The organism is Hyphomonas polymorpha PS728, assembly GCF_000685315.1.
Lineage (GTDB): Bacteria > Pseudomonadota > Alphaproteobacteria > Caulobacterales > Hyphomonadaceae > Hyphomonas > Hyphomonas polymorpha.
In genome coordinates this window covers 1-42,956 of sequence record NZ_ARYM01000027.1, presented here as the reverse complement: position 1 = coordinate 42,956, position 42,956 = coordinate 1, and the positions used below count along the sequence as shown (strand labels likewise).

The following is a 42,956-nucleotide window of genomic DNA, read 5'->3' as shown; positions in this document are numbered from 1 at the left end:
TGTTGGAGTTTTTTTGGAGGTTTCCGGAAAAAACTCCAACGCCGCAGCCCTCACTTTCCACGCCCTCTGGGAGAGGGGGGACCCTCGGCATTTCCCAGGTAAAAATCTGGGACCTTCTCTCCGACCTTCCCCAAAACCGGCCGCGCCCCCGCGCGTTCCGGCCCTTGCTGCTGCGCGCTACTCTGCCCGCTTGCGATCGGGGAGCGGTTCGTCCGGCGAAATCAGGATGCGCGCGGCGGCGCCGTCCGGATCATCAAACTGGCCAGAGCGGACCGCCCAGAGAAAGCCGACAAGGCCCATCGCGCCCATCATCAGGGCGATCGGGATGAGGAAGACTAGGCCGCTCATGCCTGTTTCTCCGTGTTCAGAGTAAGCCGCAATGCGTTGAGGCACACGATAATGGAAGAACCCGACATGGCAATCGCCGCCACCAGCGGCGTCGCATGCCCCATGATGGCAATCGGCACCGCCACGACATTGTAAACGGCCGCAAAACCGAAATTCTCCAGCATCACCGCCTTGGCTGCCCGCGCGGTTTTCACCAGGCCGGGCAGGGGCGAAAGGCCGCCGGAATAGACCGTATCAGAGGCGGACTGGCTCACATCCAGCGCGCCGCCCGGCGCAGCCGAAGCATGGGCCAGCGCCAGCGCGCCGGCATCATTCAGGCCATCGCCGATCATCAGCACCTTGCGGCCTTCGGCCTGCAGCGCTTCCAGCCGGGCCACCTTGTCCTGCGGGCTGGCGCTTGCCATCCACTGATCAATGCCGAGGCTGCGGGAAACTTCCGCCACCGCTTCGGCCCGGTCGCCGGAGACAATTTCCATGGTCATCCCCATCGCCCGCAGCTTTGCCAGCGTGCCGGCCGCGTTCGCCTGAATGTCGTCCTCAAAGCGCAGCTCCACCGGCGTTTCCTGCCCGCGCCCCAAGAAAAGCGTGGCGCCGGTATGGCCAGTCGCCTTCGCGCCGGTCCATTCGGCAGAGCCGAGCCGGCAGGGTACACCGTGCACCTCGCCCTCAAGGCCAAGGCCGGGATATTCCTTCACATTCTTCGCCAGCGGTCCTGCCCCGGCAGCTGCGGTGAGCGCCCGCGACAGCGGATGCCGGCTCGCCCGCGCCAGCTGCGCAGCTTCCGCCAGAAGGCTTGCCGGAATGCCCGTCGAAACAAGCCGCGGCGTGCCAAGGGTCAGCGTGCCGGTCTTGTCGAAGATGATGTGATCGCAGGCGGCAATCCGTTCCAGCGCGTCGCCGGATTTGAGGTATGCGCCGCCCTTGAACAGGCGCCCCGCTGCGACGACCTGCACTACCGGCGCGGCCAGCGCCAGCGCGCAGGGGCAGGTGATGATCAGCGTAGAGACGGCAATGAGGATTGCCTCGCGCAGGCCAATGCCCCCGATCAGCCACCAGCCAAGGAAGGTCAAGAGCGCGGTGGAATGAACCACCGGGACGTAAAGGGAGACGGCCTTGTCGGCTATCTGCCGGTAGGTGGAGCGCTTCTGTTCGCCGGCGGTCAGCATCTGGCTGATCTCGGAAAGCAGCGAGTCGGCCGCCGCCGCTGTCGCCCGCCCGGTCAGTGGTTGCGAGAGATTGATCGAGCCGGCCATCAGTTTCATGCCCACCCCGGCCCAACGCGGCAGGCTCTCGCCAGTGACGAGGCTTTCGTCTACCTCGGACTCGCCGCCCTCGATCACCATATCCACGACGGCCCGCTCGCCTGATGCCAGAAGGATACGGTCGCCCGGCTTCACCTCTTCGGAGCGCACCGATTTGGGTGTTCCGTCAGCGGAAATCCGCGTCACCGTCCGGCTCGCCAGCGCGGCCAGGTCCCGCGCCGCCGACCAGGCCCGGCGGCGCACGCGCGCATCCAGGAACCGGCCGATCAGCAGGAAGAAAAGCAGCATGCAGGCAGCATCGAAATATGCATGCTCGCCGCCCCGGATTGTCTCCGCCACGCTGACGGAGAAGGCCAGGATCAGCGCCAGGGAAATCGGCACATCCATATTGGTGCGCTTCTTCTTCAACACATTCCAGGCAGACTTGAAGAAAGGGCGGCCCGAATAGATCAGGGTCGGCAGCGCAATCACGCCGGAGAGCGCATGCAGGCCCTGCCGGGTGGCCTCGCCCATCTCGCCATGCCCGCCCCAGACCGAGACCGACAGAAGCATGATGTTGGCCGTGGCAAATCCGGCCACGCCCATGGCGAGCAGAAGCGACTGCTCCTCCTTCTTGTGAGCATCGTCATCCGTGCTCGTATCAAGCGGGGCTACGCCATACCCCAGGTTGCTCACCGCTTCGCTTATCCGCCGGGGTTCAAGATTGCCGGACCAGGCTATGTCCAGCTTCCCATTGGAAAGGTTCAGCCTTGCGCTCTCAACCCCCGGCAATGCGGTCACAGCCGCCTCGATGCGCGAGAGGCAGCCGCCACATTTTGCACCGCGCACGGTCAGCGACAGGCGGCTCTGCCTGCCGACCTTGCGGACGAAAGCGGTGGGGTCAGACGTGTCCGAACCGCTCGGCGGGGCCAGTCCGCTGGGGCATCCGTTGGCGTCGAGGGGAAAGTCAGTCATGGCACGATGATTTCACGGCTAGCGCGGAATTCGAATCCATCCGTTTCCGGATCGACATCGGCGGCAATATTGATGCTCCAGGCGCCGGCATGCAGATCGCCGAGTTCCGCCACATACTCACCGCCCCCGGCGGGGGTCAGGGTGATCATCCGGTCGAATGCCCGGTCGCTGGGATGGCGCAGCTGTGCCTGCGTGCCGAAGACGGGCAGGGCGTTGCCATCGCGCGTCAGCAGGCGGGTGGTGAGCAGGAAGCCCGAATTGGTGCCGCTGATGCCGATTTCGGCGTTCCAGCCAGCCGTCTCCTGATGTGCCCGCCGGGCCAGTTCCTGATTGTAGTCCAGGCCGGTGAGATAGGACTTTTCAACATCCTCGCCGGGAAAGCTTGTGATCGCAGCCCAGAGGAAGATGCCGTTCACGACAAACATGAAGCCGAAAAATCCGAGGAACCAGAGCAGGGCATGCCAGCCCTTCATCTTGCCTTTGCCGGAATTCTCGAGAGACAGGGAAGCAGCCATTATTGGTCTCCTGTTGTGAACGGCGCGTCCGCTTCGGCGATTTCGCCGGTGGCAACGTCCTTGATCTGTACCGTGAGGGTTGTGCGGCGTGGCAAGCTTTCCGGGGAAGCTGTCACCAGAAGGCGGTAGCGGGCCACACCATGAGCATCCGTGGTGACCTGCAGGCTGCCGCCATCGGGCGCCGAGCCGAGGCCGATGATCTCGAAATCTGCTTCGGGCAGGCCCTCTACAGAGATATCAACGGCGCGCACATCTGTAGACTTGTTGACGAGTTTCAGCGTGTATCCGTTGCGGATGCGGCCATCCGACAGGCGGATGAAGGGCGGGGAGCGATCTTTCAGCACGTTGAATTCATAGGTGGATTTCGAGGTGTAGCCCCACACCATCAGCAGGCTGATGGCAGCGATCAGGATGGCATAGAGCACTGTGCGCGTGCGCAGCAGCTTGTAGCGCGGTTTTTCCCCGCAGGCGCGGGCGGCCACAGCGACATCGGTGTCATAGGCAATCAGTCCCGTGGGGCGATCAACCTTCTTCATAATGTCGTCGCAGGCATCAATGCAGAGGGCGCAATGGATGCATTCGAGTTGCGCGCCGTCGCGAATGTCGATGCCCATCGGGCAGACCTGGATACACTGTTTGCAGTCGATACAGTCGCCCCGGCCTTCCCAGCTTTGGTCTTTTCGGTGGGGGCCGCGTGGTTCGCCGCGATCATAGCGGTAGGTGACGTTGAGGGCGTGTTCATCGGTCAGGGCACCCTGAATGCGCGGCCAGGGGCAGAGATAGGTGCAGACCTGCTCGCGCATCGTGCCGGCGAGGGCGTAGGTGGTGAAAGTGAGGATGCCGGCAAAGAAGTAGGCCGTAAGCGGCGCTTCGCCGGTGAAGAAGGTGCGGGCAATTGTGGGCGCGTCATGCCAGTAGAGGATGAAGGCGCCGCCCGTGAGAAAGGCGATCAGCAGCCAGACGATATGTTTGCCGATCTTGCGCCAGGCCTTGTTGAAGCTCATTGGCTGGTGATCGAGCCGCATACGGGCGGCGCGGTCGCCTTCGAAAGCGCGCTCTACCCATATGTAAAGGTCAGTCCATACCGTTTGCGGGCAGGTATAGCCACACCATACGCGGCCGAAAAGGGAGGTGACCAGGAACAGGGCCAGCGCCGCCAGGATCAGTAGGCCGCCGAGATAATAGATTTCCTGCGGCCAGATTTGGAGGAAGAAAAAATAGAATTTTTCTCCTGCAAAATCAGCCAGAACGGCCTGATCCGGGATGCCCTCGCCGCGCGGCCAGCGGATCCATGGGATCAGGTAATAGATGCCCAGCGTGACCGCCATCACAAGCCATTTGAACGACCGGAACTTGCCGTGCGCGAGCTTGGGATAGATCTGGTTGCGCTTTTCATAAAGTGAGGGAGGATGCTCCGGCTTTTGCCCCGGAGCATCCCTTCCGCCCGCCTTGATGAGCGTGACTTTAGTCACTTCTCACCCCCGCCGAGCGAGTGAACATAGACTGCCAGCGCCTTGATGGTCGGATCATCGAGGCGGCCCTGCCAGGCGGGCATGTGCGCGTTCCGGGCACTGTAGATCGTCTGCTGAATGTCGCGCGGCTCGCCGCCAAACAGCCATTCATGATCGGTCAGGTCAGGCGCGCCCAGCTGGCGATTGCCCTTGCCATCGGCGCCGTGGCAGGTGACGCATTGCGTGGCGAAAACCGGCGCGGCGCGGTCAACGGCGGCCCTGTTGGCTTCGCGGCCTGACAAGTTCAGCACATACTGCACCAGGTCGTCGATCTCTCTGGGGGTCAGCATCCCGTCCCGCCCGAAAGCCGGCATGGTGTTGCGGCGCGTATCGGGATCTTCGGTATGGCGGATGCCGTGGCGGAGCGTTGTTTCGATCCCCTCCAGCGTGCCATCCCAGAGCCAGATATCATCAGCGAGCATCGGATAGCCCTTGGCGCCGCGGCCGCCGGCGCCGTGGCAGGTGGCACAGTTGTCCCCGAAGGCGCTCTCCCCCATGGCGAGGGCAAACTGTTGCAGCGACATGTCGTTTTCGATCTCGCTCAGCGATGCGGTGACGAGACGGCTGGCAGCGGCGGCACGCTCCGTATGCAGCTCTTCCACTTTCCGGGCGACTTCGGCACGGTCCGAGTGACCAGCGATACCCAGCGTGTTGTTCATGCCCAAGCCCGGAAGCGCGGGAATGGCGGGCATGACGATCATGTAGCCGATGGCCCACACGATCGTGCCATAAAAGACGTACAGCCACCAGCGCGGGAGAGGATTGTTGAGTTCCTTGATCCCGTCCCAGCTGTGCCCCGTCGTCTCAACGCCGGAGACTTCATCAATATCCCGTTTATGGTCAGTCATCTGACGGGTCCTTGTCGATCAGAGGTTGATGTGCGGCCGCGCGGAATTTTTCGCCATTGCTTGGCCAGAGGGCATAAACGACGGCCACGAGGAACATCAGCACGAAGAAGCCGAGACCCCAGGTCTGCGCGAAGCTTGAAAGTGTTTCATACATCTTGCCTGCTCCTAGCGCCGGTTGCTGAGGTCGTTGGCCTCATAGGTGGAGAAGTCGACCAGGGTGCCTGTCATCTGCAGATATGCGATGAGGGCATCCATTTCGGTGACGGCCTGCGGGTTATGATCGAAGTCGGAGATCTTCACCGTGCCTACGCGTCCTGATGCTTCGGTATAACGGGCAACCAGGGCATCTTCGGCGTCGAAGTCTGCGTTGGGCGAAGCCTGGGCGACGAGATCGGCCTTGGCATTGGCGATCATGTCGTCCGTATAGGGTACACCCGCCAGACGCAGGGCTTTCAGGTGATCTTCGATGTCGTCATATTTCAGCCTTTTCTTTGCAAGGAAAGCGTAGGGCGGCATGATCGAGTCCGGAACGACCGATTTGGGATCTTTCAGGTGGTCGAGGTGCCACTCGTCCGAATATTTGCCGCCAACGCGGGCAAGGTCGGGTCCGGTTCGCTTGGAACCCCACTGGAAGGGGTGGTCGTACATGCTTTCGGCCGCCAGCGAGTAGTGGCCGTAGCGCTCTACTTCATCCCTCAGAGGACGCACCATCTGCGAGTGGCAGGTATAGCAGCCCTCGCGGATGTAGATGTTGCGGCCTTTCAGCTCCAGCGGCGTGTAGGGACGCATCCCCTGTACCTTCTCGATGGTGTTCTCGAGATAGAACAGGGGCGCGATCTCCACGAGGCCGCCGATAGCGACAACCACAAGGATGCCGACGGTGAGAAGCAGCGAGTGGCGCTCAAGCTTTTGGTGTTTGTCCATGATAGCCATGTTCAGTGCTCCTTATTCGGCAGGCTGAAGCGCGGGGGTTGCAGTCTTGGGCGCATCGGGTGCGGCGGCCTCGCCGGCGGCGCCATGACCCAGGGCAGTGCGCACCAGGTTGTAGGCCATCAGCAGGGCGCCGGTCAGGTAGAGCAGGCCGCCCGCCACGCGGATCATGTACATGATGTGTTTGGCTTTGACCGTTTCGATGAAGGCATACTCAAGGAAGCCGAACTCGTTATAGGCGCGCCACATGAGGCCCTCAGTGATGCCGGCCACATACATCGCCACGATGTAGAAGAGGATGCCGAGCGTCGCGAGCCAGAAGTGCCATTCCACGAGGGCTTTGGAGTAGAGCGCCTTGCGTTTCCACAGCCAGGGCGTGACGCAGTAGAGCGCGCCGAAGCTGATGAAGCCGACCCAACCCATCGAGCCGGAGTGGACGTGGGCAATGCCCCATTCGGTGTAGTGGGAAAGGGCGTTGACGGCGCGCACGCTCATCAGCGGGCCTTCAAAGGTCGACATGCCATAGAAGGCGAGCGCCACGATCATCATACGGACGATGGGATCTGTGCGCAGCTTGTCCCAGGCGCCCGATAGGGTCATCACGCCGTTGATCATGCCGCCCCAGCTGGGCATCCACAGCATCACCGAGAACACCATGCCGAGGGTTTGCGCCCATTGCGGCAGGGCGGTGTAGTGCAGGTGGTGCGGGCCGGCCCAGATATAGATGAAGATCAGCGACCAGAAGTGAACGATCGACAGGCGGTAGGAATAGACCGGGCGGTTCACCTGCTTGGGGATGAAGTAATACATGATTGCGAGGAAGCCGGTGGTCAGGAAGAAGCCCACGGCATTGTGGCCATACCACCACTGCGTCAGCGCGTCCTGAACGCCGGCGAACAGCTGATAGCTCTTGGAACCCGTCAGGCTGACGGGGATCGCCAGATTGTTGACGATGTGCAGCATCGCGATGGTGACGATGAAAGACAGGTAGAACCAGTTGGCCACATAGATGTGCGGCTCTTTCCGCTTCCACAGGGTGCCCAGGAAGACGAGCAGATAGGCGACCCAGACGATGGTGAGCCAAAGGTCGGCATACCATTCGGGTTCGGCATACTCCTTCGACTGAGTAACGCCGAGCAGGTAGCCCGTGCCGGCAACCACGATGAAGAGGTTGTAGCCCCAGAAGACGAACCAGGGCCACATGCCGCCGGCAAGGCGTGTGCGGCAGGTGCGCTGGACGACATAGAAGCTCGTCGCAATCAGCACGTTGCCGCCGAAGGCAAAGATCACGGCGGACGTGTGCAGAGGGCGGAGGCGGCCGAAATTCGTCCATCCCAAATCCGGGAAGTAGAAGATGTTCGGGAAGGTCAGCTGCAGAGCGATGATAACGCCGACCAGGAAGCCGGCGATGCCCCAGAACATGGAAGCGGCCACACCGAACTTGACGATGGTGTCTTCATAGATCGCCGGGTCAAACGGGTTGCGACCGTTCAGGCTGCCCGCCCAGAGCCCGGTTATCAGCAGGCCCAGGACGGTAAGGAAGAAGAAGGTCCAGGCATGGGCGGCCATCATCGGATCGGCAGCATTGCCGGCGATGATCAGGACACCGAGTGCAACAAGACCGGTCAGGGTACTGACTGTGCCTATGCTGAGCCCCGGCCCTGCGCCTCTGGATATGTCAGCGCGTGTATTCATTGGGATAGCCCCCTCCAGTGCTGAATCGCAGTGATCGATACTGGTGCGTAACTGCCGGAGGGGCGGGCCAAACTGTATAAGGGGAAGTACGGATGGGCCTGCCTGTCGCACCGGAGGTAATCGGATAGGACAGCAAAGGAGAGAGCTCATGTGGAAGACGGCAGCTCTGGGCACCGCCCTGACCGCGACTGGCGCGGTCAAATTCACCAATCATCTCGGCGAGATGGGGCGTCAGGCGACGCTGCAGGACTATCTGGCCATGCGCTGCGGAGGCGGGGCGCCGCTGCCTGCGCCCGGCGCAGAAACCAATGAAATCATGGCTTTGGCGGCGATGCACTGCTGGGGCTGCTATGCCATGGCGGCGGGCGTCGCGATGCTGGCCTATGCCCTCTGGCAGGCCGCTCAGCCACGGCTGAAGGCGCTGCGCCGCCGCGGATAAAAGACGCCGCCTTGCGCCGCACAGCGGCAGAGGGCAGTGAAGGGGGGCATTGCCGGATGGATCTTGACGGATGAGCGACACGCCGAAAACGACGCAGACGCCTGTGAACCTGCTGGACGGGGAGACCCTCCAGCTGCACCTCGCCTCGATCCTTGCTTCTGTTCCGGACGGTATGGTGGTGACCGACGAGTCCGGGAAAATCATGGCTTTCAGCCGGGCCGCAGAGGCCCTCTTCGGCTTCAGGGCCGAAGAGGTTATCGGCCAGCCGGTCAACATGCTGATGGCTGGCCGCGACAAGGCGAACCACGACAATTACATCGGCAATTACCTGCGCACCGGCGAACGTCAGATCATCGGCAAGGGCAGGGTGGTGATTGCGTCACGCGCTGACGGCACGCAATTCCCGATCGACTTGAAAATCGGGGAGGCGCGAATCGGGGATCATTTCCTCTTCACCGCGTTCATCCGTGACCTGACAGAGCAGCAGAGATCCGAGCTGCGGATGCAGGAAATGCAGTCGGAACTGGTCCATTTCTCCCGCCTCAGCGCCGTGGGCACGATGGCCTCTGCACTGGCACATGAACTCAACCAGCCGCTGACAGCTGTGGCAAATTATCTCGAAGCCAGCCGTGACCTGATTGATTCGCCCGACCCCGAGACGCAGGAGATCCTGCGGGAGGCGCTCACCGAAGCGGCCCGGCAGGCTGTCCGGGCCGGTGAAATCGTTCGCAAGCTGCGGTCCTATGTCTCGCGCGGCGAGGTCGATGCCCGACCGCTCAGCCTCAGCCCTCTCCTGGCAGACGCCATTGCGCTTTCCAAGCTCTCGCGGGATCTGGCGGATATACCGATCAAGCTTGAACAGGATGAGGACGCCGACCTGGTGATGGGCGATCCCATCCAGATCCAGCAGGTGGTTATCAATCTCATACGCAATGCGATGGACGCCCTGTCCAACACCCAGGACGCCCGCATCACAGTCCGTGTCTTTCTTGCCGACGAGCCGGGTTTTGTGGCGGTGGAAGTGTGCGACAACGGCCCCGGGCTCACCCAGGAACTGCGCGAGAACATCTTCAAGCCCTTCGCCACGACCAAATCCCAGGGCATGGGGCTCGGCCTGTCGATCTGTCAGACCATCGTGGAGGCGCATGGCGGGACCATCCGCGCCATTACGCCGCCCGAAGGGGGCACCTGTTTTCGGTTCACACTGAGAAAAGATGCTGCTAAATCAGTATCATGACAGATACTCGCCTTATCCATCTTGTCGATGATGATGAAGCCATCCGCCATTCGGCGAGCTTCATGCTGCGTCATGCCGGATTCCGCGTGAAAACCTATGTCGATGGCGTCACCTTCCTTGACCAGGTTGAGGAGGCCGAGAAGGGCTGCATCCTGCTGGACGTGCAGATGCCCAAGATGGACGGGCTGCAGGTGCAGGAAGTTCTCAATGAGCGCGGTGTGGCGATGCCGGTGATCGTCCTGACCGGGCATGGCGATGTCGCCGTGGCCGTTCGCGCGATGAAGGCCGGCGCTGTAGACTTCGTTGAAAAGCCTTATGCCAAGCAGACGCTGGTCGAGGCCCTGACCCGCGCTTTCGAGCGTCTGGAGGCGCGCCGCAAGGAAGAGGTGCTGGCCGACGAGGCCCGGGGCCTGATCGAACATCTCACGGCGCGCGAGAAGGAAGTCCTGCTGGGTCTGGTCGATGGCCAGACCAATAAGGAGATTGCCATCTCGCTGGATATTTCACCGCGTACGGTTGAGATTCACCGGGCGAATGTGATGGAAAAGATGGGCGCGTCTAATCTTTCAACCGTTCTGCGAATCGCCTTCGCTGCGGGCTTCGGCATTGAATAAACAGCAGCTTTTAGGGGCTTCTACCTACAGACTGCTGAGGGAATTCCGTGCAGGTTCCAAGCTCCCGGAGTGCCGGAGAGTGATGTGAGCGCCACCGCAAAGTCTTTGCCAGTTCATCCCCCCCGCCGCATCGCCGTTGTCGATGACAGCCCTGCGGTGCGTCAGTCCCTGCGCCTGCTTCTGGGCGCGCGGGGCTTCTCCGTGGACACGTTCAACGGGGCAGACGAGTTGCTGGTGGATGTAAAGCCGGGCGATTTTGACTGTTTCGTGATCGACCTGAAGCTTGATGGCATGGATGGGTTTGCCCTGCTCTCCGCCTTGCGGGAGAAGGGCATCGATACACCCGCCATCATGATTTCCGGCTGGGAGCTTCCCACGCTGGAAGCCTCCGCCCACCGGGCTGGCTTTATTGCGCTCGTCCGTAAACCGATGATGGACACGTCCCTCGTCCGCGTCCTGCGCGACATCCTTCCAGGGTGAGGCGCGGTTCAGCCAAGCTCGTCAAATGGGATCGACATCAACGCGCCGCCCATCTGGCGCAGCGAGGTCTCGTATTCATCCTCGCTCAGCCGGCGGATTTCGCACAGGCACCATATCTCCCCGCCAGAGCAAATGTGCGGCGTATCCATGCCGCGGAAGTAAACCGGGCCGGAGGGGGTGACGATCCGGTTCAGGGACACCGTCATGGCGAGTTCGCCTGAGAAAATTCCTGAACGCTCCCAGGCGAATACCTGCTCGTCAGCCTCCTCGCCGAACTGGCCGTAGAGGCTTTTGCCCTTCAGCAGCTTTTCCACCGAAACTTCGGCAGGGACCCTGCGGCTCATCTCGAGAAGAATGGCGCCCTGCCGCAACAAGGTGGATGGCCAGTCCGACATCTGCACCCGGAGTTTTGCGAGAGTATCAAGTTTATTGGCAGGATTTTGACGCATCATGTCACGCATCCGGCGGCGCAGTTTTGCGCTGGGAAGCCCGGCGCCGCGCTCCCAGCGTGACACGCTTGTCTGGTCAACTTCCAGAAGATTTGCCAGCGCCCGCTGGGATAATCCCTGACTGCGGCGCAGATTGATGATCATTCCGGCCCAACCAGTCTGCTGAAGCCTCTCCATCGGTCACCCCGGCCAGATATATTCACGCGGTCCCAGTCAGAGGACATTATCCGCTCCCGTAATCATTTTTGTGACGGTCAGGTGATTTGAGGCGCCGCGATTATGGATTGTTCACGCAAATGCAAAATCACCGTCGCGCCGCCCCTGTAATCGGCACCTCAGAAATTCAGCTTCTGGGGTATCAACCATGTCTGCCTTTTCCTTCCGAACATCGCTTCTATGCGCCTTGTCTGTTTCAACCCTGTCTCACGGCCTCGCCTGGGCCCAGGAGGGGGAGGCGCTGAAAATGGAGCAGGTTATCGTTTCATCTTCCCGCTCTGCAGTTCCCGTCAGTCAGATGGGCGACGCCATCAGCATTCTCGATGCCGCCGAGATCGAATTGCAGCAGCTGGCAACGCTTGACGAGGCGCTGGAGCGTATTCCCGGCGTTGCGATCACCCGCTCGGGCGGGGTGGGGCAAAACACGCAGGTCCGGATGCGGGGCTTCACCACCAAGCATGTTCTTGTGCTGATTGATGGCGTGAAGGTCAACAATCCCTCCGAAGCGGACAACCAGTTCGGTATTGACCACCTTTTCCTGGACAATGTCGAGCGCGTGGAAGTTCTGCGCGGGCCGCAATCGGGCGTCTACGGGGCCGATGCTGTGGCCGGTGTCATCAACGTAATCACCAAGCGTCCGAATGGGCCTCTGGAAGTGCGTGGCTCTGCGATGGTTGGCGACAACAGCACCTATGAGCTGACCGCTGGCGCCCAGCAGGGCAACGACACATACGGCGTGTCCGGCAGCCTTTCCTATTATGACACGGCAGGTATCTCGCTCTCCAGCCGCCCGCCGGGCAATGTCGAGCGTGATGGCTATGAGAACTTCACAGCGCAACTGCGCGGAGAAGTGCGGCCAACCACAAATACCGAGCTGAGCGCATGGGTGCGTTATACCGATGCGATGAACGAGATCGACGCCAATTATCTGCCGGCGAACAATCCTTTGGGGCTGCCGGCATATCTTTTTCAGGACAGCGAAGGGCAGAATGAAAGCCAACAACTCTTCGGCGCGGTCAAGGGCGTCTGGAAGACCTTTGACGGCAAGCTGGATCACACAGCGCAAGTGTCCATTGTCGATCTGCAGGATGTCTACACCGCGCCGGGTACGGAGCAGGAAAGCGAAGGCCGCACCGTTGAGGGCATCTACTACGCCACCTGGCGGCCGGCCGAGCGCATGACCTTCGTAGGCGGGGCCGAGTACCGCGATGAACAGGCCGTGTTCGAACAACCCGTCGGCGCGGGCTATGCGCTGATCGATGATGGCATCTCCAACACGGCAGCCTTTGCCGAGGTGAATTTTGAAGTTCTCAAGGGCCTCTTCCTTTCCGGCGCGGCGCGCTATGACGACAATGAGAAATTCGGGGGTGAATTCACCCACCGCCTGACGGCCGCCTACAACCTGCCGGATGCGTTTGACCTTCCCGGCATCGATACGAAACTGCGCGCGTCATATGGTGAAGGGGCCGAAGCCCCCGGCCTGCGCCAGCTGCTCGGCTCGTCAGCGACCTATGAAGGCAACCCGGACCTCCAGCCGGAGTCCAGCTGGATGGCGGACATCGGCATTGATCAGCGCCTGGAGAGCGGCCTGGCAGGCTGGAGCGTTACCTATTTCGACGGTGTTGCCGATGACGGCATCTTCTCTATCTTCAACCCGCTGACGGGAAAGTCTTCCCCGCAGAATATTCAGAGCCCTGTCGATATGTCTGGCGTCGAGCTTGATCTGCGTGTGTCGCCTGCGTCCTGGATCGATCTGCGCGGCGCCTATACCTATCTGGATGTCTCACAGCGTTCCGTGGGTACACAGCTTTTTGGCCGCCCCAAACATGAAGCCAGTGCTGCTGTCACTGTCCGTCCCATGAGCAAGCTGGCGCTTACTGTGGATGGCTACTGGCGCGACGAATTTTTCAGCGATTATCCGAGCAGCTATGTCATGCCCGGCTATTCGCTCTATAGCGTTTCTGCCGTGTGGGATGTGACCGACCGGGTGAGTCTGGCTGCGAAGATCCACAATATTACCGACAAGTTCTATGAGGAGAAACTGGGCGACTCGACCTATGGCCGCACCGCTCAGCTTCGCCTTTCGGTCCGCTATTGAGGGAATGATCATGTTCAGGAACAGCCTTCTTCTGGCCAGCGCCAGCCTGCTTGCCGCCTGCGTCAGCGCCCCGGATGCGCCTGAGGCGCCGGCCGGACCGGTGTCCTTCCCCCTGGTATCGGCGGCGGGCGATATGCCGGGCTTTTTCGACTGCCTGCGCGAGAACGACGCCGTGATTATCAGCGGCCATCGGGGCGGTCCGGTGCCGGGCTATCCCGAGAATGCGCTGGAAACCTTTGCCCACACGGTTTCGGAAGTGCCCGCCCTGCTGGAGGTGGACGTCCAGAAAAGCGCCGATGGCGTCCTCGTCCTGATGCATGATGACACCCTCGCGCGGACCACCGACGGAGAGGGCGAGGTGCGCGGCATGACATTCGAGCGGCTGCGCGAACTTTTCCTCGTGGACAATGACGGAACCCTCACGCAGTTCCGGATTCCGACGCTGACGGACACGCTAAGCTGGAGCGAAGGGCGCGCTCTGCTTGCGCTCGATCGCAAGGCGGAAACAACCTATGAGGATCTGGTGGATGCGGTGAGGACGCAGAATGCGTTTGCCCGCGTCGTCTTCGCCACTTACTCGCTGGAGGACGCAGCCCTTGTCTATCGGCTTGCGCCCGAAGCGATGATCGTGACGCCGATAGAGAAGCTTGAAGACCTCGCCACGCTGCGCGAAGCCGGTGTCGATCTCTCCCACATCCTCTCCTGGGGCGGTACGGAAGTTCCGAACCCGGATTTCTATGCGGCGCTGGCGGCCGAAGGCGTTGAGTCCGCCTTTGCGCCGCTTGGCTGGTGGACGGGATCCTGGGACAGCCGGATCCGGATGCTGGGCGACGACACGCTTTATCGCCGCATCACGCAAGGCGTGCAACTTGTTGCAACGGACCGTGTGCGGGAAGTGGCGGCTGTCCTGCCGGGGGTCGCACGCGCCAAAGCTTGCGTGACGCCCTAATCATCCTGGAAGCGGTAGAGTGAGATGCCGCGGGCGCGTTCGTCGAAAACCAGCTTGCGGCTCAGCGGGGCATGGGCGCGAGAGGCGCAGTTCTGCCGCTCGCAAAGGTAGCAGTTGACGCCGATGGGGGTCGGCTCGGCCTTTTCCAGATTATGGTCGGCCGCGTAGACGAGGCGTTTTGCATAGGCGATGTCACAGCCAAGCCCGATGGCCAGCTTCGGGCCCGGCTTGTCATAGAAGCCATCGGTGCGGGTGATCGTGCGGGCGATGGAGAAATAAGTCGTATCATCCGGCATCTGGATGATCTGGGTACGGATACGGCCTGGCGATTCGAAGCATTCATGAATGTTCCAGAGCGGGCAGGCGCCGCCAAACTTCGAAAAATGGAACCGCCCCGCGCTGAAGCGTTTGGAAACATTCCCCGCCGTGTCGATACGCACGAAGAAGAAGGGAATGCCGCGGGCATCCGGCTTCTGCAGCGTCGTCAGGCGGTGGGCCGTCTGCTCGAAGCTCGTATTGAAACGGTGGCTGAGCAGTTGCACATCATATTTCGTCTTCTCCGCTTCGCGCAGGAAGGAATGATAGGGCATCAGCACGGCGGCGGCGAAATAGTTGGCCAGGCTGACGCGGGCCAGACCGATGGCGTCCCGGTCTGTAAAGCCGGCCTTCATCACATAGGAATCTATGAGCTCCCCGAATTCCAGCATCCCGAGCTGGAAGGCAAGCTGGAACCGCCGGCCCGACTGGGGCAACAGTTCGGAAAGATCAATCCCGCGCTTGTGCCGGTCATAATAGCGCAGCGTGTTGGGCATGATGTCATACGGAACCACTCGCACGCGCAGCCCATGCTGACCCTTCAGCCGCTGGATCATGGCTGCATACGGATCTTCATGTATGGTCGATAGCTCCGCCGAAAAGGCTTCCGCTGCCTCGTCCAGCTCCGGGAAATAGTTCCGGTAGTCCTGTAACATCTGGCGCACGGATTCCACGCTGCGTGCAGACTCTTCCAGAAGCTCCACCTTCTCCCGGTCCGTTAGTGGATTATTGTCCGAATAGGTGCGCAGCGCCAGTTCGCGGTATTTGTCATAGAGATGTACAAAGGCGCGCGCGATGTCCGGGCTCGCATTGACGATATCCTCGACATCATTCTTGCCGACCTGGCCAGCCTCCAGCACCGGATCGCGGATGACCTCCATCAGCTCCGATACGAGCCGCGCATCGCCCATCCCGCCCACATCGGAAATGTCAAAATCGTAAACCCGCGCCAGAGTTAACAGGAGGTTGGCGCTGATCGGGCGCTGGTTGCCCTCGATCAGGTTGATGTAACTTGCCGACACGCCAAGGTCTTCGGCCATCTGCGCCTGGGTGATGCCCAGCGTGCGCCGCAGCCGCCGAATACGCGGGCCGATAAGGGTTTTTTCCTTGCGCTCGGCCATCAGGTACTCCGGCTAAGTTTACAAAAGTTACAAGTCACACAGGGTTCTTGTTACAACGTAAACATAAAAACCCAATGGAAACAGAAAGGTACTCGATCCTTCGGCGATCTGTAAATATGGTTGTGTCAAGAATTAAGACACCCAGGGAGAACCGGCCATGTCCATCGCTGCCACACTTGAACAGCCTTCCGCAGCTCGCGCGAAGATCGAAGTGAAGGGCAAGGCCGCCGGGGTAGACCGCGTGCTGACCCCGCAGGCGCTGGCCTTCATCGAGGCCCTGGAGCGCCGCTTTGGTGCCCGCCGCCGTGAGCTTCTCAGCCTGCGGAAGGAACGCCAGGCCCGGTTTGATGCTGGCGAACTGCCCGATTTCCTGCCCGAGACAAAGGCTATCCGCAACGGTCATTGGGAAGTCGATCCGGTTCCGTCCGTTCTGCTCGATCGTTCGGTCGAGATCACGGGTCCGGTTGACCGCAAGATGATGATCAACGCGCTGAACTCCGGCGCGAAAATGTTCATGGCCGATTTCGAGGACGCTTCCTCGCCGACCTTTGCCAACATGATCGACGGCCAGGTCAACATGCAGGACTTCGCCCGCGGCAAGCTGGCCTATACGGATACTGCGTCGGGCAAATCCTACGCGCTGAATGATAAAGTCGCCGTCATGATCGTCCGCCCGCGCGGCTGGCATATGGAAGAGGCGCATGTCCTCGTCGATGGCCGCCCGGTCTCGGCCAGCCTGTTCGATTTCGGCCTGCACTTCTATCATAACGGCAAGATGCTGTTCGATGCCGGTATCGGCCCGTTCTACTATCTCCCGAAGATGGAGAGCCATCTGGAAGCCCGCCTCTGGGACGAAGTGTTCGAGTACGCACAAGGCGAAATCGGCATCCCCACCGGCTCGATCAAGGCAACTGTTCTCATCGAGACATTACCCGCCGCCTTCGAGATGGATGAGATCCTTTACGAGCTGCGCCGCCACATCGCGGGCCTCAATTGCGGCCGCTGGGATTACATCTTCTCCTACATCAAGACCCTGCGGAAGAACCCGGATTTCGTGCTGCCGGACCGCGCGCAGGTGGGCATGGACCGGGCCTTCCTCAATGCCTATTCGCTGCTTCTCATCAAGACCTGCCACCGGCGCCGGGCCCATGCCATGGGCGGCATGGCCGCGCAGATCCCGGTGAAGAATGATGAAGCGGCCAATGACGCTGCCTTCGCCAAGGTCCGCGCGGACAAGCTCCGTGAAGTGAAGAATGGCCATGATGGCACATGGGTGGCCCACCCGGCGCTTGTCCCGGTCGCCATGGAAGTATTCAACGAGCATATGCCGCTCGGCAACCAGGTGCTCGGTCAGCGCTGCTTCCCGCCGATCAGCCAGAAATCGCTGCTGACGCCGCACACCGGCGAAATCACCGAAGCTGGCGTGCGCACAAATGTGTCCGTCGGCATCGAATACACCGCTGCATGGCTGAACGGCCGCGGCGCCGTGCCGATCCACAACCTGATGGAAGATGCCGCCACCGCCGAGATTTCCCGCAGCCAGATCTGGCAGTGGATTTATCATGGCGCGCAGGTCAAGGCCGCCGATGGCGCCGCCCGCACCTTCACGAAGGAGTGGTTCGAGGAAATCCTCGCCGATGAACTCGGCAAGGTCCGTGATGCCCTCGGCCACAATGGCTTCAAGGCGGGCCGCTATGACATCGCCGCCGAAATCTTCACAAATACCGCAACTTCCGAAGACCTCGCCGATTTCCTGACGCTGCCCGCCTATGAAGCGCTGCGCACCCTTGCATGATCCGTCAACACACTAATCAGAACTTTCTCCAGGGAGATCCTCTCATGTCCAAACGACCCACTTACGCCGAGCTGCGCGCCCAGGTTCAGAAACGTTACCCCACCGGACAGGCGCCCGGCGGTGTGACCGTTGACGATATCGTCCAGCTGAAAATGCAGAACACCTACAACACCCATCTCGACATTGCCCGCGAGATGGCCGGGGTGATGCGCGCCGATATGGCCGCCTATGACAAGGATCATTCCAAATTCACCCAGTCGCTCGGCTGCTGGTCGGGCTTCCATGCCCAGCAGATGATCAAGGCCGTCAAGCGCATGAAGGGCACCGCCAAGGGCACTTATGTCTATCTCTCCGGCTGGATGGTTGCCGGCCTGCGCAACCGTTTTGGCCACCTGCCGGACCAGTCGATGCACGAGAAAACCTCTGTCGCAGACCTGATCGAGGAAATTTACGTCTCCCTGCGCCAGGCCGATGAAGTGGGCCTGAACGATCTCTTCCGTGAGCTGAAAGCGGCTCGTGAAAAAGGCGCGCCGGCTGACGTGATCGAGACGATCATCCAGCGCATCGACAATTTCGAAAGCCATGTCGTGCCGATCATCGCCGACATCGATGCCGGTTTCGGCAACGAGCACGCCACCTATCTGCTCGCGAAAGAGCTGATCAAGGCAGGCGCCTGCTGCATCCAGATCGAGAACCAGGTGTCGGATGCCAAACAGTGCGGCCACCAGGATGGCAAGGTCACCGTTCCGCGGGAAGACTTCATCGAGAAGCTGCGCGCCTGCCGCCTCGCCTTCGAGGAACTCGGCGTGGATGATGGCGTCATCGTGGCCCGCACGGACAGCCTCGGCGCTGGGCTGACGCAGAAGGTGCCGGTTTCCCAGCATGCCGGCGACCTTGCTTCGGAATACACCAAATGGCTCGAAGTTGAAGAGATCACGCCTGCCAACCCGTTGAAAGAAGGCGACCTCGCCCTGCAGCAGAACGGCCGCCTCGTGAAGCCGGTGCGCCTGCCCAACGGCCTCTTCAAGTTCCGTGAAAACACCGGCGCAGACCGCGTTGTGGAAGACTGTATCGCCAACCTCACCCTTGGCGGCGCAGACCTTCTCTGGATCGAGACCGATACGCCGGATGTGGACGTGATCGCTGGCCTCGTGAACCGCGTGAAAGCCGCTGTTCCCGATGCGAAGCTCACCTACAACAATTCACCGTCGTTCAACTGGACGCTCAACCTGCGCAAACAGGTCCGCAAGGCATGGGCCGCTGAAGGAAAGATTGCCGAGGGCGAATATCCGGAAGCGGAGCTCATGTCGGCCAAGTATGACGACACCCCGCTGGGCAAGGAAGCCGATGAGCGCCTGAAGCGCTTCCAGTATGACATCTCCGAACGTGCCGGCGTGTTCCACAACCTGATCACGCTGCCCACCTTCCACATGACGGCCTTCGCCACCGACCAGCTCTCGCGCGGTTATTTCGGCGAAGACAAGATGGCCGCCTATGTGAAGACCATCCAGCGCCAGGAAATCCGCAACAACGTCTCGGCTGTGAAACACCAGCACGAAGTCGGCTCGGACCTTGGCGATACGTTCAAGGAAATGGTTGCCGGTGAACGCGCCCTGAAAGCCAGCGGCGAGCACAACACCATGAACCAGTTCGAGAACGTCTGACACCTTTCCTGCTGCGTAGGGAAAACTCCGGCCCCATCTGCCTCCGGGCAGGTGGGGTTATTTTTATCTGGGCTTCATTGAGATAACGACGACCGGCTCGTCGCCTGCGGGCATGTAGCGAAGCAGTAACGTGCTTGCTGAAGGCGGGGGCGCGAGCGCTTCCGCGCGACAGCTCTCTCTCACAGCATCATCTTCCATCAGGGTCCGGACCTGGCGCTTCCATGGGGACGCGCATGACCTGGCCGTCCGCTTCTTTCAGGGGCTGAGCCCATGTTGCGCTGCCCCCTTCCTGTGCCGTTGCAACAATCGGGCAGACGGCCAGCGCAGCGGTGAGGAGTACAAAGCGCATCCTTTTCGTCTCCCATGCCTGCAGACCGGGAGACCCTACCATCATCTATCAGGACGGGAAACCCGGGCGCCTGAAAGTGACCGTCTGATCCTGCTCAGGGATGAAGCTCACCCACCGCAAATGTCACCGCTGTCGAATAGGACCGCACATCCGTCTCGGCGCCTTCCGGAGCGGGGGCGATGTGGCGGACGAGAAGGGCATAGACCCCCGGCGCCAGGTCTTCCAGCCGGATCTCGCCACCGGGCGAGACGATCAGGGGCGCCCCGTCATGAGCGCCGGCAAGGAAAGCATAAGCCGGGATCAGGAACGCCTCGCGGGCGGCGAGCGGCGCGCCGCCGAAGGTGACCCGGAATGTCCGGGATTGTCCGATGCTGTCCGCGTCCTGTCCGGGCGTGACCGCCAATTGACCGGCGGGGGATGTATCCGCGGCGGTATTTGCTCCTCCACAGTTGAGATATGCCTCTGAGACCGTAGCCGTCTGCGATGTCAGGATCTGCGCGCCCGCCGGCAGGCGTGCCAAGCCCATATCCTCGCCGCCGAGGCGCTCATATCGCCCCTCCACCAGCGCAACTTTTCCTTTGCGGCCAAGGCGTTCATCGCTCGTTATACGGTACGTACCCGGCATATCCAGCGAGGCTTCCAGCCGCGTCATCGCATGGTCGGCCGTCACCTCGTCGAGCGGAATGGCCTGCCCCTGCGGCCCCACCAGGCGAAACTCCGCCGAAAGCACAATCTCCGGGGACGGAAAGTAGTCACTGAAGGTCGCAATCGCCCCAAAGCCACTGCAGCTCTTGTAGGCAAAGGAATCGGGCAGCACGAACCCCACATGGGCCGAAGCGGGCAGGGCAGCGGCCAGCGCAGCAGCGCCCGCAAGAAAGGGCTTTGCAAACCGCATCATTTCTCCCCCGCTTTCGGGGTGGCGGCGACGCGCTCAGCCAGCGGCGCCAGATCGAAGGTCACGAATTCCCGCACGAGCGCCCGGCCCTTTGGTCCGGCTTCCGCCAGTGGAATTTTCCCCTCAGCCACTTCGCTCGCCAGTTCCAGAAGCGGCACATAGAGCGCTTCGCTCTCACCCTGGATTGCCAGACCGAACCGGTTGTTTTCATTTCCAATCCTGGCCCACTCATCGCGGATTTCGGTCCAGAAATCGGCCGTGCCCGCCCAATAATCCAGAGCTACCTCAACCGCGAAATCGCTGTCGCGCTCATACGTGTTTACGCCGACTTCACGCGCCAGCAGCACGGGCACGCCGGAAGAGAGCACCACCTTGTCATTGTCCTGCTCGTGCACCCAGCCGAGCGGGGTGATGACATGCCGGTTCACGGCATTGATGGTATGATAGTCGTTGCGGGTCGTCATGTCCCGGCGGGGCAGGGGGCGCCATTCATGCGGCGGTACCCAGGTCGGCGCGCCAAGGTCATAGGTCCAGGCCGCCACAGCGCTGTAACGCGGTGCATCGTCCACCTGATACACCGTTTGCGACCATTTTCCCTTTCGCTGTGCGAGTGGAATATCCCGCCATCCCCAAGCATTGCCGCCAATGAAGCTCAGGATACGGTCGGGTTCATACTGCCAGTCCTGCCGCCAGTGCTTGATCGGGAAGGTCACGTCCCCGTGGGTAGCCACCAGGATATGCTGCAGGCTGATGAAATCGCCCCGGTCCTCGATCACGCGAACCACTTCCTCCGCCCCGGAAATCTTGGGCGGTGTTACAACATAGTTTTCGTTGAAGGAAACCGTCTCGATGAAATCGAATGACACCTTGTAATCGCCCGCCATGGCGAGAATCGACGCGCGGTCCCGCTCGAATTTCGCCGGATCAACCACCTCGCCAGTGGCGGCAGCGGTGAAACTTGCAGGCGCGGTCTGGGCCGGGGACGCGGCGCAGGCGGTCAGGGAAAGCGCGATCGCAGCGGCACTGAAAAGCAGGAATGAGCGGGATCTGGATGGCATGGAGGCCTCCTCCTGAGGAGTTCGGGTGGCGGATCTGTTCCCTTCTGCATAATGCGAATGAGAATTACTTGCAATCCTTCGGAAGCTTTGCGAAAAGAAGTATTGAGAATCATTCGCAATACTCCAAGGTGCCTCCATGTTCCCCAATGTCTTCCCCGCCCGTTCCTGCCGCAGCCGCCGCCCGCGTCTGCTGCTGTCTGCGGCCGTGTTCGCCTTCGCCGCCCTCCCGGCGCTGGCCGAGGAGGAACCCGAAGAGGCCGAACAGCGGGAAGAGACCGTCACGGTCTATGGCACGTCCAACCCCTTGCCAGTGTTTGATTATCCAGGACAGGTCACCGTCATTTCGCGCGACACGCTGGAGCTGATCCAGCCGAGCGCCATGTCAGATCTGTTGCGCGATGTGCCCGGCCTTCAGTTCAGCGGCGGTCCGCGCCGCACGGGCGAGACGCCCAGCATTCGCGGTCTTGGGCGCGAGAATGTCCTCGTCCTGCTCGACGGCGCCCGCCAGTCTTTCAGCTCCGCACATGATGGCAGCTTCTTCCTCGATCCCGAACTCGTGCGCACGGCCGAAGTGGTGCGCGGCCCGGCGTCGGCGCTTTACGGTTCGGGCGCGGTTGGCGGCGTGCTCGCCTTCGAGACGGTCAATGCGGCAGACCTGCTGCGCGAGGGCGAAAGCTTCGGCGGCCGGCTGCGCACGGCCTATCAGAGCGTCAATGAGGAATGGCTCGGCTCGGCCACCGTCTATGGCAGGTCGGGCAAACTGGACGCGCTCGCCAGTCTCGGCTTCCGCCGGTCCGGGGATATTGCGCTCGGGTCGGGCATTGATCTTCCATCGGATGACGAAATTACCACGGGAATCGTCAAGCTTGGTTATCAGTTCACTGATGCCTTGTCCGGGGAAATTGCCTGGCAGAAATTCAGCAATAATGCCGTCGAGCCGAATAATGGCCAGGGCACACTGGGTACGGGCGACGCCACGCTTGACCGGGATGTCGACAAGGACATCAGCAGTGAGCTGTGGCGCGGCGCGGTGCGGTATAATCCGTCATCGGACCTGATTGACGCAAAGCTCACCGTCTACCAGTCCACCACCGGTGTGGATGAGTTTGACGCCACCGTTCCGCGCACGACCCTGCGGGAAATCGAGACGACGGGCGTCAGCCTGCGCAATGCCTCCCGCTTCCTGCTGGGGCCGGTCGAGACCACGCTGACGGTTGGCGGCGACTGGTATGAGGACAGCCAGACGGGTACGGATTCGACGGCCGCCGGCGGCATTCGCGGCGGCGTGCCCAACGGCAGCGCTGAGTTTGCAGGTATCTTTGTTCAGGCCGAAGCCGCAGTTGAGCGCCCGTTCGGCTTGCCGGGGCGCCTGATCGTCATTCCCGGCATCCGGCACGATTCGTTTGAAAGCTCGTCCGATCTCAGCCCCGACAAGGCTTCGGATGACAAACTGTCGCCGCGTCTGGGGGCGAGCTATGCGCCGGTCGAATGGCTGCGCCTTTATGCGTCGTATGCGGAGGGTTTTCGCGCGCCGTCCATCAACGAACTTTATCTCGATGGCGTCCACTTTTCGGTGCCCCACCCGACACTGTTCAATCCCGCGCTCGGGCGGTTTGTCTTCGTGAACAATAACTTCGTGCCAAATGCGGATCTGAAGCCGGAATCGAGCGAGACGGTGGAAGTGGGGTTCGGTCTCGATTTCCGGAATGTGCTCACCCGGGAAGACCGCTTCCAGGGAAAGATTTCTTATTTCGAGAGCGATGTCTCTGACCTCATCAACCTGACGGTCGATTTTTCCTATGATCCCACCTGCTTTGTTGGGCCTTCCTTCTTTCCGTGTACGGCGGGCAGCACCAACTCCGCCAACATTGCCGGCGCCAGCCTGGAAGGTTGGGAGGCGGAGGCCTCCTATGATGCGCCGCTCTGGTTTGCCCGGGCAACGCTTTCAACAATTGAGGGTACCGATACCGCCACGGGCGAAGACCTCGGCACGCTGACGCCCGACCGCCTGACACTCGATACCGGCATCAAACTGACCAGCTGGAATACCCGCATTGGCACGCGCATTCAGGTGGCGGACGAGTTCGAGCGCCGCGCGCTTTCCGGTGGCAGCCTGATGGTGGCCGAGCGACGGGCGGGCTATGTGGTCCTGGACCTTTATGGTTCCTGGCGGCCGCAATTTGCGCCCAACCTGCGTATCGATGCCGGTATCGATAATATTTTCGACCATGACTACGACCGCGTCTTCGAAGGCGTGTCAGAGCCTGGCCGGAACTTCAAGATCGCTTTGTCCTGGCAGTTTGGTCAGTAAAAGGAGTGTCCCATGATCTGCATGCCCATTGATGACAGCCAGATGCTATGCTGGCTGCGGTCGCAGCTGAAAGTGCTTTCAGCCTGGCGCGAGGAACTTGTCTGCCGCAACGAGACCGATCTTGAGGCGGTCTCACGGCTGGAACAGCATCATCAATGGCTGCATGCCGAGCTTGAACGGCTCGATCCCGGCATGCGCCATCACGGCTGACGGTCAGATATCCAGCACTACGACGCGGTCCAGAAGGGCCTCGATTGCGTCATTGGATGTTTTGCTGTGAACCATCATCTGGCGGAACTCATCAGGGATGAACCCGCCTTCGATGATCCGTTCAAGGAGTTCAAAGAAGGGCGACCAGAAACCGTCCTCATCCAGAAAGGCCATGGGCTTGGCGTGCAGACCAAGGCGCGCCCAGGAGAGGATTTCCACCGCCTCTTCCAGCGTGCCAATGCCGCCGGGCAGCACGATGAAGGCCTCGGACTCGTCAAACATCATCTGCTTGCGGGTGTGCATGTCGTCGACGATGCGGTGTTCGACATCCTTGTAGATGCGTTCTTTCTGCAGGAGGAAGCGGGGCATGATGCCCAGCACATCGCCGGAAGCCTCATGCGCGGCGCGGGCGCAGGCGCCCATCAGGCCAACGCCGCCGCCGCCGTAGACGAGGCGGATACCCCGCCGGGCGAGTTCCCGGCCAAGCTCTTCGGCCAGCCGGATATAGCGCGGGTCCACCGCGTCTGAGGCGCCGCAATAGACGCAGATCGAGCGAATTTTTGTCATTTTATCAGTCTCTCGGCTCATTCTTTCCCCTAAGTGATAGGAGGCCTTGAGCCGCTTCGCCAGCCGCTTTCTCACGCGATGGGGCCGTGCCTGCCAATTGGCAGGCGTATCACGCTGTGACCAAAATGCCACACCTTGGATGCGGAGGCATCCCGTGAGGCGATCCAATCTGAGACCCAGCACGTAGCGCCTTCTGGGGAGGAAACCGAGGTCTGTTGCCAAGGCGGCAGTCCCGCATCCGAAAGGCAGTAATATGAAGAAACTCGTTTTGTGCGCGGCAGTCGCCGTTTTTGGCGTGCCTGCAGCATATGCCCAGTCGCATGACTGGAGCGGCTGGTATGGCGGCATCAATGCGGGGGAGGGGCGTGAGGCTGATTTTGATCTAAGCGCTGTTCTGGAGGTCGATCCGGCCACCAGTTTCTTCCCGGCGCCCCTGGCAGGCGGTACTTTCCCAACCAATCGCAGTTTCAGCGGTGATGGCTTCGTTGGGGGCGTCCAATGGGGCTACAACGTCCAGAATGGTGGTCTGGTGCTGGGGGGTGAACTGGATCTGCAAACGTCAGACATCAGCTCCACGATTTCCATTCCGAACGCGCCGGGCGGAGCGGCCAACAATCCCGAGGGCTTCACAGACCTGAAATTTGGCGTCGATTACTTCACGACCGCCCGCGCACGCGCGGGCTATGCGTTTGACCGCCTGCTGGTCTACGGCACAGGCGGTATCGCCTATGGAAAGGTCGAGTTCGACCGGAACTACCGCGTGGCTGGTGGTGAAATCCGCGATAGCGCTAGCTCCAATCGAACCGGCTGGATCTATGGCGCCGGGGCAGAGTTTGCCATGACGGACCGGATTTCGGTGCGCGGTGAATACTCCCGGGTAGATCTTGGCAGCGGCGGTTTCGACACGTCCTATTCGGACGGCACAATTGGCCGGGCCAGCATCGATACCGAGTTTGATGTGCTGCGCGCAGGCGTGAATTTCCACTTCTGAGCCGTCCTGTTCCGGCGATCCGTGCCCCGGCTGGCGACAGCCGGGGCGTTCCTTTGGCCGTTACACGCAAGGCCGGGTTTCACTTCGCCCCAAACAGCGCCATATGGCAGGCATGAGCCCGCCAAATGCTGCCGTTCCGGCGCCCGAAAACCATGACCGTATCGACAGCGCTGATGGCGGGCTGTGGAAATCCATTTTACGCATTCTGACCCTGCTGGGCCGGCCGGAACTCGCCAAATGGCGGCCGGTGATGGTACTGGCGGTAATCATCACACTTGCCGCTTCGGTGCTCGAGGTCGTCTCGCCGCTGGTAATGGGCCATGCGATCAACCAGGCCGTGCCGGAGGGGGGCGTGGCGGCGAACTTTGCAACGGCGGCGCTGTGGCTGACCTATGGACTGGCCCTGCGCTTTGCCGCCGCCGCCCTGCCGCAGGTGCGGGACTGGCTGTTCTCCCCAGTGAGCCAGGACGCCCAAAGGGTAGCGAGTGTGGATGCGTTCGGCCATTCTCTCGCGCTGTCGCTGGGCTTTCACCAGACCCGGCGCACCGGGGCGCTGAACCGCATCATCGAACGGGGCGCCAGCGCCATCGACTATCTGATCCGCTTTCTGGCGTTCAACATTGGGCCGACGCTGGTGCGGTTGGTGCTGGCTTCGGTGGCCCTTGGCATTGCCTATGACATCCGCCTGTCGCTGATCGCGGTGGCGACGATAGCGCTTTACGTTGTCAGCACGGTGATCATCACTGAGTGGCGCGTGCGCCAGCGCCGGAAGATGAATGAGGCGGATACGCATTTCCGTGCCACGGCGATCGACATCCTCACAAATTTCGAAACCGTGAAATCCTTCGCTGCCGAAACCCGCGAAACCCGCCGGTTTGACGAGGCGATGGCCAATTACAACAAGCATTATGTTGACACCAACCGCAGCATGTATGTGCTGAACACGGTGCAGGCACTGGTGATGAACCTGGGCCTCTTGGCGGTGATGGTGCTGTCTGCCTGGAACGTGATCCAGGGCACGATGCAGATTGGCGATCTGACGGCGGTGATGCTGATGCTGCTGTCGCTTTATGCGCCGCTGAACATTCTCGGCTGGGCCTGGCGGGAGATCAAGCAGGGGGCGGTGGATCTGGAGAAGCTGCACGGCCTAATGGGTATGGTGCCCGAAGTGCAGGACGCCCCCGATGCTAAGGCGCTGTCGGCGCCGAAGGGCCATGTGACCTTCGAGAATGTGGCCTTCAGCCATGAAGGCCGGGCGGTGGGCGTTTCGGGCGTGAGCTTTGACGTGGCGCCGGGGAAAAAGGTGGCCTTTGTCGGCACCTCCGGCGCGGGCAAATCCACTCTGCTGAAACTCTTGTTCCGCTTCTATGATGTGGACGCGGGCGCGGTGAAGGTGGATGGGCAGGATGTGCGCGGGCTGAAACAGGAATCGCTGCGGGCGGCGCTGGGGCTGGTGCCGCAGGATGTGGTGCTGTTCAACGACACGCTGCGCGCCAACATTGCCTATGCGCGCCCGGAAGCGACCGAAGCGGAGCTGCGCGAGGCGGCCCGCCGGGCGCAGCTTCTGACCTTCATCGAAAGCCTTCCTGACGGCTGGAACACCCGCGTGGGCGAACGGGGGCTGAAGCTGTCGGGCGGGGAGAAGCAGCGTGTGGGCATTGCCCGCGTGATCCTGGCGAACCCGGCGATCCTGGTGCTGGACGAGGCGACGAGCGCGCTCGACAGTGCCACGGAAGCGGCCGTTCAGGAGGCGCTGGAAGAGGCTTCGGCGGGCCGCACGACGCTGGTGGTGGCCCATCGCCTATCCACCGTGATCTCGGCCGATGAGATACTGGTTCTGGAGGCGGGCCGCATTGTGGAGCGCGGAACGCATGAGGGGCTGCTGGCAAAAGGCGGCAAATATGCTGATATGTGGCATCGTCAGGCGCACCGCGCCGAGCCCGCTGAACTTCTCAGCGAAAACAGACCTGTAGAGGAGGCGAGCCGATGAGCGATGATTTCGAGCGCCAGTCGCTGCCCTGGATGAAGACCGTGTTTGACTGGGAGGCCGTGGCCGCCGCCGCCGGGGCGTTCCTGGCGGCGCTGCTGCTGGGCTGGATCTGGGCGCCGCTGTTCTGGATCGGCTTTGCCGCGATGGTGATCGCGCTGGCCGCCGGGCGCTGGGCCAAGCGCACGCCACCTGACCTGGCCTATGGCGTTGTGGCGCCGTGCGACGGGGTGGTGGTGTCCGTGGGATATGGCGACGCGCCCGCTGCCCTGCGCCTGAAGGGCGAGAGCCTCATTCGGGTGCGGATTGCTTCTTCGCCGGTCTCTACCAACAAGCTCTATGCGCCGATGGCCGGGGGCGTGGAGATCGTGTCCCTGCAGCAGGGCGAGCCGGGGCAGCCGATCTCTCCCAAGCCCGACCAGGAAGGCCTGACGCGGGCCTATGTGACCTTTGAAAGCCAGGGCGAGCAGGCCGGCATCGTGCTGACGACCGGCGGGCTGGGCCCCCGGATCGAGCTGGCGGTGGACCATGGCGATGTGGTGCGCTTGGGGCGGAGCTTCGGCACGCGCCGGCTCGGCGGCTGGTGTGATGTGTATCTGCCCGCCGACATCCGCACGCATGTCTGGGCCGGGCAGACGCTGACCGGCGGGGAAACCGTGATTGCGCATTTCCGCTCTTCGGTGTCGGAAGATTATGAAGATGCAGAAGCGGCCTTCTCGGGCGCCGCGACGCCGGCCCCGCAAGCCCAGCGGGAGATGGTGGCAGCCGCAGCGGTGGCAGCGGCAGGCGGGGTGAGCGCGCCTGCCGAAGCGGCCGAGGATGAGGCTGATGCCGTTCTCGGCGAGTTCTATGAGGATGATTATCCCGAGCCTGATGAAGTATTAGCACCGGAAGACCCGGCGGCGATCTTTGCGCGTCTGAGGGAAGCGGCCCGAAAACACGGCGAAGGCGACTGAAACCTGAAAACCCCTCCGGCGACGGAGGGGTTTTTGTTTGCGGCAGCGCGTGGGCGGCGTTGGAGCTTTTTCCGGAAACCTCCAAAAAACTCCAACGGCGCTCCAAGGACAAATCCCGACGGGTTCAGCCGGCCATGTGCGGGTAAAGGTGAGAGACGGGGGCGACGAAGGTTTCCTTGACGGTGCGGGGGGAGGACCAGCGCAGGAGGTTGAAGGGGCTGCCGGCCTTGTCGTTGGTGCCGCTGCGGCGGCCACCGCCGAAGGGTTGGCGGCCAACAACGGCGCCGGTGGGTTTGTCATTGATGTAGAAATTCCCAGCCGCGTCGCGCAGGGCGAGGGAGAGCTGGTCGATGACGGCCTGGTCCTGCGCAAAGATGGCGCCGGTGAGGGCGTAAGGGGTGGACTGGTCCACCAGGGCGAGGGTTTCAGCGAGCTTGCCATCGGGATAGGCATAGAGGCCGAGGACGGGGCCGAAGATTTCATCCGTCATCAGGCGGGACCTGGGATCATCGCAGGCGATGACCGTGGGCGGGATGAACCAGCCTTGATTGTCTGACGGGGAGTCGCCGGCAAGCTTGCGATGGCCGGGCGCGGTAGCGGCATAGTCGAGGAAGCCGGAGATCTGCTGATAGGCGCGCTGGTCGATCACGGCACCCATGAAATTCCGGAAGTCTGAAACGTCACCCATGGTCAGGCTGCTGACGGTATCGGCGAGGCGTTCGGTGACCGGTTTCCAGAGGCTGAGCGGGATATAGGCGCGGCTGGCGGCGGAGCATTTCTGACCCTGATAATCGAACGCGCCGCGCACCAGGGCGGTGACGAGCGCATCGACATTGGCAGAGGCATGGGCGAAGACGAAATCCTTGCCGCCGGTTTCCCCTACAAGGCGGGGATAGGAACGGTAGTTGGAGACGTTCGCGCCAGTGGCGCGCCAGATACGGTCGAAAGCGGCCGTGGAGCCGGTGAAATGCACGCCGGCGAGATGCGGGCTGGCAAGTACGGCCTCGCCAATGGGGGCGGGGTTTTCCGCAGGGAGCATGTTGATGACACCGGGCGGGAGGCCGGCCGCCTCGAACAGGTCCATCAGGAAGGCCGCCGAATATACGGCGCGTTCGGACGGTTTCCAGACGACCGTGTTGCCCATCAGCGCCGGAGCGAGGGAGAGGTTACCGGCGATGGCGGTGAAGTTGAACGGGGAGGCAGCAAAAACGAAGCCATCGAGCGGGCGATGGTCCAGCCGGTTCAGCTCTGCCGCAGAGGAAAGCGGCTGCATCGCCTCGATCTCTTCGGAGAATGCCACGTTAAAGCGGAGAAAATCGATCAGCTCGCAGGAGGCATCGATCTCCGCCTGATAGGCGGTCTTGCTCTGCTGCAGCATGGTGGCGGCAAGGAGGCGGGCATTGAAGGGACCGGCGAGCAGCTCTGCCGCGCGCAGGAAGACGTTCCGGCGCGAGGCGGCGGGCATGCGCGCCCAATCGTGCCGCGCGGCCATCGCCGCGTTAATGGCGGCCTCTGCCTCGGGCGCGCCCGCCGAGGCATAGCTGCCGAGGCTGCGGGCATGGGCATGGGGTTCGCGCATCTCTGTGCCGGTGCCGGTGTCTATCTTGCGGCCGTTGATGACGGGGAGGACGCGGCGCGGATTGGCGCGCTGCAGGTCGATCTCGGCCATGAGGCTCGCGCGCTCGGGCGTGCCGGGGGCGAAGCTGCGGACGGGCTGGTTCTGGGGAAGGGTCATGATGGCTGCCTCGACTTCATTGGCGAAACTAGCAGCGGGGCAGGCGGAGGGCCCTCCGGGTAGGGACGTTTCGTTGCGCGATCGGGCCAGATTTGCCTGCGGCGTCAAGGCATCTTCATCCAAGCCTGGAGCGGGTGGCCTTCCAGGGCGGCGTGTATTTCGGTGCGTGAGGTTCCGGACTCGTCCTGGCCGGTCTTGAAGCGGGGTTGGAGCGAATCAATCTGCATACGGAATCCGATGATGCCCTGCAGCAGGCTGTCGAAGCGGGGGCCGATTTCGGCGGCGGTCCAGCCCGAGCCGTTGCGTGTTTCCATATGCGTGACAAGGGCATGGATCGCAGGCTCAGTGAAGGCGTCGTCCAGTGTGATGGCGCCGGTGACCTTGAGGGAGACGAAATTCCAGGTGGGCGCCCAGCCGGACTTGGAAATCCAGCTAGGCTGGACATAGGCATGGGGGCCGAGAAAGAGGCAGGTGGCTTTGGGATTCTCCCATAGCCGGGGAATCAGTGGAGCAGAGCGCGGCAGGTGGCCCAGGAGGGATAGGGGCGTGCCTGCCGCATCTGTCTCCATCAGGAGCGGCATCAGGATAGCATCAGCTGGGGCAGCGGTGGGTACGACCCAGGCGAGCGGATTTTCCGCTGCAAAGCGGAGGATGTCCGCCTGCGGAACGGATGAAAATTGCGCGCTCATGCGTTGAGGATTCCGGCCAGCCAATCCGACGCATCCTGAAGGGCGCGGCCAGCGCAGGCGGAGATGCTGACCGCTTCGAGGAAGCTGTGTGTGGCGCCTTTATAGACCATGGCGGAGACCTCGACACCCGCCGCCTCGAGGCGGGCGGCAAGTTCCGTATTCTGGTCGGTGAGGATGTCGCATTCGGCTATGCAGAGATGCACGGGCGGAAGGCCGGCCAGGTCTGCCAGAAGCGGGCGGGCATAGGGATCATCCGTAGATGGCTTGCCGAGATAGCTGATCCAGAAGTCCCGCATCTCGTCTGTGGTGAGCATGTAATGGTCACCATCATAGCGTTTGTAGGAGGGGCGCGGATCGGTATCGAGGGCGGCATAGTTGAGGAGCAGGGCGTCGGGCAGGGGCTCTCCCCGGTCGCGCAGGCGCAGGGCGGTGGCGAGGGAGAGGTTGCCGCCGGCGGAGTCCCCGCCCAGTGCGATACGGCCGGTGGATAGCCCGTACGCGGCGCCGTCGACGCGCAGCCAGGATAGACAGGCTTCCACATCTTCCAGCGCGCGCGGGAAACGGTGTTCCGGAGACAGAGCATAGTCCAGCCCGACAACGGCGCAGCCGGTGCGGTCTGCATATTCGCGCATCAGCCGGTCATGCGTGTCGATGCTGAACACGGTCCAGCCGCCGCCATGCAGATAGATCAGCGTGCCCTTGCCGGCGCCCGATTGCGGGATGTGGATGCGGGCGCGCACGCCATCTGACCCGAATTGGACCATCCGGGTTTCGGCCATATCCGGGCCGCCGCGGGCCCAGGGCGCGCGCACCTGCTCGCAGATTTCACGGCGGCGGGTGATCGTGGTGGGCGGGGCCACGGCGGCGAGCGCGGCAAAATCTGCCCCGGTGCGCTGTATGAAGCGGCGCACGTCCGGATCAACATCATCCGTGCGGGACAGGGGCGAAACGCTCATGGGGGATACTCTTCTATGCTAGGTGGGCGTGGGGGCGGACAGGCCGGGCGGCGCGGATCAGGCGCTGGTGGCGGCGGCGTGGGCTTTGCGTTTGGCGGCGATGCGAGGGCCGCGCTTCTTCAGCCACACCCAGATGCCGGTGAAGCATTGCTCTGCCGTGGCGAGTCCCAGGATGAAGACGAAGAACACCGCAAGGCCGCCGCCGATTTCGCCGGAATGGAGCGGATAGACGGCGCGGATCATCACCAGGCCTGCGCTGTCCGTGTAGGGATTGACTTCGTGGATCCAGTCGCCGGTGGCTGCGTCGAAATAGTAGTAGATGGGGCCGAGATATTTGTAGTTGAGGTCACCGGTGTCGCTGAAGGTGGTGCCGTAGAGGTTCCAGTTCTGGTAATAGAGCATGGTGGCCGGCTTCCAGGCGATGCCTTCGGCGGCGGCCTGCGCCTGCGACAGGGCGAGCGCGTCGGCATAGCTCATTGCGGGCGTTGTGCCGTCTGGATACGGCGCATCGAGATGGAAGAGGGACTTTTCCAGTGGCGCTACCGTGGTGGCGAACGGGTCCCAGAATTCATCGAAGAAGTTCAGCGTGACGGAAGTGAACGCCAGGATGAAAAGGAAAGGGAAGAGCCACAGCGCGCTGGCGCGGTGAATGTCCAGCATCTGGCGGGCGAACGAGCGTTTCGGGCTGTAGACCCAGCTTGGCCACCAATTTTTGAAGAAGGGGCCCTTCCTCGGAAAAGTGAGGTAGAGGCCGACGCCGGAACTGATGAGCCATCCGAGCGCGACGAAACCCATGAAGATGCGGCCGGTATCGCCTGCCAGAAGATTATAATGCAACTCCAGGATCAGCGGGATGAGCTGGCGGTTGTTCAGCCCCGGATCGGTGCTGCGCATACCGGCAGCTTCGCCGGTGGCCGGATTGAGGAAGACCTCGTCATAATCAAGCGCGGCTTCACCAGGTTTGGGCGCCACCGTGATGAGGATGTTTTCCGTTTCATCTGCACTCAGAGGAAAACCGGTGACCTGGATGCCCGGGTTGGCCGCTTCATAAAGGGCGACCGCCTCGATGGGCGGCAGACGGTCTGCGGCGCTGCCATCATAGGTGAACAGATCGCCGTTCGCCCACCGGTCCAGGGTGGAGCGGGCGGTGAGGATGCTGCCGGTGAGGGCGGCAATGAACAGGAACAGGGCTGTGATGATGCCAAACCAGCGGTGGAGCACCAGCCATGTATTCTTGGTTGCCGCTTCGGCCATCGGCCCGCCCTCCTGCACTTCTTCAACCGGGACGATAGGAGGGGTGGTTGGAAACAGCCATAATGCGCCGGGTCGAAAAATACCTCAATCGGGTCCGCAGGGCCAAGGGGAAGGCCGCCTCACACAGATTGGCCAATTAGGGACAACTCCAGACCCGAAGCCGAAATACAGGATTTTGGCGCAATGGTATCGATGGCACCAGTTCGCATTGGGCGAATAAAGACGCAGCAGGGGTGCAAGTCATGATGCAAGGACATCGACAGATGGGACATCGAAAATATTTCAGGGCAACGCTTCTCGGCGCGGCCGCAGGGCTTGTGATGCTGGCGCCGTCTGCCATCGCGCAGGAAGGCGGAGAGGACGCTGCCAGCGTTCAGGAAACCATCATCGTGATCGCGCCAGAGTACGTGCCTCAGGATGGCGCCACGGCCAACAAATCCAACATTCCGCTGATCCAGACGCCGCAATCGGTGTCGATCGTCACGCGCGACCAGATCGACCTTCTGAACTTCATCGATGCCCAGCAGGCTGTGCGCTACACCGCCGGCGCGTTTGGCGAGAATTACGGCCCGGATCTGCGCTTTGACTTCATCTCGGCGCGTGGTTTCCGCCCGCGGGAATATATCGATGGACTGGCTGTTCCGGCGACGACGACGATTTCCAGCGTTGGCCTCGACCTTTATGCCTTCCAGACCTTCTCGCTACTCAAGGGGCCGGCCTCGGCGCTTTATGGTAACTCCCCGCCGGGCGGCCTTTACAACCTGTCGCTGCGCCGCCCATCGGAGGAGTTTGGCGGTGAGCTGGCCATCAAGTATGGCACGCAGGACTACAAGCAGGTGGCCGGTACTGTGGCCGGGCCGCTGGGCGAAAGCTTCAGCTATAGCCTGACGGGCCTTTACCGCGACCGCGAGACCTTTCGTGATCTCGTCAGCTCCGACCGGAGCCTGATCTCGCCGGCGCTGACCTGGAATATCACGCCGTCCACGGATCTTACGCTGCTGGGCTATTTCCAGTCTGACGCGGTGAACGGCGACACCAATGGCTATCTGCCGGTGGCTGGCACGCTGGAGCCGAACCCGAACGGAAAGATTGGCCCGAAGACCAATCTCGGCAACCCGAACAACCGGTATGACCGCGATCAGTGGGGCATCGGGTATGAGCTGGTCCATGCCTTCAATGAAAATGTGAAGTTTGTCTCCAATACCCGCGTCAGCCGGTATGCCGAGCGGTCTTCGACGCTGTTCTATGGCGGCGGCGGGTTCATCAACACGACAAACCCGAGCGATCCCAGCTATTACCGCACCATTCAGCAGTATAACTATGCGTACAAGGAAGATGTTGACGGGTTTACCACCGATAACCGGCTGGATATCGACTTCACTACCGGCGCGCTGACGCATGACCTGATTGCGGGCTATGATTATCGCAAGGCGGAGAATGAAGCTGGCTTCGGATTTGTGTTTGCCGGCACGATTGATGCGTTCAACCCGACCTATCCGCCGCAGGCGAGCTACAAGCCGGGCTATCCGACCCCGTACAACGACCAGACGCTGAAGCATTCCGGCCTCTATGTTCAGGATCATATCGGCTACGGCAATCTCTACGTCACGCTGAGCGGGCGGTACGACGATGTGAAGGTGAAGAACCATCTCACGGGCTTTGACCTCAGCGAAGACGCCTTCACCTATCGGGTGGGTGCGAACTATATCTTCGACAGCGGCCTTGCGCCTTATGTGAGCTATGCGACCTCGTTTGAGCCGGTGCTGGGGTCGGATGTCGACACGGGCGAGACCTTCAAGCCGAGCGAGGGTGAACAGGTGGAAGCAGGCATCAAGTATGATGCGCGCGGCCTGCCGGACGGCGTGGACCTGCTGCTGACGGCGGCTGTCTATCAGATCAACCAGAACAACATCGTTTCGGCGGTTGGCTCGCCGACCCCGATTGCCAGCAAGCAGACGGGCGAAGTGGAGGTCAACGGTTTCGAGGTGGAACTCGTCAGCCGGATCAACGACCAGCTCTCGATCAACGCTTCCTACAGCCGGACGGACAGCGAAGTGCTGGCCAGCTCCACGCCGCAGGAAGTGGGCGCCGAACTGCCCGTAACGCCGAAGGACAAGGCCTCGCTGTTTGTCGACTGGACGTTCGTGCAAGGCCCGATGGCTGGCCTCGGTATCGGTGGGGGCGTGCGCTATACGAGCGAGAGCCAGGGCGGCCTGCCCGGCCCGTTTGCGCCCATCGTCTATACCGGCGAAGCCTCGACGCTGTTTGACGCGGTTATCCGCTACGACACCCAGAACTGGCGTTTTGCCATCAACGGGTCCAACATTTTCGATGAGGATTATGTTGCCCGCTGCGCTGGTGTTGCAAACTGCACCTATGGCGCGGGCCGGCAGGTGATTGCAACGGTGACGCGCAAGTTCTGATCCGTAAACTGAGTGAGCGCCGCATGAAGAAGTTCACGCCAGAGGGATGCCGGAGCGCCGCTTCGTTTCGTGCACGCCTAATGACGGCGGCGCTCATCCTCGGCCTGTCCTCCTGCGCGGGAACACCGGCGCAGGAGGCAGAGACCCCGCCCCAGGAGGCGCGGTCTTACACAGCAGGCGTGACGGGCAAGCAGGATATGCCGCTCGCCCGGCCTGGACAGACGCTGCCGATGCGTGCCGCGCGGCAGATTTCGTTTGAAACTCATGAAGGCTCGCAATTGTCGCTGGATGTCTCGCCGCGTGGCGAGACGCTGGTGTTTGACATGCTGGGCGACATCTACACGCTGCCCATTGGCGGGGGGAAGGCAACGCGGCTTACCTCCGGCATGGCGATGGACTCGCAGCCGGTCTGGTCGCCCGATGGGCAGACGATCCTGTTTGTCAGTGACCGGTCCGGCGCGGAGAATCTCTGGCTGATGGACGCGCAGGGCGGTAATCTGCGTCAGATCAGTCTGTATGACGACAATCCGGTTTTTGTTTCTCCCGAATGGGCGCCGGACGGGCAGAGTCTGATCGTCACGCGCTTCTGGGCGGACCGGAATGCCTATGAGCTCTGGCGGTTCCGGCCAGTTGAGGGCGATATGGGCGAGGTGCTGCGGTCTACGCGGGCGGGCGATGGCTCGGAAGGGGCCGTCAGTTCGCTCGGCGCGCGGTTTACGCCTGATGGCCGGGCGATTTATCTTTCCTCGCTGTCTAAGGGCGATCCCGCGTTCAACGCGCTCGCGGCCTGGGGCATTGTGAAACTTGATCTGGACACGGGGCAGGAAACCGTTGTGCTGCCCGCCGGAAAGGCGGGGGAGAGCACCTTGCCGCGCTTCCGGCCGGCCATCTCTCCGGATGGCAAATATCTCGTTTTCGGAGACCGGCGCGAGGGCGTGTCGCAGCTCAAGATGATTCATCTGGAGACCGGCGCTGGGCAGGTGCTGGCCGAGACAGACCCGGACGCCATCCTGGCCGCGCTGACCAATGACGCGATTGCGCGCTATGATTTCTCGGCAGACGGACACTCCATCTTCCTCAACCGGCAGGGGCGCATTGATCGCATTCCGCTGGATGGCGGAAAAGCAGAAATAATTCCGTTTACGGCGGATATAGATCAGGCGCTAGGGCCGCTGGGGCGGCATCCGGCGCAGATCGAGACGGGCGAGGTGCGTGCGCGGCTGATCCAGTCTCCCGCGCTTTCGCCCGACGGCCGTTCGCTGGCATTCACGGCGCTGGGGCGGCTTTATGTGCAGACGCTGGACGGCGGCGCGCCGCGGGCTGTGCGGGCAGAAGGCGAGACCGGATTTCATCCCGCCTGGTCCGGGGATGGGGCGGCGCTGGCATTTGTGAGCTGGACGAAGGATGCGGGCGGGGCGGTGTGGATCGCGCCAGCGGATGGCAGCGGCGCGCGCCGGATCAGCTCCGAAGCGGGGTTTTATACGCATCCTGTTTTTACCCCGGACGGGACAGCGCTCATCGCAGTACGCTCACCCGCAGAGGCGCGGCGGCGGACCTATATGGAATATGGACAGTGGCGGGATGGCGAACTGGTTCTGATGCCGCTGGATGGGGCGCCCGTGCGTGTGCTGGCGACGGGACGGATGGGCGGAACGCCGCATTTTTCCGCGGGGGCAGGCGAGGTGTTGATCAATACTGGTGCGGGCGTAGAGGCGATATTGCTGGAAGATGGCGCGCGGCGTGGGGTGACGCAGGCCGTTGGGCCAGGCTGGTATTTCTCCGAAGGCCCGGCGCCGGCGGATGATCTGCGCGTGTCCCCCGATGGCGCCTGGGCGCTGGCGCAGATTGGCCAGCAGTTACATCTCTACAAGCTGGATGATGCAGGCGGGACGTTCGATCTTTCAAGGCCAGCCGGACCACATGTTCAGTTGACGGATATTGGCGCGGACTATTTTGGCTGGAGCGCAGACGGACAGGAGATCTACTGGGCGCTGGGGGCGACGCTGCGCCGGATCGCGCTGGCGGATGTGACTTTCGAGCTCGGTAGGGCGGAAGCGGCGGCGGGGCGCTTGGACATTTCCGTTACGGCCGCGCGCGATGAGCCCCGGGGGCGTGTGTTGCTGAAAGGCGGCCATGTCGTGACGATGGCAGACCGCGCCGCGCCGGAGGCCATGCTGGAGAATGCCGACATCCTGATCGAGGATGGCCGGATCGTGCAGATAGCGCCCGCCGGGGATATCCGCGCGGCGGCGGGGGATTCCATCGTGGATGTGGCGGGCGCCTATATCATCCCTGGACTGATCGATGCGCATTACCATGTGGCCGACATCCGCCGGGATGTTCTGGATTTCGATGTGTGGGGCCTGAAGACGAACCTTGCCTTCGGCATTACCACTGTGTTTGATCCTTCCTCCCTTTCCATCGACATGCTGACCTATCAGGATCTGGTCGAGACAGGGAATGTGTTGGGGCCGCGCCTCTACACGACCGGCCCGGCGATTTTTGATTTCAATGACTTCCGGAGCAAGGAAGAGGTTCTCTCCGTGCTTCGCCGCTACCGGGATTATTACCGCCTGTCGAACCTGAAGCAGTATCGCACCGGCAACCGGCGTGTGCGTCAATGGGTGGCCGAGGCGGCCAATGAGCTGGGCCTGTCGGCAACAACCGAGGGCGCACTGTCTTACCGGTTTGGTCTGACGGGCATTCTGGACGGATTCTCCGGTGTGGAACACGGTATCCCGCCCATCGATCAGTATAAGGATTTTGTGGGGCTTTATGCGCGCAGCGGGACAAGCAGCACGCTGACGTTGATGATCACGCATGGCGGCCTGCCGGCGGACCGGGTTTTCATGCAGCGAAATGACGCCCTTAACGACCCCAAATATGCTGATTTCGTGCCGGAATGGTTTCGTGAGATGCGCTTTGCCAATGCAGCGCCTGCGCCCTTCTGCGACTACACTTACGAGATGGTGGGCGCCAGCGCCCTGAAGGTTCACCGAGCCGGCGGCGTAGTGGGCCTGGGCGCGCATGGCGATATTCCGGGTCTGGGCACGCAATGGGAAATGCAGGCCTATGTCGAGAGCGGATGGACGCCCGGTGAGACGCTTTGGGCCGCCACCATGGGCAGCGCCCAGACGATTGCGCGGGAGGCCGCGCTGGGCAGCCTCGAGCCGGGAAAATTCGCGGATCTTGTGATCCTCAACACCAATCCGCTGGCGGACATAAAGAACACGCTCGACATCCGGTATGTGATGAAAAACGGGCGGCTCTATCTGCCAGGGACACTTGCTGAAGCCGAGGCGACAGCGAAGCACTGAGGCGGCCGCCACCGCCCCGGAAAATCTAGAGAAAAACGTCTACAGGAGGAACGTAAGTGACCCTTGCACGCACACTATTGTCTGCAACGACCCTGATGGCCGCAGGGCCATTGGCTGCGGAGGCTAGCGAGAAACGCATATTCATGGACATCGGCGCTGTTTCGGCGCTGCATGATCGCGGCGAACAGATCGGCCGCCAAACGCTCGAATTCGGCGCCGGTATCGAGATCGATGTTCAGGAAGCAACCGTCTACGGAGCTTTTTACCGCCTGCTGCCCGTGGGCGATCAGCGGGCGGCGTTTGAGGATGAGGCCGATTTTATCCTCGGCGTGGCCTGGGGCGGACACGGCTACAGCGCCGATGTTTCCGCCAACTGGCTGACCTATCCTGGGGAAGAGGCAGATTCGAGCCTCGAAGTGGTGGGCGCAGTTACGTTGGAGGCGCCGTTCGCGCCGACGCTGATCGGTTTTTATGATACGGATCTGAAGGATTGGGGGCTGGAGTTTGCCGCCGGGCCGGAATGGGCGCTGGGCGACTGGACGCTGTCGGCCATCGGCCGGGCGGGATTTGTGCAGCCGGGGGACGATTCGGCCCATCGCTCCTATGCCGGGATTGAACTGGCGGCGGCGCGGCCGGTTTCCGAATTTGTGGAGTTCGGTTTCTTCGCGCGGGCCGATACCGCCGATGAGGCGTCCTTCGCTCACCGTTTCGGGAATGGAGAGGTGACATCCTTCCGCAATTCCGGGATCGCTGCGGGCATCAGCCTGGCGTTTATCCGCTAAAAGGGGCGCCTGCACGCCGGTGGCTCTGGCTGCCGGCGGGCGAGGGCGGTCCGACCATGCTTTAAGCAGGCGATGCCGCCTTTTTGGCCCGAGAAGTTTCATTAGGTCATATTTTTTCTTTTTTGGGCCACGCGGCCAGTCATCATCTTGTCACATCAGCGGACGGTGGCATCATTTGCGGGTGTTACGGCAGTCCCGAGAGGACAGGATGAAAAGCACCCATCAACTCGATCTCAGCCGCCGCCCGGTGGTTGCGCTGGCAGATGAATATCCTTCCGGCTTTGTCGATACTGCGCATTCGCATGAGCGCATCCAGCTGCTCTATGCCTGCTCGGGTGTCATGTCGGTGGTGACGGACAAGACGAGTTTCGTGATCCCGCCGCAGCGGGCGGTGTGGATTCCCAGCCAGGTGCAACATGAGGTTTCCTGCCGGGGGCCGGTATCGCTGCGGACGCTCTACATCGATCCGAGATATGAGCGGGATGATCCGGACTGTCACATCGTCGAGGTGGGCCAGTTGTTGCGGGCATTGATCCTGGAAGTGACGCAGTTTGACCATGACTACGACCTGCAGGGCCGGGAGGGACAGATTGTCAGCCTGCTCATCAGCGAGCTGCTGGCCTCGCCCAAGGTGCCCTATGCCGCCCCGATGCCGACCGATCCGCGCCTGGTGCGCGTATGCCGCGAGATCATCGAGAACCCCTCCGACCAGCGTGACATTGACCAATGGGCCGACATTGCGGGCATGAGCCGGCGCAGCTTTACCCGTGCTTTCAAGCGCGAGACGGGGATGGGGGTTGCCCTGTGGCGCCAGCAGGTGCGGCTGCTGGAGGCGCTGTCTCTGCTGTCCACCGGATCGAGCGTCACCAGCGTGGCGATGGATGTGGGCTATGACAGCGCCAGCGCCTTCTGCGCGATGTTTCAGCGGGCGTTCGGTGTCTCGCCAAGCCGGTATTCGTTCTGAGAGCTAGGCTTTAGCCGAGGCCGCCCATCAGCGTGTATTTGATGTCGAGATAATCGCTGACGCCATACTTTGAGCCTTCGCGGCCAAAACCGCTTTCCTTGCGCCCGCCAAAAGGGGCGATGGCGGTGGAGATCAGCCCCTCATTCATGCCGACGATGCCATAGTCGAGTGCGGCGGAGACGCGGAAGGCGCGGGCGAGGTCTTTGGTATAGGCGTAGGCGGCGAGGCCGAACTCTGTGTCATTGGCCATGGCGATGGCCTCTGCCTCATCCCCGAAGCGGAAGAGGGCGGCGACAGGGCCGAAGGTTTCCTCGCGCGCAATGCGGGCGGTGGCAGGCACATCGGTCAGGACTGTGGGCTCGAAGAAGGTGCCGCCAAGCTTGTGGAGCTTGCCGCCGAGTTCGATGCGGGCGCCCTTGAGGAGGGCGTCTTCAATATGGGCTTTGACGGTTTCCACAGCATCTTCATTGATCAGCGGGCCCTGGTCGATGCCTTCATCCATCCCGTTACCGACATTGAGTTTTCTGACTGCTTCAGTGAGCTTTTCGGCAAAGGCATCATAGATGCCAGCCTGCACCAGGAAGCGGTTTGCGCACACGCAGGTCTGGCCGGAATTGCGGAACTTCGAGGCGATGGCGCCTTCGACGGCCGCATCCAGATCGGCATCCTCGAAGACGAGGAAGGGGGCGTTGCCGCCGAGCTCCAGGCTGAGGCGTTTGAGAGTGGTGGCGCTTTGTTGCATCAGTTTCTTGCCGGTCTCGGTGGAGCCGGTGAAGCTGACCTTGCGGACTTTCGGGTTGCTGGTCAGCTCGCTGCCGATCTCTCCGGCAGAGCCTGTGATGACTGAGAGCACACCTGCGGGAATGCCGGCGCGGCTGGCCAGTTCGGCCATGGCGAGGGCCGTCAGCGGCGTGGCGGAGGCCGGTTTGACGACCATGGTGCAGCCGACGGCAAGCGCGGCGCCAGCCTTGCGGGCGATCATCGCGGCGGGAAAGTTCCAGGGGGTGATGGCGGCTGTGACGCCGACAGGTTCGTGGGTGACGAGGATGCGGGCGGCGGAATTGTGGGTGGGGATGATGTCGCCATAGGTGCGGCGGGATTCTTCGGCAAACCATTCGATGAAGGAGGCAGCATACGCGATTTCGCCTTTGGCTTCGGAGAGGGGTTTGCCCTGTTCGGCGGTCATGATGGCGGCGAGGTCTGCCTGATTTTCCATAAGAAGATCAAACCATTGGCGCAGGATGCGCGCGCGTTTTTCGGCCAGCAGGCCCGACCATTCGGGGAAGGCATCGGCGGCCGCATCGACCGCCTGGCGGGTTTCGCCAGCGCCCATTTTGGGGACGGTTGCCAGGATTTCGCCGGTGGCGGGGTTAGTGACGCCGAATGTCTGGCCGGAATTGGCGGGGGTCCATTCTCCGGCGAGAAAAGCCTCCGTTTTGAGGAGGGAGGAATCCTTGAGTTTCAGGGGCATGGGCGCATCTCCGGCGGGACTTATCCAACAGTTGCCTGCCCTTATAGTTCCCCCGGCAATGCAGGACGACCCGTGTCAGCGGGTGGACACACACCGGCAAACCGGGACAATTCCCGGACAAGTTTGGACAAATCCGGACACATAATTGACAGGGCGAGGACAGGTATGACCGACACACATCTCAAGGCATTGGCGGCATCGATGCCATTTGCGAAGACGATCGGGCTGGAGCTGGTCCAGGCCGACCGGGAGGCGGTGATCGGCCGCGTGACGGTGGGCGAGGCGCACTGCACGGCGGGCGGGATTGCCCATGGCGGGTTCCTGATGACGCTGGCCGATTGCGTGGGCGCGATCGGGGCATTCCTGAGCCTGCCGCCGGAAAGCAAGATGACCACCACGACCGAGAGTAAGACGAACCTCATCGCCCCCGCGCCGGTGGGCAGCGTTCTGACGGCAACTGCCGCGCCGGTAAGTGTTGGCCGCAGGCTGCAGGTCTGGCAGACGCGGATCGAAACGGAGGCGGGCAAGCTGGTTGCGCTGACCACCCAGTCTCAGATGAATTTGTAACAAGGAAGACGCATGAAACTCGCCGGTCTCAAGG

Annotated in this window: 36 protein-coding genes; 18 read left to right on the top strand and 18 right to left on the bottom strand. The window is 62.0% G+C overall.

The window, feature by feature from the left end:
* Positions 1-177: 177 nt before the first annotated feature.
* The 8 genes from ccoS to ccoN are packed head-to-tail and all read right to left on the bottom strand — an operon-like array spanning position 178 to position 8,063.
* Positions 178-348: a cbb3-type cytochrome oxidase assembly protein CcoS gene (gene ccoS, locus HPO_RS17125; RefSeq protein ID WP_035601526.1), complete on the bottom strand. Its 171-nt coding sequence runs from the start codon at positions 346-348 to the stop codon at positions 178-180.
* Positions 345-2,564, bottom strand: coding sequence for a heavy metal translocating P-type ATPase (locus tag HPO_RS17120; RefSeq protein WP_035601523.1), 2,220 nt, complete (start codon positions 2,562-2,564; stop codon positions 345-347). The genes ccoS and HPO_RS17120 overlap by 4 nt, the downstream gene beginning before the upstream one ends.
* Positions 2,561-3,079, bottom strand: a complete 519-nt coding sequence (locus tag HPO_RS19985; protein ID WP_051612751.1) for a FixH family protein — start codon at positions 3,077-3,079, stop codon at positions 2,561-2,563. Before HPO_RS19985 ends, HPO_RS17120 begins: the two co-directional genes overlap by 4 nt.
* Positions 3,079-4,551 (bottom strand): cytochrome c oxidase accessory protein CcoG, encoded by a 1,473-nt coding sequence (gene ccoG / locus HPO_RS17110; protein WP_035601519.1) that lies wholly within the window; start codon positions 4,549-4,551, stop codon positions 3,079-3,081. Before ccoG ends, HPO_RS19985 begins: the two co-directional genes overlap by 1 nt.
* On the bottom strand, positions 4,548-5,438 hold the full coding sequence (gene ccoP / locus HPO_RS17105; RefSeq protein WP_035601516.1) for a cytochrome-c oxidase, cbb3-type subunit III: 891 nt from the start codon (positions 5,436-5,438) through the stop codon (positions 4,548-4,550). The genes ccoG and ccoP overlap by 4 nt, the downstream gene beginning before the upstream one ends.
* Complete coding sequence (locus HPO_RS17100; protein WP_035601513.1) at positions 5,431-5,592, bottom strand: cbb3-type cytochrome c oxidase subunit 3; 162 nt, start codon at positions 5,590-5,592, stop codon at positions 5,431-5,433. Before HPO_RS17100 ends, ccoP begins: the two co-directional genes overlap by 8 nt.
* A gap of 11 nt (positions 5,593-5,603) precedes the next feature.
* Positions 5,604-6,371, bottom strand: coding sequence for a cytochrome-c oxidase, cbb3-type subunit II (gene ccoO, locus HPO_RS17095; protein WP_035601509.1), 768 nt, complete (start codon positions 6,369-6,371; stop codon positions 5,604-5,606).
* A gap of 12 nt (positions 6,372-6,383) precedes the next feature.
* A complete protein-coding gene (gene ccoN, locus HPO_RS17090) occupies positions 6,384-8,063 on the bottom strand; it encodes a cytochrome-c oxidase, cbb3-type subunit I (RefSeq protein ID WP_035601506.1) in 1,680 nt (559 codons plus the stop codon).
* Between the two features lie 148 nt (positions 8,064-8,211).
* Between ccoN and HPO_RS17085 the strand changes: the two genes are divergently transcribed.
* From HPO_RS17085 to HPO_RS17070, 4 genes are all read left to right on the top strand, one after another.
* Entirely contained in the window at positions 8,212-8,502 is a 291-nt protein-coding gene (locus HPO_RS17085) for a hypothetical protein (protein ID WP_035601494.1), read from the top strand.
* A gap of 70 nt (positions 8,503-8,572) precedes the next feature.
* Positions 8,573-9,739, top strand: coding sequence for a PAS domain-containing sensor histidine kinase (locus HPO_RS17080; RefSeq protein WP_035601492.1), 1,167 nt, complete (start codon positions 8,573-8,575; stop codon positions 9,737-9,739).
* Positions 9,736-10,353 (top strand): response regulator transcription factor, encoded by a 618-nt coding sequence (locus HPO_RS17075; RefSeq protein ID WP_035601490.1) that lies wholly within the window; start codon positions 9,736-9,738, stop codon positions 10,351-10,353. Before HPO_RS17080 ends, HPO_RS17075 begins: the two co-directional genes overlap by 4 nt.
* Before the next feature lie 84 nt (positions 10,354-10,437).
* A complete protein-coding gene (locus HPO_RS17070) occupies positions 10,438-10,833 on the top strand; it encodes a response regulator (RefSeq protein WP_051612750.1) in 396 nt (131 codons plus the stop codon).
* A gap of 8 nt (positions 10,834-10,841) precedes the next feature.
* On the opposite strand, the gene HPO_RS17065 is transcribed toward HPO_RS17070, so the two are convergent.
* Positions 10,842-11,426: a helix-turn-helix domain-containing protein gene (locus HPO_RS17065; protein ID WP_035601487.1), complete on the bottom strand. Its 585-nt coding sequence runs from the start codon at positions 11,424-11,426 to the stop codon at positions 10,842-10,844.
* 319 nt (positions 11,427-11,745) lie between these two features.
* Between HPO_RS17065 and HPO_RS17060 the strand changes: the two genes are divergently transcribed.
* Positions 11,746-13,596, top strand: coding sequence for a TonB-dependent receptor plug domain-containing protein (locus HPO_RS17060; protein ID WP_035601484.1), 1,851 nt, complete (start codon positions 11,746-11,748; stop codon positions 13,594-13,596).
* A gap of 10 nt (positions 13,597-13,606) precedes the next feature.
* Entirely contained in the window at positions 13,607-14,545 is a 939-nt protein-coding gene (locus tag HPO_RS17055) for a glycerophosphodiester phosphodiesterase family protein (protein WP_162174065.1), read from the top strand.
* Here the strand turns inward: HPO_RS17055 and HPO_RS17050 are convergent.
* On the bottom strand, positions 14,542-15,981 hold the full coding sequence (locus tag HPO_RS17050; RefSeq protein WP_035601481.1) for a short-chain fatty acyl-CoA regulator family protein: 1,440 nt from the start codon (positions 15,979-15,981) through the stop codon (positions 14,542-14,544). The two genes, HPO_RS17055 and HPO_RS17050, sit on opposite strands and share 4 nt — an antisense overlap.
* Positions 15,982-16,138: 157 nt before the next feature.
* Here HPO_RS17050 and aceB point away from each other — a divergent pair, with 157 nt between their 5' ends.
* Together aceB and HPO_RS17040 are read left to right on the top strand one after the other, a co-directional pair.
* A complete protein-coding gene (aceB, locus tag HPO_RS17045; RefSeq protein ID WP_035601478.1) occupies positions 16,139-17,776 on the top strand; it encodes a malate synthase A in 1,638 nt (545 codons plus the stop codon).
* 44 nt (positions 17,777-17,820) lie between these two features.
* Entirely contained in the window at positions 17,821-19,440 is a 1,620-nt protein-coding gene (locus tag HPO_RS17040; protein ID WP_035601475.1) for an isocitrate lyase, read from the top strand.
* 443 nt (positions 19,441-19,883) lie between these two features.
* Here HPO_RS17040 and HPO_RS17035 read toward each other — a convergent pair whose 3' ends face one another.
* Both HPO_RS17035 and HPO_RS17030 read right to left on the bottom strand, forming a co-directional pair.
* On the bottom strand, positions 19,884-20,687 hold the full coding sequence (locus HPO_RS17035) for a DUF4198 domain-containing protein (protein ID WP_084324409.1): 804 nt from the start codon (positions 20,685-20,687) through the stop codon (positions 19,884-19,886).
* Positions 20,684-21,742: a DUF6607 family protein gene (locus HPO_RS17030; RefSeq protein WP_035601470.1), complete on the bottom strand. Its 1,059-nt coding sequence runs from the start codon at positions 21,740-21,742 to the stop codon at positions 20,684-20,686. The genes HPO_RS17035 and HPO_RS17030 overlap by 4 nt, the downstream gene beginning before the upstream one ends.
* A 136-nt stretch (positions 21,743-21,878) precedes the next feature.
* On the opposite strand from HPO_RS17030, the gene HPO_RS17025 reads away from it, so the two are divergent.
* The gene (locus HPO_RS17025) at positions 21,879-24,053 is read left to right on the top strand and encodes a TonB-dependent hemoglobin/transferrin/lactoferrin family receptor (protein WP_051612748.1); all 2,175 of its coding nucleotides are present in this window, start codon (positions 21,879-21,881) and stop codon (positions 24,051-24,053) included.
* A 12-nt stretch (positions 24,054-24,065) separates the two neighbouring features.
* Positions 24,066-24,263 (top strand): hypothetical protein, encoded by a 198-nt coding sequence (locus HPO_RS17020; protein WP_035601469.1) that lies wholly within the window; start codon positions 24,066-24,068, stop codon positions 24,261-24,263.
* A 3-nt stretch (positions 24,264-24,266) separates the two neighbouring features.
* Here HPO_RS17020 and HPO_RS17015 read toward each other — a convergent pair whose 3' ends face one another.
* A complete protein-coding gene (locus tag HPO_RS17015; RefSeq protein WP_035601467.1) occupies positions 24,267-24,830 on the bottom strand; it encodes an LOG family protein in 564 nt (187 codons plus the stop codon).
* Positions 24,831-25,083: 253 nt separating this feature from the next.
* On the opposite strand from HPO_RS17015, the gene HPO_RS17010 reads away from it, so the two are divergent.
* The 3 genes from HPO_RS17010 to HPO_RS19980 all read left to right on the top strand — a co-directional run bounded on the left by HPO_RS17010 (position 25,084) and on the right by HPO_RS19980 (position 28,764).
* Entirely contained in the window at positions 25,084-25,821 is a 738-nt protein-coding gene (locus tag HPO_RS17010; protein ID WP_051612745.1) for an outer membrane protein, read from the top strand.
* Between the two features lie 103 nt (positions 25,822-25,924).
* Positions 25,925-27,811, top strand: coding sequence for an ABCB family ABC transporter ATP-binding protein/permease (locus HPO_RS17005; RefSeq protein WP_035601465.1), 1,887 nt, complete (start codon positions 25,925-25,927; stop codon positions 27,809-27,811).
* The gene (locus HPO_RS19980; RefSeq protein ID WP_051612743.1) at positions 27,808-28,764 is read left to right on the top strand and encodes a phosphatidylserine decarboxylase; all 957 of its coding nucleotides are present in this window, start codon (positions 27,808-27,810) and stop codon (positions 28,762-28,764) included. The genes HPO_RS17005 and HPO_RS19980 overlap by 4 nt, the downstream gene beginning before the upstream one ends.
* Before the next feature lie 124 nt (positions 28,765-28,888).
* Here the strand turns inward: HPO_RS19980 and pruA are convergent, their stop codons facing one another.
* The 4 genes from pruA to HPO_RS16980 all read right to left on the bottom strand — a co-directional run bounded on the left by pruA (position 28,889) and on the right by HPO_RS16980 (position 33,398).
* Entirely contained in the window at positions 28,889-30,499 is a 1,611-nt protein-coding gene (gene pruA, locus HPO_RS16995) for an L-glutamate gamma-semialdehyde dehydrogenase (protein ID WP_035601460.1), read from the bottom strand.
* 104 nt (positions 30,500-30,603) lie between these two features.
* The gene (locus tag HPO_RS16990) at positions 30,604-31,188 is read right to left on the bottom strand and encodes an FMN-binding negative transcriptional regulator (RefSeq protein WP_051612742.1); all 585 of its coding nucleotides are present in this window, start codon (positions 31,186-31,188) and stop codon (positions 30,604-30,606) included.
* On the bottom strand, positions 31,185-32,144 hold the full coding sequence (locus HPO_RS16985; protein ID WP_035601459.1) for an alpha/beta hydrolase: 960 nt from the start codon (positions 32,142-32,144) through the stop codon (positions 31,185-31,187). The genes HPO_RS16990 and HPO_RS16985 overlap by 4 nt, the downstream gene beginning before the upstream one ends.
* Positions 32,145-32,201: 57 nt before the next feature.
* On the bottom strand, positions 32,202-33,398 hold the full coding sequence (locus HPO_RS16980) for a PepSY-associated TM helix domain-containing protein (protein ID WP_051612740.1): 1,197 nt from the start codon (positions 33,396-33,398) through the stop codon (positions 32,202-32,204).
* 263 nt (positions 33,399-33,661) lie between these two features.
* Between HPO_RS16980 and HPO_RS16975 the strand changes: the two genes are divergently transcribed.
* From HPO_RS16975 to HPO_RS16960, 4 genes are all read left to right on the top strand, one after another.
* A complete protein-coding gene (locus tag HPO_RS16975; protein ID WP_241767951.1) occupies positions 33,662-35,821 on the top strand; it encodes a TonB-dependent siderophore receptor in 2,160 nt (719 codons plus the stop codon).
* A 23-nt stretch (positions 35,822-35,844) separates the two neighbouring features.
* The gene (locus HPO_RS16970) at positions 35,845-39,138 is read left to right on the top strand and encodes an amidohydrolase family protein (RefSeq protein WP_084324408.1); all 3,294 of its coding nucleotides are present in this window, start codon (positions 35,845-35,847) and stop codon (positions 39,136-39,138) included.
* Positions 39,139-39,194: 56 nt separating this feature from the next.
* Entirely contained in the window at positions 39,195-39,920 is a 726-nt protein-coding gene (locus HPO_RS16965) for a hypothetical protein (RefSeq protein ID WP_157532904.1), read from the top strand.
* 208 nt (positions 39,921-40,128) lie between these two features.
* On the top strand, positions 40,129-40,884 hold the full coding sequence (locus HPO_RS16960) for an AraC family transcriptional regulator (protein ID WP_035601452.1): 756 nt from the start codon (positions 40,129-40,131) through the stop codon (positions 40,882-40,884).
* Between the two features lie 10 nt (positions 40,885-40,894).
* Here the strand turns inward: HPO_RS16960 and HPO_RS16955 are convergent, their stop codons facing one another.
* Positions 40,895-42,349, bottom strand: a complete 1,455-nt coding sequence (locus tag HPO_RS16955) for an NAD-dependent succinate-semialdehyde dehydrogenase (protein ID WP_035601528.1) — start codon at positions 42,347-42,349, stop codon at positions 40,895-40,897.
* Between the two features lie 171 nt (positions 42,350-42,520).
* On the opposite strand from HPO_RS16955, the gene HPO_RS16950 reads away from it, so the two are divergent.
* Positions 42,521-42,922: a PaaI family thioesterase gene (locus HPO_RS16950; RefSeq protein ID WP_035601449.1), complete on the top strand. Its 402-nt coding sequence runs from the start codon at positions 42,521-42,523 to the stop codon at positions 42,920-42,922.
* Positions 42,923-42,956 lie beyond the last annotated feature (34 nt).

Coding starts and splice junctions, on each gene's coding strand:
- aceB (WP_035601478.1), top strand. CDS start 16,139: ATGTCCATCGCTGCCACACTTGAACAGCCTTCCGCAGCTCGCGCGAAG.
- HPO_RS17080 (WP_035601492.1), top strand. CDS start 8,573: ATGAGCGACACGCCGAAAACGACGCAGACGCCTGTGAACCTGCTGGAC.
- HPO_RS17075 (WP_035601490.1), top strand. CDS start 9,736: ATGACAGATACTCGCCTTATCCATCTTGTCGATGATGATGAAGCCATC.
- HPO_RS17030 (WP_035601470.1), bottom strand. CDS start 21,742: ATGCCATCCAGATCCCGCTCATTCCTGCTTTTCAGTGCCGCTGCGATC.
- HPO_RS17035 (WP_084324409.1), bottom strand. CDS start 20,687: ATGATGCGGTTTGCAAAGCCCTTTCTTGCGGGCGCTGCTGCGCTGGCC.
- ccoP (WP_035601516.1), bottom strand. CDS start 5,438: ATGACTGACCATAAACGGGATATTGATGAAGTCTCCGGCGTTGAGACG.
- HPO_RS16950 (WP_035601449.1), top strand. CDS start 42,521: ATGACCGACACACATCTCAAGGCATTGGCGGCATCGATGCCATTTGCG.
- HPO_RS19980 (WP_051612743.1), top strand. CDS start 27,808: ATGAGCGATGATTTCGAGCGCCAGTCGCTGCCCTGGATGAAGACCGTG.
- HPO_RS17100 (WP_035601513.1), bottom strand. CDS start 5,592: ATGTATGAAACACTTTCAAGCTTCGCGCAGACCTGGGGTCTCGGCTTC.
- HPO_RS17005 (WP_035601465.1), top strand. CDS start 25,925: ATGGCAGGCATGAGCCCGCCAAATGCTGCCGTTCCGGCGCCCGAAAAC.
- HPO_RS16980 (WP_051612740.1), bottom strand. CDS start 33,398: ATGGCCGAAGCGGCAACCAAGAATACATGGCTGGTGCTCCACCGCTGG.
- HPO_RS17085 (WP_035601494.1), top strand. CDS start 8,212: ATGTGGAAGACGGCAGCTCTGGGCACCGCCCTGACCGCGACTGGCGCG.
- HPO_RS17050 (WP_035601481.1), bottom strand. CDS start 15,981: ATGGCCGAGCGCAAGGAAAAAACCCTTATCGGCCCGCGTATTCGGCGG.
- HPO_RS17065 (WP_035601487.1), bottom strand. CDS start 11,426: ATGATCATCAATCTGCGCCGCAGTCAGGGATTATCCCAGCGGGCGCTG.
- HPO_RS17010 (WP_051612745.1), top strand. CDS start 25,084: ATGAAGAAACTCGTTTTGTGCGCGGCAGTCGCCGTTTTTGGCGTGCCT.
- HPO_RS17055 (WP_162174065.1), top strand. CDS start 13,607: ATGTTCAGGAACAGCCTTCTTCTGGCCAGCGCCAGCCTGCTTGCCGCC.
- HPO_RS16990 (WP_051612742.1), bottom strand. CDS start 31,188: ATGAGCGCGCAATTTTCATCCGTTCCGCAGGCGGACATCCTCCGCTTT.
- HPO_RS16975 (WP_241767951.1), top strand. CDS start 33,662: ATGGGACATCGAAAATATTTCAGGGCAACGCTTCTCGGCGCGGCCGCA.
- ccoS (WP_035601526.1), bottom strand. CDS start 348: ATGAGCGGCCTAGTCTTCCTCATCCCGATCGCCCTGATGATGGGCGCG.
- pruA (WP_035601460.1), bottom strand. CDS start 30,499: ATGACCCTTCCCCAGAACCAGCCCGTCCGCAGCTTCGCCCCCGGCACG.
- HPO_RS17040 (WP_035601475.1), top strand. CDS start 17,821: ATGTCCAAACGACCCACTTACGCCGAGCTGCGCGCCCAGGTTCAGAAA.
- ccoO (WP_035601509.1), bottom strand. CDS start 6,371: ATGGCTATCATGGACAAACACCAAAAGCTTGAGCGCCACTCGCTGCTT.
- HPO_RS17015 (WP_035601467.1), bottom strand. CDS start 24,830: ATGACAAAAATTCGCTCGATCTGCGTCTATTGCGGCGCCTCAGACGCG.
- HPO_RS17020 (WP_035601469.1), top strand. CDS start 24,066: ATGATCTGCATGCCCATTGATGACAGCCAGATGCTATGCTGGCTGCGG.
- HPO_RS17120 (WP_035601523.1), bottom strand. CDS start 2,564: ATGACTGACTTTCCCCTCGACGCCAACGGATGCCCCAGCGGACTGGCC.
- HPO_RS16960 (WP_035601452.1), top strand. CDS start 40,129: ATGAAAAGCACCCATCAACTCGATCTCAGCCGCCGCCCGGTGGTTGCG.
- HPO_RS17060 (WP_035601484.1), top strand. CDS start 11,746: ATGGAGCAGGTTATCGTTTCATCTTCCCGCTCTGCAGTTCCCGTCAGT.
- HPO_RS16985 (WP_035601459.1), bottom strand. CDS start 32,144: ATGAGCGTTTCGCCCCTGTCCCGCACGGATGATGTTGATCCGGACGTG.
- HPO_RS17025 (WP_051612748.1), top strand. CDS start 21,879: ATGTTCCCCAATGTCTTCCCCGCCCGTTCCTGCCGCAGCCGCCGCCCG.
- ccoN (WP_035601506.1), bottom strand. CDS start 8,063: ATGAATACACGCGCTGACATATCCAGAGGCGCAGGGCCGGGGCTCAGC.
- HPO_RS16970 (WP_084324408.1), top strand. CDS start 35,845: ATGAAGAAGTTCACGCCAGAGGGATGCCGGAGCGCCGCTTCGTTTCGT.
- HPO_RS19985 (WP_051612751.1), bottom strand. CDS start 3,079: ATGGCTGCTTCCCTGTCTCTCGAGAATTCCGGCAAAGGCAAGATGAAG.